This window comes from Haloactinomyces albus (genome assembly GCF_031458135.1).
Classification (GTDB): domain Bacteria; phylum Actinomycetota; class Actinomycetes; order Mycobacteriales; family Pseudonocardiaceae; genus Haloactinomyces; species Haloactinomyces albus.
Map to the genome: position 1 here is coordinate 57672 of NZ_JAVDXW010000002.1, position 57492 is coordinate 115163.

Below are 57492 nucleotides of genomic sequence, written 5' to 3' on the forward strand. Positions count from 1 at the left end.
CGGTCATCGCGGGCCCGATGCCGTGGCCCACGACGCACTCGGGGTCCGGTGTCGCGCGGTGCAGGGCGAAGACCGGTCCCGACTCGATCGCCTGGTAGACGTCGAGCAGGGTGATCGCCGCCAGGTCCCGCACGAGCATCCAGCCCGCCCCCCGCTGCGAATCGACCAGGCCGGCCTTGCGCAGCTCGGCCAGCAGGCGGCGGATCACCACCGGGTTGGTGTTGACGCTCGTCGCGATCTGCTCGGAGGTGGCGACCTCGTGGCCGCGCCGCTGGTACAGCCCGATCCATGTCAGGGCGTGCGCCGCGATGGTCAGTCTGCTGTTGGCGCTCACGTCGGACTCCACCTCCCTCACCCCTCGGCTCTATTCGTAACATTAGTTGTTACAACGACATACGGCAAGTCCTGCGGGGCAGCCCCGGCGGACCGGGCGCGTGCCCGGTCATGGGGGCTTGGAGCTCGTGGGGTGGGGGGCTGTGTCGACCAGGCGTGTCACCAGCGTTGTAGCGCGATCGCGGGGGTCAGCCAGCTGCGTACGGCGCGGAAATCGTCCAGATCACCGTAGGTGCTCCTCGGCCACGGCCGCCCGGAATCCCACCCCGGCCCGGCTGGCCCGGCTGACCAGCTCCGCAGCGATGCGTGGTTTCGTCCGAAAGTGGGCATCATTCTTGCCACCGACAAGCCGACGCGCCGGGGTGTAGGGCACCGGCGTGCAACGGATAGGACATGCGCCGATCGGCCCACAACGTGGTCACGGTGACCACCCCGTTATCGGTCTTGCCCACCCGACCCAGCCACTGACGTCCGACACGCGCCGTTGCCGTGCCCTCCTTGCGATCGCCGCTGTCATCGACGACCAACACCCCACCCGCATGCGGTGCGGTGGCCTCCCCGGCCAGCAGCAGCTCCAACCGCCGGGCGTTGACCGCCCCGGGATCCCACACCGACTCACTCAGAAAGAACCGCAGCCGCTACACACCCGCCTGAACGGCCCCCACCACCGGCCCGGCCCCAGCCAGGCAGGTCATGGTCTTGTTGCGATCTCGCGGAGCCAACAACCCGGCCAGATACTCGCGAAACCCACGCCGCTGGGCCAACGCCGAAAACACATCATCGAACCGCGCCGCATACGCCTCCAACGGCCCCGGCGCCACCGGACACGCCACCCTCTTGGTCATCCCGGCCCCCTCCACCCAGAAACCCGAACACCAAGGGCCTACCCAGCAACAACCTTGATTCAACAAACTACCGATACCCGGCAAGGGTTCTGATTGAGGCTTTCTGATCAGATTGTTGGTTGTGGTGGGCCAGGCCGACGTGGGTCAGAGGTCTGGAAGAAGAACCGGGGCAGATTGCCCGTCAACGCAGGCCACGACGCCGGTGCAGCTCAGCGGCAGCCTGGCCGCTGCTCGCCAGCTGGGAGCATCCGCCCCCCGCTGCTGCTGGGCAGTCCCGAACGAGGTGTTTACGCTCCGGGGCGTTCGTCGAGCAGGTCGCGGAGGTGTTCGGTGGTGGCGCGGAGGTCACGTTCCCAGCGGTCCGTGTCGGAATCGCGGTCACCGGCCTCGGCCCGGTCCAGTTGTTCGATCATCCAGGTGCGAGCGAGCACGCTGGGTTCGACGCCGCGGGCCTCAGCTACGCGACGCAGTTGCACGATGCGTTCGGTCGGTAGGCGCAGCCCGTAGACGGACTGCCCACCACTCGGGCGGCGCCGCCGGTAGCCCAGATCGGCATCCCGGGTGGCTTCGGCCTGTTCGGCTTCGGCGGCGAGCTTGTCTGCCAGGTCAGGATCCGGACTCGTCATGGTGGCACTCCTCCTCGTGGCTGGTGGCGTAGGCGCGCCGTTGCCGGCGATGGGCCGACCAGGCTGTGGCCACGTGCCAGAGCCCGCCCGGCGGGTGCTGGTCGGGGATGAGCACCACGATCAGCACCCGTGCCGCGGTGGGCAAGTAGCCGACCGCCCGGATGCCTCACCGGTTGCCGAGTTCGGGTCACGGGCGACCAGCCCCTGCGGGTCCTCAAGCTGCCTCGATCGCGGCAATCGGATCAACGTCCAGAGCTCCCGGATAACGCTGAGAGCGTTGGAGATGAGCCGGATCGGGCACGTCGATCTCAGTCGATGGGCAGCTCGGCGACCGGGATGCCGTCGTAGTACTCATCCGCGTTCACCACGACAATCGCATAACGACGTTTAACGCCTGTCGAGGAGCACAGCTGTCCAGGAAACTCGTTGTCAGTAGCTTCCCCCGTAGCGAGTACGGATGTGTTCAGCTGCCCTCTCCTCCCGCCCCACCCGCTGCCTCCACAGCAGGGCCGCACTCTGAAGCACCCGACCTCGCGGACTCCGTCAGGATCCGTAGCCGCCTGGACTGCAGGCTTCCAGGCATGGGCAAGATCTCGGTGCCGACGCTATGCTGTGCCGTCGTCCTCGGCCAGCAGCTGCTCGATGCGGGTAGCCAACTGTTGGCCGTGCCCGTCGGGCTCTGTCAGCGCGATGGTGAGGGTGCGGCGCCAGTGGGCCAGCTGGGTGGCCGCGTGATGGTGAGCAGTTTCGGCATCAGTGGCACGCTGGTCAAGGCTGGTGACTTGCTGGGTGAGGCTGCCGAGTTGGTGGCGGAGTTCGCCGAGCTGGGTGGTGTGGTCGCGCTGAGCCTGGGTCAGCTCGGCCCGGGCGGCGGCGGCCTCGTGCTCGGCGGTCTCGCGGATGCGGGTGATTTCGGCGTGGGCCTCGTCGCGGATCTGGTCCCGGGCTTGGGCGTGCTCGTCACGTTGCCGTTCCAGCCGCCTCTGGAGGTCGTCGATGGTCTCTTGGGCCTGGTGGGCGGCGGCTGCCGCGCGGTCGCGCTCGTCGGCGAGATCGGCGCGGAGCCCGGTGAGCTGGTCGGTCAGCGCGTCCCGTTCGGCGGCCAGCCCGGCGAGGCGGTTCTCGGCACTGGCCGCGCGGTCGCCGGCCTCGCCGGCGCGGCGCTCGGCCCGCTCCTCGCGATCGCGGGCGTCCTCGAGCCGGGCCTCGGCCCGCTGTTGGGCCGTGCGCGCGGTGTCCCGGTCTGCCAGTGCCGTGTCGCGTGTCGGCGTCGGCCGCATCGACCCGGCGTCCGGCCGCCTCGGCCGCGGCATCAGCCTCGGCGGTTGCCTGCTCGGCCGCGACAGCGCGTTGCTCGGCGGCCTCGGCGCGGCCGTCGGCGTCGCGGGCCTGCTGCTGGGCCGTCTCCCGAGCCTGCAGTGCTTCGGCCACCGCCCCGTCGAGGTCGGCGCGGACAGCCGTCAGGGCGGTATGGAGCTGGTCGATGGGGGAGAGGGCGGCCTCGACGTGCTCACCGAGCTCGGCCAGGGCGGTGTCGGCCAGGGCCTGCTCGTCCCCGCCGGGCAGCGAGCGGACGTTGTCCAGGTCCTGGTCCGCCTGTTTGCAGGTCAAGCTCTTCGAGCCCCAGGTGGTGCCGTCCTGGCAGTACTGCGCCCGGTTGCCGCGCCCGGAGGCCACGGGCAGCGCCGCCCGGCAGCCGGCATAGCCGCACACCCGCCCGCCGGATGCGTCACGGGTTTCGTCAGGCCTCTTCGCCGGCTGGGGTGGCTGACCCCGGAACTTCGCCAGTCCCTGTCGAGTCCCCGGAGTCGTCCGGCTCGTCGGCCGGGCACCTGCTGTGAATTGCAGGTGGAATGTCGTGGTGGTGCCGGTGCAATGACGCGGCCGGTCATGCGGTGGTTGGTGGTCCGGTGTCGGTGTCCTCGGGGGTGGGGGGTTGCTCGGGGGTGTGGTGGAGCAGGGCGGTCAGGAGGCGGTGGCGCAGCTGGTCGTCGGTCTGGTCGGCCTCGAGCAGGAGGGTGTGCAGGTTCTGCAGTCGGGTGTGGGCTGCGGCGAGTTCGGTGGCGGTGGTCTCGGCGCGGGCGTGGGCGGCGGCGGCCTCGGCTGCGGCGGCCTGGGTCTGCTGGCGGGTCTGGGTCAGCTGGGTCTCGGCGGTCTGGGCTCGGGTTTCGGCGTCGGCGGCGGTGTTTTGGGCGGCCTCGCGGGCGGTGCGTAGGTCGGCGGTGGCGGTGGCGTGGGCGTGGCGTTCGGATTCCAGGGTGGCCTGGAGGGTGTCGCGTTCGGCGGTGCGGGTGGCGAGGTGTTCGCGGGCGTCGGCAAGTGCGGTGGCCGCGGCCTGAGCGCGGGTCTCGGCGGCGTCGGCGCGCTGGGACTCGGCGGCGGCGGTGGCGTGGGCGGCGGCGGCGTCGGTCTCGGCCTGGTGGCGCGCGTCGGTGGCGGTGGTTTCGCCCGCCCGGGCCTGTTCGGCCTCGGCTCGGGCGTGGTCGGCCTCGCGGTGGGCGGCGGCGGCCTGCGCGTCGGCGGCGGCCTGGGCGGTTTCGGCGTTCTGGCGGGCGGCCTCGGCGGCCTGGGCATTCGCGCGGGCTTTGGCGGCCTCGGCCTGGGCGGTGGTGGTGGTCGCGGCGGCGGTGGTCAGTTCCTCGGTGACCTGGCCGCGGACCTGTTCCAGGGCGGTGTGCAGCGTGGCCAGCGGGGTGGCCACGGTCTCGACGGCCTGGGTGAAGTCGCTGGCCGCCTCGGCGAGGCTGGCTCCGGGGGCGTCGCCGAAGGCCTCCTGCAGGGCGGTTTGGGCGGTGGCGAGTTGTTTGCAGGTTTTGCCGCCGGGCCAGGTGCGCTCGGGGCAGTACTCGGGTGGGCGGCCGCCGCGGGGCCCGGAGGGCGGCAGCGGGGCGCGGCAGGCGGCCAGTTTGCACCGGGCCGGTGCGGCGGAGTCGTCCGGGGCGGGATCCATGATCCACAGCCTAGTTTTGTGTTTTCTATCTAGCAACTCAAGTTAAGGTTTTCAATACTGGAACAGACCTCTACAACGAAAGCCCGTTTTTGTTGCTAACCTCCCGGGAAGTTCCACAGACCGCGACGAGAGGGTGGACATGGCCGACAACGGCGCACTGACCCGGCCCGCCCCGGGCTCCCCGCAGACTGGGGCCCCCCACGACCCGTGGCCCGGTGCCGGTGACCCGGTGCGGCTGCTGGCCGGCATCGCCGACTGGCTGGCCGGCTACGGCAACCCCGCCACCCGCCGCACCTACGCCACCGGGCTGGGCCTGCCGGCCACCAGCAGCGAGTTGCGTGCCTGGACCGCCACCGAGACCGGCCCCGCCGGGTGGGCCGCGGCCGTGAGCGCCTACGCCGCCGTCCTCGGCTGCGACCTGCACACCCCGCCCGGGCCGGCGAGCACGCGGCGCCCACCACCGGCGCCCCGCGGCCGATTCCGTGAACTACACTGGCTGCGCTGGTGTGCCGCCCACCGGCTCGACCCCCTGGCCGCCCACACCACCCACGTCAAAGCCTGGCTCGACGAGCTGACCACCGCCGGCGCGGCCCGAGCCACCCGCAGCCGCCTGCTCGCCACCGTCACGGCCTGCTACGCCCACCTCGCCGACACCGGCCTGAGCCCCGGCAACCCCGCCGCGCTGAACCGCCGCCGCCTCGGACTCACCAGCACCGGCCAGCCCGACAGCGGCCACGCCCTCGCACTGACCCCCAGCCAGGTCCGCGCACTGCAAACCGCCGCAGCCACCCCCCGCCGTGGGGCCTCCCCTCTCGACACCGCCCGGGCCACCGCCCTCGTCGCCCTGCTGACCCTGGGCCTCCGCGCCAGCGAACTCTGCCACCTGAACCGTGCCGACCTGCACACCACCCGCGGCCGCCGCGCCCTGCGCGTGCCCGGCAAGGGCAACAAACCCCGCATCGTCTACCTCCCCGACCACGCCGAGAACGCCCTGACCACCTACCTCCGCACCCGCGACACCACCACCACCGCAGCCACCCCCGCCCCCCGCGGCCACACCACCCCCACCACCAGCCCCCTGATCACCACCCGCAGCGGCCGGGCCTACACCCGCCACGGGCTCTGGCAACTCCTGCGCCGGCTGGCCACCACCACCCCCGAACTCGCCGAACTGGCCGAGACCCTGCACCCCCACGCGCTACGCCACTTCTACGTCACCACCGCCGTCGAAGCCGGCGCCGACCTCGCCCACATCCAAGCCGACCTCGGCCACACCAGCCCCCACACCACCCAAGCCGTCTACAACCACACCGCCCGCCACCCCACCCGCAGCGCCACCGACCTCGTCGCCACCACCCTGCACCCCCACGACCCCGGGTCTCGGAAAGATCCGTGACAGATTCAACGTCAGTGAGCATCACAGCTGGTCATCGCCTCGGAGACGAGCACTTGGCCAGCCTCCGACGGTGACTGAGCCAGCCTGGTGAGGGTCCCACCGTCGTGAACGGTGGGGTCGCTGGATCGGGTGATGATCTCGGCCGGTGGGGAGTGTTGTGTTGACGGTGCTTCCGTGGTGGTGCTGGGCTCAGGCGCCGGTTGGGCCCGCGGGCGGTGTTCGTGACAACCGGGTGGAGGGTGTGATGGGCGTGGGCGGTGTGGTGGCGGTGGCGGGAGCGCGCGGTGGCCCCCGCGGGCCGCGCGTGCCTGCCGCTGAGCGGGCCCGGATCATCGAGCGGCTGGTGCGGTTGCAGCAGGCAGGGCAGTTGAGCTCAGAGCATGTGCGGACTGCGGCGCAGGCAGTCGGGGTGTCCGCACGGACGGTGCAGCGGTGGCTCCAGGCCGGCCCCCGGCCGGATACCGGGGTGTCGCCGCGGCGGTATGTGTTGTCAGCGTCAGATCGAGCCGCCTTCGAGGATTTTCGCGGCAACGTCAGTGCCGTGCATCGGGCCCGGCAGGCGGCCGTGGCCGGGCACACCACCGCGGCCGGTGTGCCGATCGCCGAGCATTTGCTGGCGGGCTGGCAGGGTGCGGCGCCGGTGGCGCTGCGCACGCTGTATGCGGCGTTTGAGCGGGAGATGACCTCCGCGGAACGGGCCTATTGGCGCAGCGGGCACGAGGCTCGGGCCGAGAGGAGAGTCTATGGGCAGCGTCATATCGCGCGGCGCAACGCGATCTGGCAGGTTGATCACACCGAATTGGACATCGTGGTCGTGCCGCCGCGCGGCAACGCGGTGCGGCCGTGGTTGACGACGTTCGTGGATCTGGCCACGCGGGTGGTGCTGGGGTGGGCGATCGCGCTGCGTCCGGATGCGGGCACGACCGTGGCCGCGTTGCGCTCGGCGCTGGTGTGTGAGGCCGAGGCCACCGCGGCTGGGGCCGGTGGGGTACCGGCGGTCATCGAGTGCGACCACGGGCGGGAGTTTCTCGGCCACGCGTTACAGCGCCCGGCGAGTTCGCTGGGCATCGTGGTCCGGCCCGTGCCGCCGCGCTCCGGGCGGGCCAAAGGAGTCATCGAGCGGTGGCACCGCACGATCGCGCAGATGCTGTTGTCGCAGTTGCCGGGTTTCACCGGCGGCCCGCGGGATCAGCGGGGGCGGCTGTATGGACCGGTGCGTGATGACGCCGCCTGGCGGGCCCTGGTGCCCGAGTCGGGCTCGGCGCGGCACCTGGCGGCGATGCCGATCACGACGTTCGCGGCGGTGTTTGCCGCCTGGGTGCGGTGGTTCAATACCGAGCACCGGCACAGCGCCCTGGCCGGGCGTAGCCCGGTGCAGGCATGGCGGGCCGATCCCAGCCCGATCACGGTCGTCGAGGCCGCCTGGCTGCGGGACATGCTGCTGACCCGCCGCGGTGCCGCGGTCACCAGCAAAGGGGTCCGGCACAACGGATTGCACTACCGAGCACCGCACCTGCAGGGGCGGGTGGGCGAGCGGGTCGATATTGGTTTCGCCCCCACGACGATCGGTTTCTCGAGATCTACGACGGGCGGGGCCAGCACCTGGGCACCGCCACACCGGTCGATGCTCAGAGCCCGGCCGAGGCCGAGCAGCACCGACGCGCCTGGAACACCGAGTCGCGCCGGTTGGCCGCCCGGCGCCGTCAGGCCAACGCCCGCGCTCGACGGCGCTTGGATCCGATCACACCCCAGGACACGAACGCGGAGGCTGTCGAGGCGGGAGAGACGCGGCTGGTGGCGGCCGGCACGCGCCGTCCCCACGACGGTGCGCCGGTGACGGGCTCGACGAGTCTGCTCGGCCTGCATGAGCCGGTCGCCCTGGACCCGGTCGGCGAGGACGGCACGAGAACGCACCGGGCGAGGCGGTGAGGATCCGTGCCCGAACATTTCGTGGCCGTGCCGCATGCGGCGGTGCTGGCGACCCCGACCTTTCAGCTGGTCGACCGCGACCTCGCCGACCTGATCGGCCATCAGGCCATGGGCGTGGTCCACGGCGAGGCCGGGCTGGGCAAGAGCTTCGCCGTCGACGCCGCGCTGGAAGGACTCCCAGGATACGCCCACGGGCAGGTATCCGCCCGGATGCGCGTGGTCAAGCTCGTCTTTCCGCATGCGCCGACCACGCTGCGCGTGGCTCAAGAACTCGCCGCGGCATTGCTCGAGATTCCCGTCGCGCGCAGCCGCAGCCGGTTCCAGCTGCAGGAGCAGGTCCTCGACGAACTGTCCGGACGCCCTTACCTGCTGGTCGTCGACGAGGCTCAACGCCTGACCCGACATGCCATGGAAGTGCTGCGCTACTTCTACGACAGCCCCGCCACACAACTGGTACTGCTGCTGGTCGGTGGCAACGGCTGCTGGGAGACCATCTCCCGGGAACCCATGCTGGCCTCGCGGATCTACCGACGCCGCCGATTCCGGCCCCTGCCCGGCCGGCGGGTACCGGCCCTCATGCGGACCTACCACCCGCTGTATGCCGAGGCCGACGAGCAACTGTTGGCCGAGGTCGATGCCACCTTCGCCCACGGCTACTGGCGCAACTGGGCCGCCTTCACCGCCACCGCCTATGATCTGGTGAGCGCGGTGGGACGCAGCACGCTCGACGCCGAGCTGGTCGCCAACATCTACACCAGCCTCGGCCACGACGACCCCGACCCCTGACCTGCCCTGGAGACGACGCGTGACCCGGGTCTATACCGCCGGCGCCAGCCCCGCCGATCACGGGCCCAGTGCCGTGGCCTGGTTCGTGCCCAACTCCAACGACGATCCTGCCGTACCCGCCACGCTGGCGACCACACCAGAACACGTGCTCGGCCCCACCCCCACACGCGTTCCCACCACCACCTCCACCAGCACGCCCCCGTGGCCGGCCGTGGACCCCGAGGCGCTGCCTCGCGCGGAGTTCACCACCTTCCGCGCCGCCTGCCGCCAACTTCCTCGTCCCGAAGTAGTCCTGGTCGACGACTACTACCGACACCGCTACACCCGCACCCGGGACCAGTTGGCCGAGCCCGCCCGCAGCCCGGCCGACAACGCGATCACGGCGGTGTTTCACGCCCTCACCGTCGGCGATCCCCCCGCGGGCGCGCCTGATCGCCTTGCGCGCTGTGCAGGCCGCCCTGTTCACCCACGCCGCCCTGCTGTTGACCTGGCATCAAAGCTCCGAGCTGCCCACCGCGCATCAACTGCCCGGCACCCTCACCTCCCACCGGCACCGCGACTGGCTCGAGGCCGTAGCCGAGCCGGTCTGGGCCGTGGCCAACCTGCTGTGGGATCACCTCGACCTCACCGCCGAGACCCTGCTGGCCCTACGCCGCGACCAACTCGTCATCGACGACGTCACCCACAGCCACCACGGCCCGATCACCGCCCCGGCTGTGATCCTGAACCAGCTGGTTCTGTCCCTGCCGGACTGGAGCCTGCCCCTACTGCGCACCTACCGCTGTCCCCGCGACCACGCCCGCACCACCCCGGCCAGCGACGCGCTCCTGTGCCTCGACAGCCAGCCGATCAGCCAGCAGACCCTCGTGGCCACCATGACCGGACGAGACCCGGTGGCGCTGAACACCTTCCACCCGCGGGAAACCACCCACCACCACCCCCGCATCCATCCCCTCAACAACCGACTGGCCCCATTCCCCAACACCTGGACCAGCCCACGCGGCCTGTACCTGCATCACAGGCCCCTGAACCACGAGCCCCTCACCCCACGCAACACACCCGCCCCGTCATGACCGAGGGCGGATTCAACTGATCGTCGCAACACCTCGATCACGGGGAGGATGTTGTGGCGCAGGGACGGGCACGAGAGGCGCTTCGGGCTGGTCGCCCACCGCTTCGGTCACCGGGGAGGCCCCCGGTGAATCGACGCTTGGAACAGCAACTGTTCTGGCGGCAGATCGCCGAGGGACTGTCCAGTGAGGACGCCGCCGTCGCGTGGTGTGTCGATGCCGGTGGGGACGCGGTGGTTCCGTGAAGGTGGCGGTATACCGCCGATCAGTCTGGATCCACCCTCGGGCCGCTACCTGTCCTTTGCCGAGCGCGAGGAGATCGCCGTGCTCAAGGCACAGAAGCGTGGGGTTCGCGAGATCGCCCGCCAGCTGGACTGGAACCCCTCGACGATCTCGCGGGAACTGCGGCGCAACGCCGCCACCCGGGGTGGCAGTTTGGGCTACCGAGCCTCGGTCGCGCAGTGGCATGCCGACCGGCAGGCGCGTCGGCCGAAAGCCGCCAAACTCGCCGCCAACGAGACACTCCAGCAGTACGCGCAACACAGACTCGCGGGCACGGTCACCGCCCCGGACGGCAGCGAGGTCCCGGGCCCGCAGGTGCACTGGATTGGACGGCGTCATGGCCTACGCAAGGACCGACGCTGGGCGAGTTCGTGGAGCCCGGAGCAGATCTCGCGTCGGCTCCCTGTCGACTTCCCCCATGATGAGTCGATGCGGATCTCACACGAAGCGATCTATCAGGCCCTCTACATCCAGGGGCGCGGTGCGCTGCGGCGGGAGCTGACGGCATGCCTGCGGACCGGACGCGCGCTCCGCGTACCGCGTGCCCGTGCTCAACAGCGCCGTGACGGGATGGTCACGCCCGAGGTCAAGATCAGCGAGCGTCCCGCCGAAGTCGAAGACCGGGCGGTGCCCGGGCATTGGGAGGGCGACCTGATCATCGGCGTGAACGGTTCCGCGATCGGCACCCTGGTCGAGCGGACCACTCGATTTACCATGCTGCTGCACCTGCCCCGCATGGCCAGCCACGGTCAGCAACCGCGGGTCCACAACGGGCCGGCCCTGGCCGGTCACGGCGCCGAAGCCGTCCGCGACGCGATCACCTCCACGATCACCGCCCTGCCCGAACAGTTGCGCCAGAGCTTGACCTGGGACCGCGGCAAGGAAATGGCCCAACACTCGCAACTGAGACTCGACACCGGCCTGCAAGTCTACTTCGCCGACCCGCACAGCCCCTGGCAACGCGGCACCAACGAAAACACCAACGACCTGCTGCGCCAATACTTTCCGACTTGAATGTGGGATAGCGGTGTCGTGATCGGGATGGCCGCCCGTAGCGTGCCGCAGGAGACCGGGCAGGCTGACTCGAATACTTCCTGCCGCCAGCGGGCTGGCTGTCTTTGGGTGTGTCGCCGGCCCGGTCTCCGTTCGCGGCTTGACTCAACAGAGGCATGACCACGAGGCCAGACCGGGCTCTCGAAGTCGGACTGTCGGCCGCGGATCCCCGTTCTGTCGCCGGAAGAAAGGCACTGCCTGCGATGATGCTGATCGGTGTCGACCCGCACAAATCCACTCACACCGCGACAGCCGTGGCCCCGGAGACGAATCGCGACCTCGGTTCGGTGCGGATTGAGGCGACCGTAGCCGAGTACGAACGGATGCTGCAGTGGGCCGCGCATTGGCCGCAACGGCAGTGGGCGATCGAAAACGCCGCGGGCATGGGACGACACCTGGCGACCTGGCTGCTCGCTCGGGGAGAACACGTCGTGGATGTGTCACCCCGCTCGACCGCCCGGGTGCGGCAACTCTCGCCGGGCGCGGGGCGCAAGAACGACCGTATCGATGCCGCGGCCGCAGCCGGTGTCGCGGCCTTGCAGGGCGAGGCGAGGCCGGTGCACCACGACGAGGTGACCGACGCGCTGGCCCTGCTCGACGAACGCCGCATCAACCTGTCCCAGGCTCGTGTGTGGGCTGCCAATCAGCTCCACGCACTGCTGCGGGCACTCCTTCCGGGAGGCGCACCCCGCGAACTGTCGGCAGCCAAGGCCGAACGACTGTTGGCCACGGTCAACCCGGTCGGTGTCGCAGAACGCACTCGTCATCAGCAGGCCAACGAGCTGATCGCCGAGCTCCGTACCTGCGATGCGAAGTTGAAAAACAACGCCCGCGAGATGGCCGAGCTTGTCGCCGACACCGGTAGCACCCTGGCGCACACGCCCGGCATCGGCGCCGTTACTGCCGCCCGTCTGCTCGCCCACACCGGTCGCGCCAGCCGATTCCGCACCGCCGCCGCCTTCGCGAACTACGCAGGCACTGCGCCGATAGAGATCGCGAGCGCCGACAAGACCCGGCACCGCTTGTCCCGCCGCGGCAACCGGCAACTGAACGCCGCGCTGCACACCGTCGCGCTCACCCAAATCCGCCAGCCCAGCAGTCGCGGCCACACCTACTACCAGGCCAAGATCGCCGAAGGCAAAACGCCCCGCGAAGCACGGCGTTGCCTGAAACGACGTCTGGCCGACCACGTTTGGCGCACCATGATCAACGACGAGAAGCGCCAAAGCCGAGCAGCGGGTCCGGGAGGACACTCGGGGGCGACTCGCATCTCCAGCGCGGCTGGCTCAACCCCGACGGCCAGCTCTTCGGATCAGTCACTTCCCAGACCCGCCAGCACCGAGCCTACAACACCGCAACCCACAACTTGACAAACACAGAGGCACCCAAGGGCACCGACCTCTCCCGATGGGGACGTGACGAGCTCGACGCGGTCGCCATCGCACTCAACAAACGGCCCCGCAAGACACTCGGCTGGAAAACACCCGCCGAAGCCTTCACTGACCAGCTACAATCATCTCAATAAAGCGGTGTTGCGACGACCCCTTGAACCCGGTCTGGCCACTCGATCAAAATCGGCGCGCTCGACAGCGAAGGCGGCCCCGCGCTCGATGCCGAGCGGATCAGCGCCTGCCTGGCCGAGCGTCGGCCGGGTGAGTTCTTCCTGGCCGACGCCAACGGGGGGCTCACACCCGAGGCCGCACTGCGAATGCTTAGCATGCTGCCCGAGGGGCTCGACATCGTGCTCGAGGCGCCGTGCCGAACGTGGCGGGAGACGATGTCCCTTCGCCGTCGCTGCCCCGTTCCGATCGTGCTCGACGAGCTCGTGCAGCACGAGGATGACCTCATCCAGATGATCAGTCAGGACGTAGCGGACGGGATCGGCTTGAAGGTCTCCAAAGCGGGCGGCCTGACCCGCGGTCGGCGGCATCGCGACATCGCAACCGCAGCCGGAGCTACCGTCAGCGTGCAGGACACGGTTGGCTCGACCATCACCTTCGCCGCGGTCGCCCACCTCGGTGCGACCGTGCCGGAGCGCTCTTTGCGGTGCGTTCTCGACAGCCGCGGGATGGTAAGTGTCGAGGCGGCAGACTTCGATGCGCCCATCATTGACGGCGGGGTCCTGGTCCCGGACCGATCCGGTCTGGGCCTGACGGTCCACCTGGACCGTCTCGGTGAGCCCGTCGAGATCTGGGATAACAGCTAGGGCGGGGTTTCGGGGGTGGGCGGGCCCATTTCCAGGGTGTGGCGCGTGCGTTGAGGGCGGCGGTGGCCTGCTGGGTGGCGTGGTCGATCTCGCTGGCATCGGCGAAGGTTTGGCCGGCGAGGGCTTGTCGGCGGAAGAGGCGCCACCAAGCTTCCTGGAGGTTGAGCCAGCACGCCCCGATGGGGATGAACGCGTGGATGATCGACGAGCCATTCCCTTGTGGACTTGCTGGTGTGGCTGGAGAGGTTGTCGGTGACCCCGGAGATGTCGCCGGCCGGGTTGGCCTGCTCAACCCGTTCCAGGAATCGTTGATAATTCACACTGTTACAGGAGGCAGCGGTCAGCGTCACTGCCTGGCCGTCGCGGATCTGCAGTCCACGGTAGACCCAGGTTTTTTCCGGCCCGCGGGAGTACTCCCAGGGCGCTTTGATCCGGTGCCCGTCGGCCGACCAGCCCGGCGCAGGACCGAAGGTGCGGGGCACGACGGGGCCGAGTTCGTCGGCGCAGATCACCGTGGCCCCGGCCGGCGGCTGCGTATAGAGCCCGACGATGCGGTCCCTTTTGGGGCGAACTCGGGATCGCTGCTCGTTGTCCAGGAGCGGGGCTTGCGCCAGCGCACTCCTTCAGTCAACAGGATCCGGCGGACCTGGCTGCGCCCGACGACAATGCCCTCGTCCTGGGCTGCTTCGGTTAACGCATCCAGGCTCCACTGCGACGGATCCGCCTCCTGCTCGGCGTCCAAGTCCCCGTCGGCCTGCCGGGTTAATCGGCCTGGCGGGGTCGCCTTCGCCAAGGCCACAATCCGGCTGCGCTCAGCCTCCGTGATCCGCAGCTTGCGCCCCGCACCCGGCCGATCAGCGAGCCCATCGACACCCTCGGCGTTGAACCGCACGATCCGCTCACGCACGGTTTGCGGGTGACAGCTCAACCGGGCAGCGATAGCGCCGGTGCGCAGGCCTTGCCAACTGGCCGTGATTATCTGTGCTCGCCGGATCCCATCAGCCGGGGCCTGCCGAGCTCCGGCCAGCTTGCGAATCTGCCGTTCCTCGGCACCATCCACGGGCGCACGCGCCGACAACAACTTCGGCATGCCAACCACCCCACGAGGGGTATCACCCCAGTTCATCAGGGACTTCAACCCCCAATCAGGAACACAGCACTAGACGCAATACCGCTGATTTAGGTTGGGTGTGGCTGGTAGTGTGTGTTCATGCCCAGGCCTGGTCAGGTGACGTCGTCGTCGCGGGAGCGGTTGCCGGATCGGATTGCGATTGGGGTGCTCACGCGGGCGTTTCCGCCGGAGTTGGTGGACGAGGTGCTGGCTGCCACGGGGCGGGTGGAGCAGCGCAAACGGCTGTTGCCGGCGCGGGTGGTGGTGTATTTCGTGCTGGCGATGTGCCTGTTTCGTCAGGAAGGCTATGAAGAGGTCACCCGGCTGTTGACCAATGGGTTGGCCTGGACACGGCACTGGCAGGCTCAGTGGCAGGCGCCGACGACGGCGGCGCTGTCGCGAGCCCGGGCCCGGCTGGGTGCCGAGCCGGTGGCCGCGTTGTTCGAGCGGGTGGCTACTCCGGTGGCTACCGCGGCCACGGCGGGGGCGTGGTATCGCGGCCACCGACTGGTTGCCGTGGACGGCACCACGTTCGATCTGGCCGACACTCCGGCCAACGGGGACTACTTCGGTCGGCCGGACAGTTCCCGCGGCGACGGAGTGAGTGCCTATCCGCAGGCCCGCGTGGTCGCGCTGGCCGAGTGCGGCACGCACGCGATCTTCGCCGCCACGTCGGCGCCGCTGACGACGACCGAGTCCAAACTGGTCCCGAAGTTGTGGCCCGCCCTGGCACCGGACATGCTGCTGCTGGCCGACCGGGCTTTGTTGAGCTTCGACGCCTGGCGGGCCGCCACAGCCACCGGGGCCGACCTGCTGTGGCGAGCCCGGTCCAGCGCGGTGCTGCCCGTAACCCGCCAGTTCGACGACGGCTCGTATCTGTCCGAAATCGTGGCCGCCCGGGACAAAAACCGGCGGGCCGACCCGGCCACCGTGCGGGTGGTCGAGTTCACCCTCGGCGAGGCCGCGACGGTCTACCGGCTGGTGACCAGCCTGCTCGACCCGGAGCAGGCTCCCGCTGCCGAACTGGCCGCCCTGTATGCCCAACGGTGGGAGATCGAAACCGCCCTGGACGAACTCAAAACCCACCAAGGCGGGCCCAACCTGATCCTGCGCTCGCAACACCCCGACGGGGTCGAACAAGAACTCTACGGTTTCCTACTGACCCACCACGCCCTGCGCGGCCTGATGCACGACACCGCCGCCAGCGCCGAGACCGATCCCGACCGGATCTCGTTTCTGCGCACACTGCGCGTCGTCCGCCGCCAGGTCACCGACCAGGCGGCTTTTTCCCCCGAACCGCCTAATGCGAGCACTACGGTGCACCCGTAAGGAACTGCTACGCCATCCGCTGCCGCCCCGCCGACGTCGTTCCAACCCCCGCGTGGTCAAACGCAAAATGGCCAACTGGCACCTCAAACGCGCCCACCACCGAGACCCACCCCCACCCAACATCACGATCACCATCGTCACCGCCACCAAACCGGCCCCACAACGCCGAAAACCACCAAAGTAAGCGGTATTGCATCTAGCAGGCTGCGTCGCACGATCGTGCGCGCTCAGGACAGCCGGGCGAGCCACCGCTGCCGCCAGCGCTCGGTGCTGGCGAGGTCGTTGAAGGTGAACAGGTGGAAGCCGGCGAGCTCGTTGTCGGGGCGGCCGATCTGGTCGGCCAGCCCGGTGATCAGCTTGTCCGGGCGGTAACCGCTGGGCAGGAAGAACCGCCAGAGCATCGCGGACTGCTTGGCCAGGAAGCGGGCGGACTGCCCGAGCCCGAGACCGGCCGACACGCGGATCAGCTTCTGCCGGTTGATCGAGCCCGGCACGCCCACCCGGATCGGCGTGCGGATGCCCTCGGCGCGCAGTCGGCGGGCCCAGCCGATCGTGGTGTCCGGGTTGAAGCACAACTGGGTGATGATCTCGTGCGCGCGGCCGGCCTTGGCGCGTAGCGCTTCGTCGATCACCGCGTCGGGCAGCTTGCCGTGCCCCTCGGGGTAGCCCGCGATGCCCACGCTGCGGAAGGAGTGCCCGGCTTCGGCGAGGGCGACCAGCAGGCTTTCCGCGTCCGCGAACTCCCCGGCCGGTTCGGTGGCGTCTCCGCCGATCGCGAAGATCTGCTCCACCCCGGACTCCAGCAGCCGCACGGCGATCTCCTCGAGCTCCGCGCGGCCGCGGATCAGCCGGGCGGGCAGGTGCGGGGCGGTCCGGTAGCCGTTCTTGCTCAGGCGGACGGCGAGCTCGACGGTCGCCTCCAGCCCCTTGGCCTCGGTGGCGGTGACCGTCAGCGGCACGTCCAGCGGGACGTGGGCGAGCACCTTGTCCTCGGTGCTGCGGAAGGGCAGCACCTCGTAGGAGGCGTTGCGCAGAGCTTGGGCCAGCGCCGCTCGGTGGTGCGCGGAAGGCTGAGACGACATGGAGGGCTCCCCCTTCGGGTGGTGGGACGCGTGCCGAAAGCCACGCCCCTCCGCGGAGGGGCGTGGCTTTCGGCGGACGGCTAGTAACCCCGCTTGACCCACTCGTCGAACTGCGGGATGACCTCGCCGATGGTGGTGCCCGGGCCGTGGCCGGGGCAGACCTTGGTCGCCCGGGGCAGCGGGAGCAGCTGGTCGCGGATCGACGCGATGATCGTGTCGAAGTCCGAGAACGAGCGCCCGGTCGCGCCCGGACCGCCAGCGAACAGGGTGTCGCCGGTGAACACGGTGCCGAGGTCCGGGCAGTAGTAGCACACCGAACCCGGCGTGTGACCCGGCGTGTGCATCACCTGCAGGTTCAGGCGCCCCACGGAGATCAGCTGCCGGTCGCCCAGCAACGCCTCCGGCTGCCGCGCCGGGTGGGTCAGCTCCCACACCGGCAGGTCGGCCGGGTGCAGGTGGACCGGGGCGCCGACCGCGTCGGCCAGCTGCGGAGCCACCCGCACGTGGTCGTCGTGGGCGTGCGTGGCCAGGACGACCACCACCTCCCGGCCGGCGACCAGCTCGCGGACCGCGTCGACGTCGTGCGGTGCGTCGATGATCGCGCACCGGTCGTCGTCGCCGACCACCCAGAGGTTGTTCTCCACCTCGTGTACCTCGCCGTCCAGGGAGAACTTCCCCGCGACGGCGGCGTGATCCAGCCGGATCGCCATCAGAAGGTCACCACCGAACGCAGCACCTCACCGCGGTGCATCTTCTCGAACGCCGCCTCGATCCCGTCCAGCGAGATCTCCTCGGTCACGAACCTCTCCAGCGGCAACCGTCCCTGCAGCTGGAGCTCGGTGAGCATGGGGAAGTCCCGCTCCGGCAGGCAGTCGCCGTACCAGCTGGACTTCAGCGCGCCGCCGCGAGCGAACACGTCCAGCAGCGGCAGCTCCAGCCGCATCTGTGGGTCCGGAACGCCGACCAGCACGACGGTCCCGGCCAGGTCCCGAGCGTAGAACGCCTGCTCGTAGGTCTTGGGCACCCCGACCGCGTCGATCACCACGTCCGCGCCGTCGCCGCCGGTGAGCTCGCGGATCGCCTCGACGGTGTCGGTCTCGGCGGCGTTGACGGTGTGCGTGGCGCCGAACTGGCGCGCCCAATCGAGCTTCTTGGGTTCGGTGTCCACCGCGATGATCCGCCGCGCCCCGGCCATCGCCGCCCCGGCCACGGCCCCGTCACCGACACCGCCGCAGCCGATGATCGCCACGGAGTCGCCCGGCCCGGCCTGGCCGGTGTTCACTGCGGCGCCGATGCCGGCCATCACGCCGCAGCCCAGCAGCCCGACCACCGCGGAACGCGCTGCCGGATCCACCTTGGTGCACTGCCCCGAGTGCACCAGCGTCTTCTCCGCGAACCCGCCGATGCCCAGCGCGGGCGATAGCGGGGTGCCGCCGGCCAGGGTCATCGGTTGCTCGGCGTTGTGGGTGTCGAAGCAGTACTGCGGTCGACCGCGCTTGCAGGCCCGGCAGCTGCCGCACACCGCGCGCCAGTTGAGCACGACGAAGTCGCCCGGCTCGACGTTGTGCACGCCTTCGCCGACTGCCGCCACCGTGCCGGCCACCTCGTGGCCGAGCAGGAACGGGAACTCGTCGTTGATGCCGCCTTCGCGGTAGTGCAGATCAGTGTGGCAGACCCCGCAGGCCTGCACGTCCACCACGGCCTCACCCGGACCGGGGTCCGGAACGTGGATCGTGGTGACTTCCACGGGCTTTCCCTCGCCCATGGCTACCACTCCGCGCACTTCGGTCATTTGCTGCTCCCATTCGTCGTCGTTCGGACTCGTCCTGTTCTCGGGTTCAGAGCCGGTACTCGGCGGCCGCGTCGGCCAGCCAGTCGGCGAGGTAGCGCTCGAAGGACGCACGCACGAAGATCCAGAAGCTCGGTCGTTCGGTGTCCCGGCACAGCAGCACCACCCCGGCGCGTGCCAGCAGGGTCTGCGCGCACTGGTAGGAGGTGAAGCTGCGCCGGTGCAGGTCGAGCGCGCAGCCCTTGGCCAGCAGCTCGCGGGACTTCGGCCCGGTGACCTCGACAATCGTGCGGTGGCCCGATACGTCGACGACCGAGCCGTGCTCCTCGCCGAGGGCCTCGGCGAGCGTCTCCTGGATCTGCTCCGCGCTGCCCTCGGGACCGACCAGCAGCCACTCGTCCGGACCCATCCAGAGGATCTGCAGGTGTTCGGTGCGGGCGACCTGCCCCGGCTGGTTGGGCAGCATCGCGCCCACGGCCGTGCCGATGCGCTCGGCCGCCGGGCTCTTCGGGTCGACGCGCAGCGCGACCTGGGCGGTGAAGGCCACTTCGGACAGCCGCAGCGCACCGGGCACCGAGGAGTCGGCCAGCGCCTCGGCGCGGGCGGCCAGCGGGGACTCGCCGTAGAGCTCAGCCATCGCGACGGTTTCCTTCCTTGTCGTAGAAGACCGGTTCGGTGATCTCGACGGGCACGAGCTGGTCGCCCACATGGCCGTAGATGGTTTGCCCGATGCGGTCGCGGCCGCTTGTGACCAGGGCGAGGGCGAAGGGGCGTTGCAGGGCGGCGCTGCGGTAGCTGGAGGTGATGTGCCCGAGCATGGGCACCGGCGGTTCGGGCAGCTCGGTGGACTCCACCAGTTGGGTGCCTTCGGGTACGGCTCCTGAGTCGGCTGGTGGGAGCAGGCCGACGAGGTGTTTGCGGTCGGTGCGGGCGGTGTCGGCGCGGGTGAACGAGCGCATTCCGAGGAAGTCGTCCTTGGTCTTCGACACCGCCCAGCCCATGCCGAGATCGTGCGGGGTGATGGTGCCGTCGGTGTCCTGGCCGACGATGGGGAAGCCCTTCTCGGCGCGCAGCACGTGCATGGTTTCGGTGCCGTAAGGGGTGATGCCCAGGTCGGAACCGGCCTCGTGCAGGGCTTCCCAGACCTCACGGCCGTACCACCAGGGAACGTTGATCTCGAAGGCGAGTTCGCCGGAGAAACTGATCCGGCACACCCGGGCAGCCCGGCCGGCGACCACGCCGTCGCGGTAGGACATGAACGGGAACGCGTCGTTGTCCAGGTCGATGTCCGAGGTCGCCCGGGCCAGCACCTCGCGCGAACGGGGGCCCGCCAGGGCGATGGTGGCCCAGTGCTCGGTGACCGAGGTCAAGTGCACTCTCAGGTGGGTCCACTCGGTCTGCAGCCAGTCCTCGAGCCACTCCAGCACCCCGGCTGCGCCGCCGGAGGTGGTGGAGATGAGGTAGCGGTGCTGGTCGGTGCGCATCACGGTGCCGTCGTCGAAGACCATGCCGTCGGCGGTGCACATGACCCCGTAGCGGATGCGGCCGACCTTCAGCGTGCTCATCTTGTTGGTGTAGACGAGGTCGAGGAACTCGGCGGCGTCGGGACCCTGCACGTCGATCTTGCCGAGGGTGGAGACGTCCTGCATGCCCACGCCCGTGCGCACGGCGTGGCATTCGCGCAGCACGGCGGTGTCCATGTCCTCGCCGGGCTGAGGGTAGTACCAGGGGCGCTTCCACTGGCCGACGTTCTCGAACGGGCAGTCCTGCTCGAGGTGCCAATCGTGCATGGCGGTGATGCGGATGGGGTCGTAGAGGTCGCCGCGGTCGCGTCCGGCCAGCGCGGCGAAGGCCACCGGGGTGTAGGGCGGGCGGAACGTGGTGGCGCCGACCTCGGCGACCTCGACGCCGAGCAGTTCGGCGATCACGCCCGAGGACAGCAGTCCGGAGGTCTTGCCCTGGTCGTGGGCGGTGCCGAGCGTGGTGTAGCGCTTGATGTGCTCCACCGAGGACATCCCGGCCCCGATGGCCTTGCGCACGTCGGCGACCGTGGCATCCCGCGCCAGATCCACGAATTGCTCACCGCTGGAGTCCGCGGGGATGCCCGGCAGCAGCCAGGTCGGTTGCGGTGGCGTGGCGGGGCAGGAGAAGGCGCTGGGCACTTCGGCGAAGTCGGCGTCGAACCCGGCCTCGCGCGCCGCGTCGCTGCCCGCTTCGGAACCGGTGCGCAGGCATTCGACGGTGCCGAAGCTCCCGGTGGCCGCGCCCACCGAGCGCACCCCGCGGGCGGCGCGGTCGGGGACGAGTGCTCCGATCTCCTCGGAGTAGCGCACGGTTCCGCGCGCCTGGCTGTGCAGGTGAACTGCCGGGTTCCAGCCGCCGGAGACCAGCAGCAGATCGCACGCGACGAGCTGCCGGACACTGGACGGATGCTTCGGGTCACCGCGCAGGCTTGCCAGGTGCACGCTGGTGATCCGGTCGGTGCCCGAGGTGTTCACCACGCCGGTGCCCGCGTGAATCCTGATGCCGCGCTCGACGCACAGCGACGCCCAGTAGGTGGGCGCGTGTTCGCGTGCGTCGACGATGGCTGCGATCTTCACCCCGGCGTCGTGCAGGTCGATGGCCGCGGCGTAGGCGCTGTCGTTGGTGGTGAACACGACGGCGCGGTTGCCGGGCAGCACGCCGTAGCGGTGCAGGTAGGTTCGGGCGGAGCCGGCGAACATGGTGCCGGGGCGGTCGTTGCCGGCGAAGACCAGGGGGCGTTCGTGGGCGCCGGTGGCCAGCACGACCTCGCGGGCGCGGATGTGCCAGACCCGCTGCCGGGTGAATGCGTCCTCGCCGCGGTGCTCGACGGCCACCAGGTAGTTGTCGTCGTAGTGGCCGAACACCGTGGTGCGGGGCAGGACCGTGACCTCCGGGGCGGCTTCGAGCTCGGCGACCACGCGGTCGATCCAGCGCTGCGCGGGGGCCCGGTCGAGGGCTTCGCCGCTGCCGAGCAGGCTGCCGCCGAGCTCGGTGTCGGCCTCGGCGATGATCACCCGTGCGCCGCTGCGGGCCGCGCTCAGCGCGGCGGCCAGCCCGGCAGGCCCGGCGCCGACGATGAGCACGTCGCAGTGCGCGTGCATGGTGTCGTAGCGCGCGGGATCCTCCTCGGTGGACAGCTGCCCCCGCCCGGGCAGGCCGGAGGCTTCGAGGCCCTCGCGCAGCGCGACCGTGGTCGCGGTCAGCATCGGCTCCGGAAACGGCCGCTCGATCTGCACCAGCGCGTTGGGCTCTTCCGCGCCTGCGGCCATGATGCCGCGCGGGCGGCCGTAGCGGATGCTGGTGGCGACCTGGTGCACGCCGTTGGCCAGCAGCGCCGAAGCCAGCGTGTCGCCGGCGAATCCTTCGTAGTCGCCGCCGTCGAAGCGGAACCGGACCGGGCGGTCGCGGTCGATCCGGCCGCGGTCGGCAAGCCTGAACTCGTTGCTCACCTCGTCACCGTCCTTGCTGCGCGCGCACTGTCGTCGGGGTGAATCTCGTTGGTGACGGTGTCCCGGCGCACGGGGAACCAGCGCCGGCACCCGGCCGCATGCGACCACCGTTCGGTGAAGATGCCTTTGGGGTTGTCCCGGAAGAACAGGAAGTGCGCCCAGTCCTCATCGGAGATCGACTGGGGGTCGGACGGGTAGGCCACGTCGGCCTGCCCGCCGTAGTGGAACTCGGTCTCGTTGCGCGGCCCGCACCACGGGCACGGAATGAGCATCATGGCCGAACCTCTTCTTCAAGAGTGCTTTCAGTATGTGCAGGTAATTACCGAACCGCCGGAGCCGGTCACCTTGCTCGGACCGATCGCCGGAGCGAGAAGGCATCGATCACCGTGTTCAGTGGGCGACGCCGGCGGCGCCGTGCTCGTCGACCAGCGCGCCGGTGGTGAACCGTTCCAGGGAGAACGGCGCGTTGAGCGGATGCGCCTCGTCGCAAGCGATGGTGTGGGCGTAGCACCAGCCCACGCCCGGGGTGGATTTGAACCCGCCGGTGCCCCAACCGCAGTTGACGTAGAGCCCCTCGAACGGGGTGAGCCCCATGATCGCCGAGGCGTCCGGGGTCACATCGACGACACCACCCCAGGTGCGCAGCACATGGGCGCGGGCGAACATCGGGAACAGCTCCACCGCCGCGGTCATCTCCCGTTCGATGGTGTGAAACGCTCCGCGCTGGCCGTAGGAGTTGTGGGCATCGATGCCCGCGCCGAGCACCAGCTCGCCCTTGTGGGCCTGGGAGACGTAGACGTGCACCGAATTCGACATCACCACGGTCGGATGCACCGGCTCCAACAGCTCGGAGACCAGCGCCTGCAGCGGATGGCTCTGGATCGGCAACCGCAGGCCGAGTTCATCGGCCAGCACCGAGGTGTGCCCGGCCGCGGCCAACGCCACCTTGCCCGCCGCGATGTCACCGCGGCTGGTGCGCACGCCGGTGATCCGGTCACCGACCCGGTCGAAACCGGTGACCTCGCAGCCCTGGATGAGATCCACGCCCATCCGGTCCAACGCCCGAGCGAAGGCCCAGGCCACGTGGTCGTGCTTGGCGATGCCCGCCCGCGGCTGCCAGGTGGCACCCAGCACCGGATAGCGCAGCTCGTCCGAGGTGTTCAGGATCGGGCAGATCTCGGCGACCTGGTGCGGGTCGAGCCACTCGGCGTCGACGCCGTTGAGCCTGTTGGCGTTGACCCGGCGCACCCCGTCGCGCACTTCCTGCAGCGAATGGGCCAGATTCAGCACCCCGCGCTGGGAGAACAACAGCGGATAGTCCAGCTCCTCCTCGAGCCCTTCCCACAGCTTCAGCGCGTGCTCATACAGCCCCGCACTTTCGTCCCACAGGTAATTCGAGCGAATGATCGTGGTGTTGCGGGCCATGTTCCCGCCGGCCAGCCAGCCACGTTCCAGCACGGCCACATTGGTGATCCCGTGATTGACCGCCAGGTAGTAGGCGGTGGCCAGACCATGGCCACCACCACCGACGATCACCACGTCATACGACGGCTTCGGATCCGGTGAATGCCACAACCAATCCGGATGCTCCGGCAAGTCGGCGCCGGGAGTGCGCGGCATCAGAACCCTCCGTTCAGGTTCGGGTAGAGGGGGTGTTTGGTGGCGAGTGCTTCGACGCGGGAGCGCAGCCGGGCGCTGGTGGCCTCGTCGAAGGTCGGCTGCAGGGCCTCGGTGATGATTTCGGAGATCTCGGTGAACTCCTCGGTGCCGAAGCCGCGGGTGGCCAGGGCCGGGGTGCCGATCCGCAGGCCGGAGGTGACCATCGGCGGGCGCGGGTCGCCCGGCACGGCGTTGCGGTTGACGGTGATGCCGATCTCGTGCAATCGGTCCTCGGCCTGCTGCCCGTCCAATTCGGAGTGGCGCAGGTCGACCAGCACCAGGTGCACGTCGGTGCCGCCGGAGACGAGCTGCACCCCGGCGGCTGCGGCGTCGTCGGCCTGCAGGCGGCGGGCCAGGATCCGGGCGCCTTCCAGGGTGCGGCGCTGGCGGTCGGCGAACTCCTCGCTGGCGGCGATCCTGAACGCGGTGGCCTTGCCGGCGATGACGTGCTCGAGCGGGCCGCCCTGCTGGCCGGGGAAGACCGCGGAGTTGAACTTCTTGGTCAGTTCCTCGTTGCCGGACAGGATCACTCCGCCGCGGGGGCCGCCGAGGGTCTTGTGCGTGGTGGTGGTGACCACGTGGGCGTGCTCGATCGGGTTCGGGTGCAGCCCGGCGGCGACCAGCCCGGCGAAGTGGGCCATGTCGACCATGAGGTAGGCGCCGACCTCGTCGGCGATGGCCCGGAACCGGGCGAAGTCCAACTGGCGCGGATACGCCGACCAGCCGGCCACGATCATCCGCGGCTCGTTCTCCCGGGCCAGGCGGGCGACCTCGTCCATGTCGACGAGGTGGTTGTCGTCGCGGACCTGGTACGGCACGACGTTGTAGAGCTTGCCGGAGAAGTTGATCCGCATCCCGTGGGTGAGATGCCCACCGTGGGCCAGGTCCAGGCCCATGATGGTGTCTCCCGGCTTGAGCAGCGCGAACATCGCCGCGGCGTTGGCCTGGGCACCCGAGTGCGGCTGCACGTTGGCGTAGGAGGCCCCGAACAACTGCTTGACGCGGTCGATGGCCAACTGCTCGACGACGTCGACGTGCTCACAGCCGCCGTAGTAGCGCTTGCCCGGATAGCCCTCGGCGTACTTGTTGGTCAGCACCGAGCCCTGAGCCTCGATCACCGAGGCCGGCGCGAAGTTCTCCGAGGCGATCATCTCCAGGGTGGACTGCTGCCGATGCAGCTCGGCATCCACAGCCTTCGCCACCTCCGGATCCACCTCGGCGAGACGGTCGTTGAACAGGTCATCTGTGGACAGATTCACGGGACTCCTTCCGCGCTGGCACGCAGCAGGGGAATCGAGGTTTCGCAGGTCGGACACCGGGGTCGACTGAAAGTCAACTGAAATATCAGTAGAATGCCACGGTAGCACCGTGCGTCGCGTGGTCAAGAGATCCAGCGATTCGGCTTGAAATCCGCACATCCGGGCTTGCGGTCTCAAAGCGAGCTGGCGTGGGTGTCCCCGCCGGGAGGTGCAGCAGTACCCGTTTGACCGGGAATTTTCAGCTACGTGTTGACCACGCCACACTTGTCGCTCTACTCTGCCGCTCAGTTGATATATCAGTCCTCGATCAGAGGGCGGGCAATCCACCCTTCCGGCGCGGCCTGGCGGCGCCGCATATCCCGAAGCCCTTCTCAGCAACGAGATCCGCCTGCCGAAGGCGTGTATCGCTCCTCAGCTCGAAACCTCGCCGTCCCGTAAGGAGACCAGCATGAGCACGACCCCTCGCGTCGTCATCGTCGGAGCCGGGATCGTCGGTGCGAACCTGGCCGACGAGCTCACCAGCCGCGGGTGGAACCAGGTCACCGTCCTGGACCGGGGGCCGTTGCCGTTGACCGGCGGCTCGACATCGCATGCGCCCGGACTCGTGTACCAGACCGGCGCGTCGAAGACGATGAGCGAGTTCGCCACCTACACCGTCGAGAAGTTCAAGAGCCTGCACGCCGACGAGGGCTGGTGCTTCAACCAGGTCGGCGGGCTGGAGGTCGCGACCACCCCAGAGCGGCTGGCCGACCTGCACCGCAAGCAGGGATTGGCCACTTCCTGGGGAGTTCCCGGCGAGGTTATCTCCCCCGAGGAGTGCGTCAAGCTGCACCCGCTGCTCGAGCCCGACCACATCCTCGGCGGGTTCCACACGCCCACAGACGGTCTGGCCAAGGCCCCCCGCGCGGTGCTGGCACTGGCGCGGCGAGCGGTCGGTCGCGGGGCCCGGTTCCGCGGCGCGGTCCGGGTGCTGGGGATCAACCAGCAGGGCGGCCGGGTGACCGGAGTGGAAACGGATCAGGGCGAAGTGCCCGCCGACATCGTGGTGTCCTGCGCCGGGTTCTGGGGTCCGCAGATCGGCGAGATGGCCGGCATGAACGTGCCGCTGCTGCCCATGGCGCACCAGTACGCCAAGACCGATCAGCTGCCCGAACTCGCCGGGCGCAACGACGAGCACACCGAGGCCAACCTACCGATTCTGCGCCACCAGGACCGCGACCTCTACTATCGCGAGCACGTGGACCGGCTGGGCATCGGCACCTACGCGCACCGCCCGATGCCGGTGCGCCTGAGCGACCTGCCCGAGCTCGACGACCCCTCCGAGCTGGCCATGCCCTCGGTGCTGCCGTTCACCGAGGAGGACTTCGCGCCTTCTTGGGAGCACACCAAACGGCTGATGCCCGCTTTGGAGTCGGCGACGGTCGAGACCGGCTTCAACGGGGTCATGTCGTTCACCCCTGACGGCGGTCCGCTGGTCGGCGAGTCCCCGGACCTGGCGGGTTTCTGGATCGCCGAGGCGGTGTGGGTGACCCACTCCGCGGGCGTGGCGCGGTCGGTGGCGCAGCTGCTGGTGGACGGGCGCAGCGAGATCGAGCTGCACGGCTGCGACGTGCACCGCTTCGACGAGATCGAGACGACGCCGGAATACGTCGAGGAGACCGCCGCGCGCAACTTCGTGGAGGTCTACGACGTCAAGCACCCGCTGCAGCCCAAGTTCTCCCCGCGTGACCTGCGGGTGAGCCCGTTCCACGCGCGGCAGAAGGAACTGGGCGCGGTGTTCCTGGAGGCCCACGGCTGGGAGCGCCCGCACTGGTACGAGGCGAACGCGCCGCTGGTCAAAGAACTGCCGATGGAGTGGCAGCCACCGGCTCGGGACGCGTGGGCGGCGATGTACCACAGCCCGATCGCCGCGGTCGAGGCGTGGAAGACCCGCACCGACGTCGCCATGTTCGACATGACCTCGCTCAAGCGCCTCGAGGTCAGCGGTCCCGGAGCGCTGGCATTCCTGGACCGGCTCACCACGAACAAGCTCAACAAGTCCATCGGCTCGGTGACCTACACGCTGATGCTCGACGAGTCAGGTGGCGTGCGCAGCGACCTCACCGTGGCGCGGCTGGACGAGCAGCTGTTCCAGGTCGGTGCCAACGGCAACCTCGACTTCGACCGGATGCGCCGCGAGCTGCCCGAGGACGGCAGCGTGCAACTGCGCAACATCACCGGCGGCACCTGCTGCATCGGGGTCTGGGGCCCGCGGGCCCGCGACCTGGTGCAGCCGCTGAGCCGTGCGGACCTTTCGCACGAGGGTCTGAAGTTCTTCCGCTGCAAGCAGATTCGCATCGCCGGCATCCCGGTCACCGCGATGCGGGTGTCCTACGTCGGCGAGCTGGGCTGGGAGCTCTACACCAGCGCCCAGTACGGCCAGCGGCTCTGGGACGTGCTCCACACCGCCGGCCGCGAGCACGGCGTCGTGGCGGCCGGCCGGGCGGCGTTCAACAGCCTGCGGCTGGAGAAGGGCTACCGTGCCTGGGGCGCGGACATGACCACCGAGCACAACCCCTTCGAAGCCGGGCTCGAGTTCGCGGTACGGATGCAGAAGGGCGACTTCGTCGGCCGCGAGGCCCTCGAAGCGATCGACCCCGAGTCGGTCACCAGGAAGCTGCGCTGCCTGACCATCGACGACGAGCGCAGCGTGGTGCTGGGCTCCGAGCCGGTATTCGTCGACGGCGTGCCCTCCGGCTACGTCACCTCGGCGGCCTTCTCGCACACCCTCGGCACCCCGATCGCCTACGCCTGGCTGCCCGCCGAGGCCGTCGAGGGAACGCAGGTGCGCATCCAATACTTCGACCGCATGGTGGCCGCGACCGTCACAGCCGAGCCCCTGGTCGACCCGGACATGCACCGGATCCGCCGGTGACCAGCACCGCGCCTGCGGGCGCACGACCACGAAGGACATCCATGCGCACCGAGACCCTCGAAGAGTTCCTGCACGAGCTGGCCGCCAGGGTGCCCGCGCCTGGCGGCGGGGCGGCCGCTGCGCTGCACGCCGCCCAGGCCGCGGCCCTGCTGTCCATGGTCGCCCGCTACAGCGACGGCGAGAAGTACGCCGAGCACGCCGCGACCGTTCAGGAGGTGCGCGACACCGCCGACGAGCTGCGCGGGCTCTGCCTCGACCTGGCGGAGCAGGACGCAGAAGCCTTCGGCGCGGTCGCCGCCGCCTACAAACTCCCCAAGCAGACCACCGAGGAGAAGCAGGAACGCTCCTCAGCCATCGCGGCCGCGCTCGCCGAGGCGGGCCGGGTCTCGGCCAGGGTGATCGTCCTGGCCGCCCGGCTCGTCGCGCTCGCCGAGCTGCTGCGGCCGATCGGAAACCCCAACGTGATCAGCGACGTCGCGGCTGGCGCGGTCGCGGCGCGGGCGGCCATCTCGACCGCCCGGGTCAACGTCGAGATCAACCTCGCCGGCATCACCGATCTCGACGTCCACGCCGAACTCGACGAGGCGATCGTCAAGACCGACGACACCCTGCTGCGAGCCGACACCATCACCTCCGCCGTCCGGGAGCAGATCCTGCGATGACCACGATTCAGCCCACCGCACCTCGATCCACCGAGGCCATCCGAGAACTCGGCGGCACCGGACTGGCCCGCGAGATCCGCGCGCGAGCCGCGGCGAACGCCGCGGAGCTCGCCGAGTCCGGCATCACCCCGGGACTGGCAGTGGTGGTGGCCACCGACGACGAGTCCAGCGCCTGGTACGTGCGCTCGATCGCCCGCGCCGCGGGCAAGGCCGGAATCGACTGCCGGACGGTCGATCTCGGTGCGGGCGCCGAGCCCGAGCGGATCCGCGCCGCGCTGGAGAAGCTCAGCGCCGACAAGTCGGTGCACGGCATCGTCCTGCAGACCCCGCTGCCCGTCGAGGCGCACTTCGAAGACCTGGCCTCGGCGATCGACCCCCGCAAGGACGTCGACGGGGCCAACCCGGTCTCGCTCGGCAACCTGGCCGCGGGCCTGCCCGCGCACCCACCCGCCACCGCCGCTGCGGTCCTGGAGCTGCTCGACCACCACGAGATCGAGCTGGCCGGGCGCAACTGCGTTGTGCTGGGGCGCTCCAACGTGGTCGGTAAACCGGTCGCGCAGCTGCTGCTGCAGCGCGACGCGACCGTCACGGTCTGCCACCGGCACACCCCGGAGCTGACCGCGTTCACCCCGGACGCGGACGTGCTGGTGGTCGCGGTCGGCAAGCCCGGCCTGATCACCGACGAGCACGTCCGGGACGGTTCGATCGTCGTCGACGTCGGCACCACCCCGACAGCCGACGGCGGACTTGTCGGCGACGTCGATCCGTCCGTGCGGGTCGCCGGGCTCACCCCAGTACCCGGGGGAGTGGGCCCGGTGACCACCGCGCTGCTGCTGCAGCACACCGTGCGGTCGGCGATCCGCAGCACCCGCCGGGCCCGGCACGCCGCCGAGCCCCAGCTGCGAACTGGTTCGGAGCGCTGATGAGTCTTTCCGTATTCGACTTGTTCAAGGTCGGCATCGGGCCGTCCAGCTCGCACACCGTCGGCCCGATGCGGGCTGCCTACCTGTTCGTCGAGCACCTGCGCGAGACCGGGACGCTGCCGCGCGTCGAGCAGGTGCGCTGCGAGCTGTTCGGTTCGCTGGGCGCGACCGGGCACGGGCACGGCAGCGTCAAGGCCGTGGTCCTCGGGCTGGCCGGCGAGCAGCCGCACCTGGTCGACCCGGTCGCCGCCGAACCGCAGGTGCAGGCCGCGCGCGAAGAAGCCCGGCTGAACCTCGGCGGCGAGCACAAGATCGCCTTCGACGTGGACGAGGACGTGGTGCTGCACCGCAACACCCGGCTCGACTTCCACAGCAACGGCATGGTCTTCGAGGCCTTCGCCGAGGCCGGAGCGCGGCTCGATCGCCGCGAGTACTACTCGGTCGGCGGCGGCTTCGTCCTCGACGAGGACGAAGCGGGGCGGCCGGTGCTGGTCGAGGACGACACCCCGGTGCGCCACCCGTTCAGCACCGGCGAGCAGCTGCTGGCGCACACCACCGCCACCGGGTCGCGGATCAGCGACGTCGTCCTGGCCAACGAGTGCACCTGGCGTCCCGAGGCCGAGACCCGTGCCGGGCTGCTGCACATCTGGTCGGTGATGCAGGAGTGCGTCGAGCAGGGCGTGCACACCGGCGGGACCCTGCCCGGCGGGCTCAAGGTCCGCCGCCGCGCTCGCGAACTGCGCGCGAGCCTGGAAGGCAGCGCGGGAGAGAGCGACGCGGCGCAGGCCATGGAGTGGGTGACCCTGTTCGCCCTGGCGGTCAACGAGCAGAACGCCGCGGGCGGCCGGGTGGTGACCGCGCCGACCAACGGCGCGGCCGGGATCGTGCCGGCCGTGCTGCACTACGCGCATCGCTACCTGCCGGACTTCGACGACGACGCCGCGGTGCGCTTCCTGCTCAGCGCCGGGGCGATCGGCGTGCTGTTCAAGGAGAACGCCTCCATCTCCGGAGCCGAGGTCGGCTGCCAGGGCGAGGTCGGATCGGCCTGCTCGATGGCCGCCGCCGGGCTCGCCGAGCTGCTCGGCGGCACCCCCGAGCAGGTGGAGAACGCCGCGGAGATCGGCATCGAGCACAACCTCGGGCTGACCTGCGACCCGGTGGGCGGACTGGTGCAGATCCCGTGCATCGAGCGCAACGCGGTGGCCGCGATCAAGGCGATCACCGCCGCTCGGATGGCGCTGCGCGGCGACGGCCGGCACCACGTGTCCCTGGACAAGGCGATCAAGACGATGCGCGAGACCGGGGCCGACATGAAGGACAAGTACAAGGAGACCGCGCGCGGCGGCCTCGCGCTCAACATCGTGGAATGCTGAGGAGAATCCCGTGACACGATCGTTCACCCTCACCTTGAGCTGCCCGAACCGCACCGGGATCGTCCAGGCCGTCAGCTCCTACCTCGTGGAGCACGGCTGCGACATCGTCGAGTACCGGCAGTTCGACGATCCGGTGCGCGGGCGCCTGTTCTTGCGCGTGCAGGCCACCGCGGCCATCGAGGTCGACCTGGATGCGATGTCCCGCGACTTCGCTCCGGTGGCCACCGACTTCGAGATGGACTTCGAGCTGCACCCGGACCGCGACGCCCGGGTCGTGGTGATGGTCTCCAAGCTGGGGCACTGCCTCAACGACCTGATCTACCGGTGGCGGGCCAGAGCTCTGGGCGCCGAGATCGTGGCCGTGGTGTCCAACCACGAGGACCTGCGCCCGATGGCCGAGGCCGCCGGCCTGCCGTTCCACCACATCCCGGTGAGTCCTGAGGTCAAACCGGAGGCCGAGTCGCAGCTGCTGCAGCTGGTCGACGACTACCAGGCCGACCTGGTGGTGCTCGCCCGATACATGCAGGTACTCTCCGACCAGACCTGCAAGGCGCTGCACGGCAGGGCGATCAACATCCACCACTCGTTCCTGCCCGGGTTCAAGGGCGCCAAGCCCTACCACCAGGCCTACGACCGGGGTGTGAAACTCGTCGGCGCCACCGCGCACTTCGTCACCCCCGACCTCGACGAGGGTCCGATCGTCGAGCAGGAAGTGATCCGCATCGACCACACCTACGACCCGCTGGCGCTGCAGACCGTGGGCAGGGACGCCGAGGCGCTGGCACTGTCCCGGGCGGTGCGGTGGTACTGCGAGAACCGCGTCCTGCTCAACGGCAACAGCACTGTGGTGTTCCGCTAACCGCGAGGGAAGAACTGCGAGTACCTTGGCGAACGAACCGCGATTCTCCCGGTGCTCCCGGCAACGCACCGCACCGTCGCCACGCGCGAATCGCTCGATGGTCCCGTGCCGCGGACCACCGCCGCGCGGCCGAAAACCCGAGTGATTCCGCCTCCAGCGATCAATCGTGGCCCGCTGAGCCCTTTTGCCGCACCATCGAATTCGAGCCGGCGCCCGCTGTGTTCGCGCCGCAGCGAGATCCCCACCTCTTTCCGACGAGGAGCGTTACCCATGACGACCGGTGAGCTTCCCACCGCCCAGGAACAGGCCAACAACCTCCCCGAGAGCCTGCGCGAGACCCTGGCCGGGCACTACTACACCGACCCCGAAATCTTCCGCCTGGAACAGGAGAACATCTTCGAAGCGGGCTGGTTCTGCGCCGTGCTCAGCGCGGACCTGGCCAAGCCCGGGCAGTACGAGACGGTCCAGATCGGACGCGAGAGCGTGTTGGTCGCGCGGGGCCGCGACGGTGCGATCAAGGCGTTCCTCAACGTCTGCAGGCACCGCGGCGCGCGACTGTGCACCGAGGACAAGGGCGAGGTCCGCCGGTCCTTCCAGTGCCCGTACCACGCCTGGACCTACTCCTTCGACGGCGCGCTGATCGCCGCGCCGAACCTCGGCGCGATGGACGACGTCGACCGCACCCAGTACGGGCTGCACGAGGTGCACGTGCGCGAGTGGCTCGGGTACGTGTGGCTGTGCCTGGCCGAGCAGCCACCGTCGTTCGAGGACACCGTCATCGGCGACGTCAGCGCGCGGCTGGGCACCCCGGACGCGATCGTCGGCTACCAGGTCGCCGACCTCAAGCTCGGCAGGCGCATCGAGTACGACGTGAAGGCGAACTGGAAGCAGATCATCGAGAACTTCATGGAGTGCTACCACTGCGCCACGATCCACCCCGAGCTCACCGAGGTGCTCCCGGAATTCGCCGACGGGCTGGCCGCACAGTACTTCGTGGGCCACGGCGCGGAATTCGGTGAGGATGTCCAGGGCTTCACGGTGGACGGTTCGGCCGGCCTGGAGAAGCTCCCCGGGGTGAGCGAGGAGCAGGACCGCCGCTACTACGCCATCACCGTGCGGCCGCAGGTGTTCATCAACCTGGTGCCCGACCACGTGGTCTTCCACCGGATGTTCCCGCTGACCGCCGAGCGCACGCTGGTGCGCTGCGACTGGCTCTACCTGCCGGAGGTGGTCGACTCGGGCGCTGACATCGACCGCTCCGTGGAACTGTTCCACCGGGTCAACCAGCAGGACTTCGACGCCTGCGAGCGCTGCCAGCTGGCCATGGACTCCCGCGCCTACGCCGACGGCGGCGTGCTCGTTCCCAGCGAGCACCACATCTCCGAGTTCCACGACTGGGTGCGCGAGCACATCGGCGAAGAAGGGAAACCCCACAACGGGGCATCCTAAGCTCGAACACCTCTGTAACACCGGAAAGAAGCATTTCGGCGCTATCTCTCGGTAGTCGCATCGAAACGCGACTTCCGGCGCGGTTCCCACCCCACTACTGGCCGCGCCGGCAAGGGTGGTGGTCCCGGTTCTTCCCGAACCGGGACCACCACCAGTTCTGCTCGCAACGACCGCTTGTCATGTCATGAGAATGAGGGTTACCAGTGGCACGAAAAGCACCTCGGCAAGATATCGACGAAAGCCGCCTCGAAGTCGGTGCCACCGAGGACGCTGCGGTCGGCATGAAAGGCGTGCTGGTCTCGCTGCAACGCAGCTGGGAACAGATGGGGCTGAGTCGGACCACGCGGACGCTGCCACTGCTGAACCAGCGATCAGGATTCGACTGCCCAGGCTGTGCCTGGCCGGACCCGCAAGAATCCGAGGGAGACAAGCGCAAGTCGGCCGAGTTCTGCGAGAACGGTGCCAAGGCGGTCGCCGAGGAGGCCACTACCCGCCGGGTGGAACCGGATTTCTTCGCCCGGCACTCCGTGACCGACTTGGCCGACAAGAGCGATTACTGGCTCGGTCAGCAGGGACGCATCACACACCCGATGGTATTGCGCGACGGCGATACCCACTACCGGCCGATCGCCTGGGACGAGGCGTTCAACGTCATCGCTAGCGAGCTCCGCTGCTTGGACAGTCCAGACCAAGCAGCATTTTACACTTCGGGGCGCACGAGCAATGAAGCGGCGTTTGTCTACCAGCTCCTAGTGCGCTCGTTCGGCACGAACAACCTGCCGGACTGCTCGAACATGTGCCACGAGTCCTCCGGCACGGCGCTGACCGAGACCATCGGCATTGGCAAGGGGTCGGTATCGCTGTCCGATCTCGAACACGCGGACCTGGTCCTGGTGGTGGGGCAGAATCCGGGAACCAACCATCCACGCATGTTAGCCTCACTGGAAAAGGTCAAACGTCGCGGCGGAAAGATCGTTGCGGTGAATCCGCTTCCGGAGACGGGGCTGATGCGGTTTAAAAATCCGCAAAGTGTTCGTGGTGTACTCGGTGGTGGCTCGCCGTTGGCCGATGAATTCGTGCAGATCCGTATTGGCGGAGACTTGGCGCTGTTCAAGGCGCTGGGGTCGCTGCTGTTGCAGGCCGAACAGGACCGGGGCGGAGTGCTCGACCAGCAGTTCATCGACGAGTGCACGCATGGCTACGACGAGTTCACGAACCAGGCTCGTCAGGTGGACTGGGATGCCGTCACCGAGGCGACTGGTCTGCGGCGTGAACAGATCACCACAGTCGCCGAGATGTTGATCGACTCCGAGCGCACCGTGGCCTGTTGGGCGATGGGCTTGACCCAGCACAAACAAGGTGTAGACACGATCCGCGAGGTCGTCAATCTGCTGCTGCTGCGTGGGATGATCGGCAAGCCAGGCGCCGGCGTGTGTCCAGTTCGCGGTCATTCCAACGTACAAGGCGATCGGACGATGGGCATCTGGGAAAAGATGCCAGACACCTTCCTCGATGCTCTCGAGAACGAATTCGATGTGACCATGCCACGTCACCACGGTTGGGACACGGTCGACACGCTCAAAGCAATGAAGGCCGGGCATGCTCAGGCTTTCTTCGCGCTAGGCGGCAACTTCGTGTCCGCGACACCCGACACACGCGGAACCGAACAAGCGCTGCAAGCGTGCGCCCTGACCGTGCAGGTCTCGACCAAACTAAATCGGTCGCATGTCGTCCCGGGCCGCACCGCACTGATTCTGCCGACGCTGGGTCGTACCGAACGTGACCGGCAGGCATCTGGTGACCAGTTCGTCACTGTCGAAGACTCGATGTCCGTGGTCCACGCCTCGCAGGGCCGTCTCCCACCCGCCTCCGAACACCTTCTCTCCGAAGTTGCGATCATCTCACGCCTCGCTCGCAAGCTCCTCGGCGCCGACCACTCGGTCAGCTGGGAGGAGTTCGAGAACAACTACGATGTGATTCGCGACCACATCGCCCACGTCGTCCCCGGCTGCGCGGATTTCAACCAACGTGTCCGCCAGCCCGACGGATTCATTCTCCCGCACGGCCCCCGGGACCATCGCACTTTCACCACGGCGTCGGGCAAGGCAAACTTCACCGTCAACATCCCCGAGCTCATCAAAATCCCCAAAGGCCGCCTCCTGTTACAGACGTTGCGCAGCCACGACCAGTACAACACGACGATCTACGGATTGTCCGACCGCTACCGCGGCATCGAGAACGCCCGCCGCGTGGTCCTGGTCAACGCCGACGATATCGTCGCTCTCAGCCTCGCTGACGGCGACCTCGTCGACCTCGTCTCGGAATGGACCGACAACCAGGGCAACATCGAGGAACGCCGAGCCGAACGATTCAGCCTAGTCGCCTACCCCATCGCGAAAGGCTGCGCCGCCGCCTACTACCCCGAAGCCAATCCACTCGTTCCGCTCGGCGCGGTCGACAAGAAATCGAACACTCCTGTGTCCAAGGCAATCATCGTTCGTCTTGAACGCGTGTAACCAGCGAGGTAATGAGGACGACCGCGGCTTGCGAAGGCGAGAGGAAGGGCGTCGAGTGACTACGTCGAAATCTGTGTCGACGGTAGAAGGAAGTAAAGACGGTGCCGGTCAGCAGGGTCGGCACCAGTGGGAAACAGAATCCACGGAACGACTCGCCGACCGGCCGGGGCGTACCGATCCCGTGGTGTCCGGGGGGGCGGCCGCATTGGCACTGGCCTTCATCACCTGGGGGATTCTGAACACGGACTCGTTGAGCATCGCCGCCAACGTCGCGTTGAACTACCTGGTCCGCGACGGCGGCTGGGCGTTCGTGCTCGCGGGCACCGGCTTCGTGATCTTCGGGGTGTGGTTGGCGTTCAGCCGGTTCGGCAAGATCCGGCTGGGCAGCGACAACGAAAAACCAGAGTTTCGGAACACCTCGTGGATCGCGATGATGTTCGCCGCCGGGATGGGCATCGGCCTGATGTTCTACGGGGTCAACGAGCCCTTGACCCACTTCACCGACCCGCCACCGGATACCGCGACTGCGGAGAGCGACGAGGCCGTCCGGAAAGCCATGGCGATCTCGTTGTTCCACTGGACGCTACATCCCTGGGCGATCTACGCCGTGGTAGGGCTCGCGCTGGCCTACAGCAGTTACCGGCGCGGTCGACGTCAGCTTCTCAGTTCAGCGTTCGTGCCGCTGTTCGGTCAACAGCGGACCAACGGTCCGGCGGGCAAGATGATCGATGTTCTCGCAATCTTGGCGACGATATTTGGCACAGCCGCCTCGCTCGGGCTCGGCGCGACCCAGATCGCCTCCGGATTGACCGAGGTCGGTTGGATCGACTCGAGAGGTCAGACCGTGTTGATCCTCATCATTGTCGCCCTGATCGGTGCATTCGTGGCCTCGGCGGCCTCGGGCGTGTCCAACGGCATCCAGTGGTTGTCCAACAGCAACATGGTGCTGGCCATCAGCCTCGCGGTGTTCTTGTTCGTGGTCGGACCCACGGTGTTCATCCTCGACCTGCTGCCCACCTCGATCGGTGCCTATGTCAATCAGTTCAGCACGATGATATCCCGCACCGGCGCCACCGGTGGCGCGGAGATGAACGCCTGGCTGAGTAGTTGGACGATCTTCTACTGGGCGTGGTGGATTTCCTGGGCGCCCTTCGTCGGCATGTTCATCGCTCGCATCAGCCGGGGCCGCACCATCCGCCAGTTCGTCGGCGGCGTGATCCTCGTGCCCACGGTGATCAGCCTGGTGTGGTTTGCGATCCTCGGTGGCACCGCCCTGGACCAGCAGCGCTCGGGCAGCGAACTGGCCGAGTTCGGCAGTGCCGATGCGCAGCTGTTCGGGATGTTGCAGGACGTTCCACTGGGAAACATCGTCAGCGGACTAGCGATATTGTTAATTATCAACTTCTTCATCACCAGCGCGGACTCCGCCTCGGTGGTCATCGGTTCGTTGTCCCAGGAGGGCAGCACCCGCCCGCAGACCTGGATCGTCATCTTCTGGGGCATCGTGATCGGCGGTGTGGCCACGGTGATGTTGGTTACCGGTGGCAACAAGGCCCTCACCAGTCTGCAGAACATCACGATTATCGCAGCATCGCCGTTTTTGATCGTGGTGGTCATGCTCTGCATGTCGCTGCTGAAGGACCTGCGCCACGACAAGGCGATCCTACGTGAGGAGAAGGGCACTCAGGTATTGGAAGCCGCCGTCATCCACGGAGTGGAGAAGCACGAGGGCGAGTTCCAGTTGAAGATCTCGTCCACCGACTCGCAGGACAATGCGAATCGCAGTGGATCAACGACCGTACAACCCGCCCATCAGGAACGGAAAATCGAGCACGACAAGAGCCAACCTCCACGAGTGGTTGTATGAGGTCTGAAGGTTGGTGAAGCTCGGCATAGTACACGTCCCGTCTGGACTCGAAATCCGCGGGCAGGTCGTCCTCGGGGTTGCGCCACTTGCTAGCCCCGGCCACGTACTATTTCGCGGCGACGTAGTGCGTCCCGCAGGGACACCAGCACGCACAGCTCGTAGGAGTGCGCTTAACGCGGCCCTTCTCGTCGACGACAGCTTTCCGCCAGGCTTTCGGCACCACAAACCCTTGAAGGGCACCGTCGCGCCCGCGTCGTAGAACCGACGGCGTCGGCATAGCTCTGGAGCAGATCCAGGGCCTGCATGATGGGCCGGTAGGCGGTGTTGTTGCAGCGGAACTCCAGCGCGGCCATCAACGCGGGCAGCATCCGCCGATAGTGATTTGAATACGAGCTGCGCAGCACCGTGCGCACCCTGGCTTGGAAGGCGCGTTCATTGGCCTTGGTCTCTTTGACCAGCTCCCGCAGCGTTTTCTCGCCGATCACCGGATACAACGCCGACCGCACCAGCTCGTCGGGGTGATCCACGACGGTTTCGGCCAGCCGGAACAGGATGCCTTCCTTGCCTCGCACTCGCCGCTCAGCACGGGCATCGATCCTGTGCACCAGACTGACAAGACCTCCAGACGATCGCCGGCCGGCTCCACCCGGCCCGATGTCGGTGGCTCCACCTTCTCCTGTCGGCACCGGGTCAGCACCGCCGAGGCCGACCGCTGCCGAGCCATCTCCACCCCGACCAGCTCCTCGGACAGCCACTCCGTCCACCGCTGCTCATCGGCCTCGGTCGCCGGGCGGAACCTCATCGCGTCCCGGATCTGGCTGCGGTGATACTCCACCGTGCGGCCAGTCAACGAGTACTTCGTGAACTCGGTCGGCTCGACCCGCACCTGCGAAGCCACGTAGTTCACCGCCGCGGCTGGGGTCTCCTCCGGATACGCGGGAACCCGGGCCTCGATCTCGAAGAACTTCAGCAGCAACCTGAACCCGAGCCGCGTGGCACCCGACTTGTTGCCCACCAGACGCCAGTCCTCACCGACCAACGTCCACAGATCAACCAGCTCGTCCGGCTCCCAGCTCTGACGCACGTCCGGACGCTAGCGCGACCACCGGCAACACGATCGGACGATCATCGCTACTTTGCGGCTGGCGGGACCTTCGGGAGAAATGGGTCTTGATCTCCGGGTGCCCGCGGGTCTTGATCAGGCCGGCCACGGTCACGATCACCAGCACGCCGACGATCACCGACAGGCTCAACGTCGTCGGGATCTCCGGCCCCCGCGAGTCGATGTCGACGTGCAGCCAGTGCAGCACCAGCTTCACCCCGATGAACGCCAGGATCAGCGCCAGCCCGGACGAGAAGGTAGACCAACCGGTCCAGCAAGCCCTTCACCAGGAAGAAAAGCGCCCGCAGGTCCAGCAGCGCGAAGGCGTTGGCCGCGAACACGATGAACGGTTCGCTGATCACGCCGAACACCGCCGGGATCGACTCCAGCGCGAACAGCAGGTCGATCCCGCCGATGGCCACCAGCACCACGAACAGCGGCGTGGCCACCCGGCAGCCCTGCACCTGGGCGAACAACCTGCCGCCGATGTAATCCTCGGAGATCGGCAGGATCCGACGCGCGCCCTTGACCATCGCGTTGTCCTCGACGTCGGGATCCTCGTCTCGATGCCGGAACAGCTGCACGGCCGTGTAGATCAGCCGCAGTCCGAAGAGCAGGAACACGAAGGAGAACAGCGAGAGCAGCGCGGCACCGATGAGGATGAAGATCACGCGCATGATCAGCGCGACGGTGACGCCCAGGTCAGCGCGGAGATCTCATCCACCGAAACTCCTTCCGGTCCGCATCGCCGGTTCAGCGCGGGGTCCGGGGTAACGCGGCGGGCTGCTGTCCTCCTCGCGCAACAGCGGTCAGCTCGATCGAGCCTCGCAGAACCGGCTGAGCCGCGCAGGCTGATCCACCGGCGGCCCACCGACGCTCCTCACCCCGGTGATTCCGGGGACTTGCGCTGCGGCGCGGGTGCTCTCCGTGGTGGCGGTCGACACGGCTCGGCGACCACGCTGACCCGCCTGCCGGGTGGAAATGAATTGCGGGCGACGTCCGGGAGAAATTCGAAGAATAGAATGCCGCGTCGCAGCTCGGCGAGCCGCTACCACCTGCGACTAAGCGTTCACTAGCGGTTCTCGCACGATCCGAAATCTGCACTCGGAGCCGGAGCTCCGATGAGTTCGCAGGTCACAATGTTGCGGCGCGGCGGTGACAAACAGCACTCATCGGTATCGCAATGGAATCTGCTATACTAGTGTTTTATCAGAATTCGACGAGTGCAGGATTTCGGCGATACTGTCGGGGCTACGATGAGTGCTACAACCGAGGATCAACCGGTGTCGATGGCCGAGAAGGCCTACCAGGCGATCCGCGATCGGCTGGTCATCCTGGACATCCCGCCGATGGAGCCGATCGACGACGTGGCCCTGGCGCAGTCGCTCGACATCGGCCGGACCCCGGTGCGCGAAGCGCTCAAGCGTCTCGAGGTGGACCGCCTGGTCGTGTCCTACCCGCGTAGGGGGACCTTCGCCACGGCCGTGGACATCACCGACCTGGCCTACATCTCCGATCTGCGCGTGCACCTGGAACCGCTCGCGGCGCGCCGCGCAGCCGATACCCTCGGCGATGCGGAGGCCGAGGAGTTCGAAGAGCTCGCCGACCACCTCGACGACGTGGATTTCCGCTCCCTCGACCGCGACGAGGTGATGCTGTGGGATCTGCACGTGCACCGCGCCATTTACCACGCCGCGAGAAATCCGCACCTGGAAGACACGCTGATCCGCTACGACAACCTCGCGACGCGGATCTTCTGCGTCTTCCTCGACCGCATGCCGGATTTCGACAGCCACGTCATGGAGCACTCGGCGCTGCTGCGGGCGATCAGCTCGCGCGAGCCGGACAAGGCTGAACGACTCGCGCGGGAACACGTGCTGAACTTCGACAAGGCTATGCGCTCGTTGGTCTGAGTCCTCTCCATTCCGGTCGGCCTGGGAGGCCGGAGTTCGGGGGTGCGCCGATCATCGGCGCTGGGCCAGTTTTCGCCGCCATTGACCGAACGAACGGGCTCGATCGATCGCGAGCACGCCCACGGGCCGCTCCTCCGGATCGAGGTAGAGGGCCAGGAAATCACCCGAATCCGGGTCGCCCTCCTCGATCTGCACCGCGCAGTCGGCGGTGCGGTGGCCGGCGAACTGGATCTTGTGGCCGTACTGGTCGGACCAGAAGTAGGGAACCGCGTGGTGCGCCGGGGCGGAGTGCTCCCGGCCGAGCAGCGCGGCGACTGCGGCCGCCGGTTGCTGCAGCGCGTTGGTCCAGTGCTCGAGGCGTAGCGGACCCGCGGTGTAATCGCGGTAGGAGTGGGCGCAGTCGCCGACCGCGAGGACCTCGGGGATGGTCGTGCGTCCTTGCCCGTCGGTGCGAACGCCGTCGTCGATCTCCAGACCCGATCCGGCGAGCCACTTGGTGTTCGGCTGCGCACCGATGCCGACCACGACAACGTCGGCGGGCAGTTCGCTTTCGTCGGTGAGGCGCACCGCCGTCACGCGGGGATCCCCGATCAGCTCGGCGAGGCCGGTGCCCACGTGCAGTCGTGCGCCGTTGCGCGCGTGCAGCCTACCGCACACCGCGCCCATGTCCGCGCCCAGCGGTCGCTGCAGCGGGACGTCGGCTGCTTCCACGACGTCCACTTCGCAACCGAGACCGATTGCGGTGGAGGCGATCTCGGCGCCGATGAAGCCCGCGCCGATGACGACTAACCTCGCTCCGGCCACCAGCTCGGAGCGCAGCGCCCTGGCGTCGTCGAGGGTGCGCAACGTGTGCACGCCCTGCGGGGTGCCGCCCGGAAGTCGTCGCGCTCTTGCTCCGGTGGCCAGCACGACGGCGTCGGTGCCGATCCGGGTCCCCTCGTCGAGCACGACGGCCCGCTCGGCGGTGTCCAGCGAGCTCGCCTCCCGGCCGATGGTCCACTCGACATCGAGCTCGGCGTCGTCGGCGTCGGTGAGCCGGATGTCGTCCTCGGTGGCGGTGCCCTCGAGAAACTCCTTCGACAGCGGTGGGCGATCGTACGGCTCGTGCACCTCGTCGCCGACCAGGGTGATCCGGCCTTCGAACTCCTGCGCGCGCAGCGCGCGGACGGTCGCCAGCCCCGCGAGCGAGGCACCGACGACAGTGATGTGCTCCATCAACCGACCTCCTCCGCAACCGCGCCACCAGCGGTGACCCGGGTCGACTCGTGCACGTAGACCAGGCCGTCCTCGATCGAGACCGCGTGCGTGCGCACCGGCTTCTTCGCGGGCGGGCCGCTGGGCTGACCGGTGCGGAGGTCGAAGCAGGCGGCGTGCAGCGGGCACTCCACCGCGCACCCCTCGAGCCATCCGTCGGACAGCGACGCGTCCTGGTGCGAGCAGGTGTCGTCGATCGCGTAGAGCTCACCGTCCACATTAAACACCGCGATCGGCACCTCACCGTGCACCCGGACCGACTCCCCGGGCGGCAGGTCGACCAACTCACCAACCAAGATCATTACGCCTCCTGTTGCTCATAGCGGAACGGGTGGTGCATTACGCAACTCACAGGATGGAGATCGACACCCCGCGAGTCAATGGTGAAATTCGGTCGGAAACACGCGCGTTTCAAACCGCGCGAGCAGCGAAGACAACCATGGGCGCGCAGAGGCCGCGGAGTCGCGCCGAGCGATGCGGCGACCCCGCGGGCGTCCGCGAAGAGGGGTGCGGTCTTGCTTCGAGGAGACCTGACCGGATACCTTACCGCGAACAGATATATCAGTAACCGATCGCGGTCACAACCGCGATGCTGCCGCGGCGTCGCGCAACCGCCACTCGCTGCCGCACATCGCACCCCGGGGAGCCCCATGACCGATCAGTCCAGGCGACCGCGCCGGAGCCTCACGCCCCCCGTGGTGCAAGAGGAGCGCACGGTCCACCGCGCGACTGCGGCGGCCTCGGTCGGCAACGTCGCGGAGTGGTACGACTTCGGCATCTACTCCTACCTGGCCGCGGTCGTGCTGGACCGGGTCTTCTTCTCGGAATTCGGTGAGTGGGCGGCGGTTTACACCCTCGGCGCGTTCGCCGCCGCGTTCGTCATGCGGCCGCTGGGTGGGCTGATCTTCGGCAGGATCGGCGATCGGTACGGCCGCACCAAGGTCCTGTCGGCCACCATCCTGCTGATGGCCGTGGCCACGGTGCTGCTCGGCCTGGTGCCCAGCTATGGCGCCGCTGGGATGCTGGCCCCGGTGCTGGTGCTGCTCATCCGGATGCTGCAGGGCTTCTCCGCGGGCGGCGAGTACGTCGGGGCGCTGACCCTGATGGCCGAGTACGCACCGGACCGCAGGCGCGGGTTCTTCGGCAGCTGGCTGGAGTTCAGCACGATCACCGGCTACGCCCTCGGCGCGAGCACCTGCGGTGCGGTGATCGCGCTGCTCCCCGACGAGCAGCTGTTCACCTGGGGCTGGCGCGTGCCGTTCATGCTCGCGCTACCGCTGGGCATCGCCGGGCTGTACCTGCGCATGCGGCTGGAGGACACCCCGGCGTTCCGGCAGCAGATGGAGCGCTCCCCCGCGCTGGCTACGATGTCGACCAAGCGCGCGGTGCAGATCGTGCTGCGCCACTACCGCACCGCGGCGCTAGTGGCCGCGGGCGTGATCGTAGCCTGGAATGTGACCAACTACGTGCTGACCAACTACGTCCCGACCTACCTGACCGGCACCCTCCCCCGCTTCGGCGAGAGCGGGACGAGCAGCGGGGTAGCCACCGGGATGCAGGTGGCCGTCATGCTCGTGATGCTGTGCGCGATCGCCGGCGTCGGGCGGCTCAGCGATCGCATCGGCCGAAAACCGGTACTGATGACCGGAAGCGTGGCGCTGGTGCTGCTCGGCTTGCCGGCCGTGTGGCTGCTGCGCGCCGGGATGGCCGGCCAAGTCGCCGGATTGCTGATCATCGGGCTGTGCCTGGTGTGCTTCGCGGCGGTCTCGCCGTCGACGCTGCCCGCGCTGTTCCCGACCATGATCCGGTACAGCAGCCTCGCGGTGATCTTCAACCTGTCGGTTTCGCTGTTCGCCGGGACCGCGCCGACCATCATCGAGGCCGCCGTCACCACCACCGGTAACTTGGATTGGCCGGGCTACTACCTCATCGGCGCGGGCGTCATAGGCATTATCGCCACGCACTACCTGCGCGAACACGCCGGTGAACCGCTCGACGGCGCCGCCCCGCTGACCTCCAGCGCCGAGCTCCCCCCGCCCCCGCTGTCCGAGGACGGGGTCCCCCTGGAACAACCCCGCTAGGGTCAATACCGCTTACTTTGGTGGTTTTCGGCGTTGTGGAGCCGGTTTGGTGGCGGTGACGATGGTGATCGTGATGTTGGGTGGGGGTGGGTCTCGGTGGTGGGCGCGTTTGAGGTGCCAGTTGGCCATTTTGCGTTTGACCACGCGGGGGTTGGAACGACGTCGGCGGGGCGGCAGCGGATGACGTAGCAGTTCCTTACGGGTGCACCGTAGTGCTCGCATCAGGCGGTTCGGGGGAAAAAGCCGCCTGGTCGGTGACCTGGCGGCGGACGACGCGCAGTGTGCGCAGAAACGAGATCCGGTCGGGATCGGTCTCGGCGCTGGCGGCGGTGTCGTGCATCAGGCCGCGCAGGGCGTGGTGGGTCAGTAGGAAACCGTAGAGTTCCTGTTCGACCCCGTCGGGGTGTTGCGAGCGCAGGATCAGGTTGGGCCCGCCTTGGTGGGTTTTGAGTTCGTCCAGGGCGGTTTCGATCTCCCACCGTTGGGCATACAGGGCGGCCAGTTCGGCAGCGGGAGCCTGCTCCGGGTCGAGCAGGCTGGTCACCAGCCGGTAGACCGTCGCGGCCTCGCCGAGGGTGAACTCGACCACCCGCACGGTGGCCGGGTCGGCCCGCCGGTTTTTGTCCCGGGCGGCCACGATTTCGGACAGATACGAGCCGTCGTCGAACTGGCGGGTTACGGGCAGCACCGCGCTGGACCGGGCTCGCCACAGCAGGTCGGCCCCGGTGGCTGTGGCGGCCCGCCAGGCGTCGAAGCTCAACAAAGCCCGGTCGGCCAGCAGCAGCATGTCCGGTGCCAGGGCGGGCCACAACTTCGGGACCAGTTTGGACTCGGTCGTCGTCAGCGGCGCCGACGTGGCGGCGAAGATCGCGTGCGTGCCGCACTCGGCCAGCGCGACCACGCGGGCCTGCGGATAGGCACTCACTCCGTCGCCGCGGGAACTGTCCGGCCGACCGAAGTAGTCCCCGTTGGCCGGAGTGTCGGCCAGATCGAACGTGGTGCCGTCCACGGCAACCAGTCGGTGGCCGCGATACCACGCCCCCGCCGTGGCCGCGGTAGCCACCGGAGTAGCCACCCGCTCGAACAACGCGGCCACCGGCTCGGCACCCAGCCGGGCCCGGGCTCGCGACAGCGCCGCCGTCGTCGGCGCCTGCCACTGCGTCTGCCAGTGCCGTGTCCAGGCCAACCCATTGGTCAACAAGCGAGTGACCTCTTCATAGCCTTCCTGACGAAACAGGCACATCGCCAGCACGAAATACACCACCACCCGCGCCGGCAACAGCCGTTTGCGCTGCTCCACCCGCCCCGTGGCAGCCAGCACCTCGTCCACCAACTCCGGCGGAAACGCCCGCGTGAGCACCCCAATCGCAATCCGATCCGGCAACCGCTCCCGCGACGACGACGTCACCTGACCAGGCCTGGGCATGAACACACACTACCAGCCACACCCAACCTAAATCAGCGGTATTGCCGCTAGGGTGTTTCTGATGGCTCTTGGACGGTGTCGCGGAGCCAGATCATGATGGCTGCGATGGTGAGTGTGCCGTTGAAGAGGTAGTCGCGTTTGTCGTAGCGAGTGGCTATTGCTCGGTACTGTTTCCATTTGTTGACGCACCGTTCGACGGCGCTGCGACATCGATACTGGGCCTGGTCGAACGCCGGGGGACGTCCGCCGTGGGAGCCTCGCCGCTGGCGGATGGCGCGTTGGTCGGCCGGCTCGGCGATGGTGGCCTTGATCCCGCGGCGGCGCAGGTAGGCACGGTTGCCGCGGCTGGAATAGGCCTTGTCGCCGCGCAGGCGGTCCGGGCGGGTGCGTGGGCGGCCCGGACCTCGCCGGGCGATCCGGAGCCCTTCCAGCACGGGCACGAACATCGGTGTCGTTTCCGGTTGAATACTGACCCTCTGGTTCCGGGCGGATTCTGACCCACCCATGAACGATCATGAGGTGTTGAACGTGGAGGACTGGGCGGAGATCCGCCGGTTGCATCGGGCTGAGGGGATGGCGATTCGGGCCATCGCTCGTCGGTTGGGGGTCTCGAAGAACACGGTGAAGAAGGCGCTGGGCTCGCATGAGCCGCCGCGGTATGAGCGGGCGGGGCGTGGCTCGGTCGTGGATGTGGTGGAGCCGCAGATCCGTGCATTGTTGGCGGAGTTCCCCGAGATGCCTTCGACGGTGATCATGGAGCGGGTTGGCTGGGAACGGGGGAAGACGGTGTTCTTCGAGCGGGTCCAGCAGCTGCGGCCACTGTTCAAGCCGGCTGATCCGGCGTCGCGGACCGAATATCAGCCGGGCGAGCTGGCGCAGTGCGACTTGTGGTTCCCGTCGGCCGATGTGCCGCTCGGGTGCGGCCAGACCGGTCGACCACCGGTGTTGGTGCTGGTCAGTGGCTATTCGCGGATGATCACGGCGATGATGCTGCCGTCCCGGCAGTCGGCGGACTTGTTGGCCGGGCACTGGGCCTTGATCAGTGGTTGGGGCCGGGTTCCCAAGGCGTTGGTCTGGGACAACGAGTCCGCGGTCGGGCAATGGCGCGGCGGGAGACCACAGCTCACGGAGGCGATGAACGCGTTCCGCGGAACGCTGGGCATCAGGGTCATCCAGTGCCGTCCGGGCGATCCGGAAGCGAAAGGACTGGTCGAGCGGGCGAACGGCTATCTGGAGACCTCGTTTTTGCCCGGCCGTTCGTTCGCCGGCCCGGCCGACTTCAACATGCAGCTGGGTGACTGGCTCGAGCGGGCGAATCAGCGTCAGCACCGCAGGCTGGGTTGCAGACCGGCCGACCGTTGGGGCGTTGATCGCTCGGCGATGCTGGCGCTGCCGCCGGTCGCGCCGGTGACCGGCTGGCGGCTGAGCACCCGGTTGCCGCGAGATCACTACGTCCGGCTTGATTCCAACGACTACTCGGTCCACCCGAGTGCAGTCGGTCGCCTCGTCCAGGTCGCTGCGGACCTCGACGAGGTGGTGGTGACCTGCGACAACACCAAGGTCGCCCGGCATGGTCGATGCTGGGCTGATCACCAGAGCATCACCGACCCGATCCATGCCGCCGCGGCGGCCGAGATGCGACAGGCCCGCCGACTGGCCCCGGCCCCCAAGATCGACACCACTGTCGAGCACCGGCAGTTGACCGACTACGACCGGATGTTCGGCCTCACCGGCAGCGAGGAGATCGCCTGATGGTCACCAAGAACACCACCCCGAACAGTGGTCGCAACGTCGCCGGCGAGATCGCCTATCTCACTCGCGCCCTCAAGGCCCCGTCGTTGGCTGAGGCGGTCGAACGGCTCGCGCAACGAGCCCGTGCCGAGAGCTGGACGCACGAGGAGTTCCTCGCCGCCTGCCTGCAGCACGAGGTCGCCGCGCGAGAGTCTCACGGCGGAGAGGGCCGCATCCGCTCCGCGCGGTTCCCGTCGCGAAAATCCCTGGAAGAGTTCGATTTCGACCACCAACGTTCCCTCAAGCGAGACACGATCACTCACCTCGGAACCTTGGATTTCGTTGCTGCTAAGGACAACGTGGTGTTTCTCGGGCCGCCCGGCACCGGCAAGACGCACCTGTCGATCGGGATCGGCATGCGCGCTTGCCAGGCCGGATACCGGGTCGCGTTCGCCACCGCCGCCGAGTGGGTCTCCCGTCTGGCCGAGGCCCACCATGCCGGGACATTGCAGGCTGAGCTGATCAAACTCGGCCGGATCCCGCTGATCATCATCGACGAGGTCGGCTACATCCCGTTCGAGGCCGAAGCGGCAAACCTGTTCTTCCAACTTGTCTCATCCCGCTATGAACGGGCCAGCTTGATCGTCACGTCGAACAAACCGTTCGGACGCTGGGGCGAGGTCTGCGGCGACGACGTCGTCGCCGCAGCCATGATCGACCGCCTCGTCCACCACGCCGAGGTCGTCTCCATGAAGGGAGACAGCTACCGACTCAAAGACCGAGACCTCGGCCGCGTTCCCGCAGCCACCAAGACCAACGACTAACAACCATCAACCAACCCGGGTGGGTCAGCATTCACCCGGAACAACCGGGTCACGATTGAAGCGGAGTTGACACCCGCCCCGCCCCCGGACAGGAGGCCCGCCATTCCCGCCACGCCAGACTTTGCGCACCCCCACGACCATGGGTACTCGACTGACCCCCACACCCGGCAGCGCACACGGGCACCACACCTCGCGCCATCAGGCCCCGAGGCGACCACCACCCAGCAACCCGAGCACGGTAAGTCGCTGCCGGCCCCGGGCGAGGAACCACCAGAGGCCAACAGCGAGGTGGAGCCCGCACCGCCACTGTGGAATGTGCTCAGTGAGGCGAGTCCGCAGCAGCGACTGGCCGCCCTGGACGAGCTCGCCGAGACCTATGTCCACGCCCAGCGCCCGGCCAACACCCGCCGGGCCTACGCCGGCGACTGGCACGTCTGGGAGGACTACACCCGCGCCGTGGGCATCCCGCTGTACGCGGCCACCACCGGCTCCCTGGTCGGGTTCGTACGCTGGCTGGAAACCGTGAAACAGGCCGCCCCGGCCACCATCGACCGGCGCCTGACCGGCGCGGTGGCCGGACTCCGCCACTACCGGGTTCCCGTGACTCCGGAAGCCACCCGCGCGGCCTGGGAAGCCCTGCGCGGCTACCGCCGCCGTCTGGCCGAGGCCGGTCAACACCGCGGCCGCGGCCAAGCCACCGCGATCACCCACACCGACCTGCGCGCCGTCCTCGAAGCCTGCCCGGCCACCCGGGCCGGCACCCGCGACCGCGCCCTGCTGCTGGTGGGGCTGGCCATCGCCGCCCGCCGCAGCGACCTCGCCAACCTCCTGACCAGCGACATCCACACCACCTCCCAGGGCCTGATCATCACCGTCCGGCACGGCAAAACCACCGGCCAGATGGCCGTCCCGGCCGGCCGGCACCCCGACACCTGCCCCGTACGCGCCTGGCACACCTGGCAAGAAACAGCCGGACTGACCACCGACGGCCCCGCCTTCCGACGCATCGACCGCTGGGACCACCTGCACCCAGCCGGCCTCTCCCCACAAGCCATCGGCGACATCATCACCCGCGCCGGCCAACGCGCCGACCTGCCGTATCGCCTGACCGGCCACAGCCTGCGGGCCGGCATGGCCACCACCGCCCGCCAAGCCGGCGCCACCGACATCGCCATCGCCGACCAGGGCCGCTGGCAACGCGGCAGCTACGCCCTGTATCAGTACCTGCGCCGCGTCGACCAATTCGGCCATGACAACGCCGCCGGCAAGCTGGGACTGTAAGCAGTTGAGTTCACTCGACACTGAAGAAACAGGATATGTTGACGCAGTTATCGGGTCGCGATGGCCTGCGGTCCCGCCGACCGGGTTCGCCTGGGCCCCACGTCGGCCGTCGTGGGCGGCGGCGAACGCTGGCCCGGACACGACCGTGCCGAGTCCGTGGGGTGGTGTTGTAGGAATCCTGCGGAGCGCGCTAAACTGGTGGAGCAAGCCCGGTGCGACCGTATCCGCTTCTGCGGAACCCACCGAGCCTTCTTTTTGCTCGCAGTAGGCTTGCCGGGATGGACGATCCCGCCCGGTTCGGCGTCCTCGACGACTGCCTGATGCCCACCCGGATGGGGACCCACCGGCCGAACGATGCGCGGGGACGCAAGGTGTTTCTCCGTCGCATCGAGCTGCTGCGGAAGTTCCGTAACCGCGTCGCGCATCACGATCCCATCCGCGCACGCGACCTGCACAAAGATCACGACCGCATCCTCGATGTGACTGCACTGATCCATCCCGGTCTGGCCATGTTCCTGCAGGGGCACAGCCGCGTGTCGGAAGTACTCGCCCGCCGTGCTGCGGCCGTCGATCATGGCGCGTGCCAGTTTTGACCAGACCAACGCGCTGGTGTTCACAGCACTCGGGCTGGTGGCGCATGCCCACCCGGAACCTCCTGGGCAGTGCCTGATCGATCTTGCAGTCGTTGCTCGAGCAGGTCGTACGGAGAGTTGTCCGATCAGGAGCACCGCACTGCATCGCTGGTGTCCCGACGACTCCGGGAATGCGGCTACCGGGTCCACGACGGTGTGGGCGGCACCGGGGTGGTCGGGGTGCTGTCCAACGGGGAACGGGACCACTGTCCTGCTCCGCGCCGCACAGCTGTTTGCCGCGGACACCGAGCAGTGGAACGGCACCATGTTTGCGTTGTTCCAGCCGGCCGAGGAAGCCGCCGACGGGGCCCGAGGCATGGTCGATGGTGGCCTCGAGTCGCTCGTCCCGCGTCCCGACATCGCACTCGGCCAGCACGTCCTGCCGATGCGAGCCGGGCAGGTGGCCACCAACCCGGGCCCTACGATGGCAGCAGCCGACAGCATGCGCATCACCGTGCACGGACGAGGCGCTCACGGGTCGATGCCGCAGTCGGCGATCGACCCGGTCGTGCTCGCGGCCATGATCGTCGTGCGGCTGCAGACCGGCGTGGCCCGCGAGATCGCGTCCGACGAGCCGGCCGGCTCACCGTCGGCAGCATCCAAGCAGGCACCAAGAGCAACATCATCCCCGATCACGCCGCAATCCAGCTCAACATCCGCACCTACAGTGAATCGACTCGCACGGCCGTGCTCGAGGCGATCGAACGCATCGTCGCCGCCGAATGCCGGGCGGTTCGTAAGGACTCCCGCGCCAACTCTTGAGCGACTCCAGAAACTTGGTCACACTGCAATGCGTGCCAAGGACTACGGCGGACTTCGAGCGCATGTTGCGCGAGGCTGCGCTGCGCGTGACGCGTCCGCGGGTAGCGGTGCTGTCGGCGGTGCACGATCACCCGCACGCCGATACGGATTCGATCATCGGTACCGTGCGCGGAGAACTGCCCAAGGTCTCCCGCCAGGCCGTCTACGACGTGCTCCATGCGCTGAGCAGGACGGGTCTGGTGCGCAGCATCCAGCCGATGGGCTCCGTGGCTCGCTACGAGGCGCGCATCGGGGACAATCACCACCACATCGTGTGCCGCTCGTGCGGTGTGATCACCGACGTCGACTGCGTCGTGGGCGCCGCGCCCTGTCTGGCCGAGTCCGATACCAACGGCTTCACGATCGACGAAGCCGAGGTCATCTTCTGGGGGATGTGCGCCGCCTGTTCCCCTAGTCCGGTTCCTACAACACCCAATGATCCCGAAAGGAATGCCGGTGACTGACACTCCCGACACGGAACAAGGCGGGGCCAAGTGCCCGGTCGTGCACGGCGACGGGCTGCCGCACCCGACCCAGGGTGACAGCAACAACGTCTGGTGGCCGAACCGCCTCAACCTGAAGCTCCTGGCCAAGAACCCCGCCGAGCGGAACCCGATGGGCGAGGAGTTCAACTACGCCGAGGAGTTCAAGACCCTCGACCTGCCCGCCGTGAAGCGGGACATCGAGGAGGTCCTGACGACCTCGCAGGACTGGTGGCCCGCCGACTTCGGCCACTACGGGCCGCTGATGATCCGGATGGCCTGGCACAGCGCGGGCACCTACCGCGTCAGCGACGGCCGCGGTGGTGCGGGCTCCGGTCAGCAGCGGTTCGCGCCGCTGAACAGCTGGCCGGACAACGTCAGCCTGGACAAGGCCCGCCGCCTGCTGTGGCCGGTCAAGCAGAAGTACGGCCGCAAGCTCTCGTGGGCCGACCTGTTGATCCTCACCGGCAACGTGGCGCTGGAGTCGATGGGCTTCGAGACCTTCGGCTTCGCCGGCGGGCGGGAGGACGCCTGGGAGCCCGAGGCCGACGTCTACTGGGGCTCGGAAACCACCTGGCTCGGCAGCGACAAGCGCATCTCGGGCGAGGAGGAGCAGCGGGAGCTGGAGAAGCCGCTGGGCGCGACCCACATGGGTCTCATCTACGTCAACCCGGAGGGACCCGAGGGCAAGCCGGACCCCGTCGCCGCCGCCCGCGACATCCGCGAGACCTTCGGCCGGATGGCGATGAACGACGAGGAGACGCTCGCGCTCATCGCCGGTGGGCACACCTTCGGCAAGACCCACGGCGCGGCGCCGGACTCCAACCTCGGCCCCGACCCGGAGGCCGCGCCGCTGGAGGCGCAGGGTCTGGGCTGGCAGAACGGCCACGGCACCGGCAAGGGCGCCGACACCATCACCAGCGGCCTGGAGGTCACCTGGACCTCCACGCCGACCAAGTGGAGCAACGGCTTCTTCGCCAACCTCTTCGGCTACGAGTGGGAGCTGTACCAGGGCCCGGGCGGTGGCTGGCAGTGGAAGCCGAAGGACGGCGCGGGTGAGGGCACGGTCCCGCACGCCCACGACTCGTCGCAGAAGATCGCGCCGAACATGCTCACCACGGACCTGGCGCTCAAGGTCGACCCGATCTACGAGCCGATCGCGCGGCGGTTCTGGGAGAACCCGGACGAGTTCGCCGACGCCTTCGCGCGCGCCTGGTTCAAGCTGACCCACCGCGACATGGGCCCGGTCGACCGCTACCTCGGCCCGGAGGTCCCGTCCGAGGAACTGATCTGGCAGGACCCGACCCCCAAGCCCGATCACGAACTGGTCGGCGCCGAGGAGATCGCCACGCTGAAGGGCAAGATCGTCGAGTCCGGCCTGACCGTGGCGCAGCTGGTCTCCACCGCGTGGGCCGCGGCCTCGTCGTTCCGGGGCAGCGACAAGCGCGGCGGCGCCAACGGCGGCCGCATCCGCCTGGAGCCGCAGCGCAACTGGGAGGTCAACGAGCCGGACAAGCTCGCGACCGTGATCAGCACCCTGGAGGACATCCAGCAGTCCTTCAACGCCGAGTCCGGCGCCAAGCAGGTCTCCTTCGCCGACCTGCTCGTCCTCGCCGGGTGCGTCGGTGTCGAGCAGGCCGCCAAGGCCGCCGGGTCCGACATCGAGGTGCCGTTCACCCCGGGTCGCGGTGACGCCACCGCCGAGCAGACCGACGCCGACTCCTTCGCCCACCTCGAACCGGCCGCGGACGGGTTCCGCAACTACCTCGGCAAGAACGCCTCGCTGCCGGCGGAGTACGCGCTCATCGACAGGGCGAACCTGCTCACCCTGAGCGCACCCGAGATGACGGTCCTGGTCGGTGGCCTGCGCGTGCTCGGCGCGAACCACCAGCAGTCGGCGCTGGGCGTGCTCACCGACAAGCCCGGAACGCTGACCAACGACTTCTTCGTGAACCTGCTCGACATGGGCACCACGTGGAAGCCCACGGACGACTCCTCCGAGACGTTCGAGGGCCGCGACGCTTCGGGCGCGGTCAAGTGGACCGGCAGCCGCGTCGACCTCGTCTTCGGGGCCAACTCCGAGCTGCGGGCACTGGCCGAGGTCTACGCGGCCAACGACGCCAAGGAGAAGTTCGTGCGTGACTTCGTCGCGGCCTGGAACAAGGTGATGAACCTCGACCGGTTCGACCTCGCCTGATCCCGACGCAGGACCCGCCCGATAAGGGCTGAGCTACACATCCTCAGCCCGGAAGGCGCACACGACCCCGTCCCGTGTGGGCGGGGTCGTGTCATCGATACGCCCGGCACAGGCAGTCGCTTGGGGGTTGACCGCCGTACAGCATGCCCGCCGCACCGTGGACGTCGCACTCAGCCTGTCATTCCATAGTGGACGAACAGAAGGAGTGAACACCACAAAAGTTACGTGGAATCTGGCCGGATGGGTGATCATGTCCTTTCGGTGCGACCACGGACTTGGGAGATGGCTTGGGCGACAGGGCGGTGTTGGAGTGGAAGTGGCCGGTGCTCGGACAGCACGAGCGGGCGGCCGAGTGGCTGCGGGTGTGGAGTGATCTCGGACGTGCACCTCGGACGATCGAGGCCTATGCCCGTGGGCTGGCCGAGTATTTGCAGGTGTGCGAGCGAGAAGGCGTCGATCCGATCGGGGTGAATCGGGCGCACCTGGCCGGCTACGTGCGTGAGTTGACCAGTCGGCCCAGCCACCGGGGCGCGAATGTGGTCTCGATCGACTCGGGGGCTGGCCTGGCGAATGCGACCATCCAGCAGCGGCTGATGCCGGTGCGGTTGTTCTACGACTACCTGATGGAGGAAGGGCTGCAGGAGTCCAACCCGGGCGGCCGGTGGCGCTCGCCACTGGCCGGACGGCGCTTCGACACCACGGTCGACCTGCGCCCCGAGGAAGCAGTGGCGATTGCCGAGCTCGGCGTGGACAACCTGCGGCGGCTGCGGCGGCATGACCCCCTCCGCGCCGGGGTGGCGGGTGATCAGGCGGCTGCTGTGGCCGCTGGAGGCGGTCAACGCCGACCCCGCATCGGCGGCGCGCCATGCTCGACGTGGTCGCCGTGCTGCTGGTGCACTCGGCCGAGCTGGGCCGGACCTTCTGGAGCTGGACGGCGCAGGAGTGGGTCGATCTGCTGGGCGGCGACCAAGCCGCGTTCCGCCGCACCGTGCGCCTGGGCCGGCGACGAGGTCCGCCCCTATCTGGCGGCGCACGTCTGCGTCGTGGGTTCGGTCACCGCGTTCCACCGGATCGGCGGCTTCCAACGGATGGCGTTGTCGCAGCGGATCTTCGGGCGTGATCGTGTCAACGGCGAGATAGCGGGCACCGCTGGCCGAGTGGGGCTACCGCCTCGGCCAGGACGGGGACGTGCTGCTGCCGCTGGTGGCCTGCCAGCTGTTCTTGCTCAACCGCAGCCCGCCCCCGGAAGACCTCTCCACTGAGCTGTTCGACCGCGTTCGCCGTGAGGCTCTCCTGCACGGCGCGCAGTCCAATTGCGTGTATGCCCCGCAGCGGGCGGTCGCCGCGCTGGGGTTCTGCGACCCGCCACGCCACCTCACCGGCCGGCACGCCGCCAGATCCACCGGAGGTGCGCCAACCTGGCAGCAGTGGGTCGACCGCTGGCACGCGACCTCGACGCTGACATCGCGCACCCCCCGCAACGTTCGGGCCAGACTGCTCAAGGTCGGGCGATGGCTGACCGTCGAGCACCCCGAGGCCGCCGACCCGGCGGCATGGACCCGGCAGACCTGCGCTGCCTGGGTCGCGGCGGTGGACCAGATGAACGTCGGCGACTACGTCCAGCGCACCGTCGGGGTGCACGACCGCGCCGGCGAGCCGTTGAAGGCCTCCAGCAAGGAGGGCCTGCCCTCCGCGGTCAGAGGATTCTTCACCGACTGCCAAGAATGGGAATGACTGCCCCGCCGCTTCGACCCCCTGCGGGCGCTGGCCACCCCGCGCAGCATCGCCACCCTGCTCGGCCCCGACCCCCCGGGTGATCGCCGACGAGGTCTGGGCGAAACTGCTCTGGGCCGGGTTGAACCTCGAACAGGGCGATCTCCCGAGGAGCAACGCCGGGCACTTCTACCCGCTCGAGTTGGTTCGGGCCGTCACGCTGACGTGGCTGTTCGGCGGGATGCGCAGTGACGAGACCACCCGTCTGCGCCTCGGCTGCCTCCGCTGGCAGCATGACGGGACCCCGCTCACCGGCGACTCCCAACAGATCCTGGCCCGCGACGCGGTCTGCCTGCTCGACATCCCCACCAACAAGACCAGCACCGCGTTCACCAAGCCGGTCGACCCGATCCTCGGCCAAGCCTTCGATGCCTGGCAAGCCCTGCGCCCGTCCCAGCCACAGCTTCTGGACCGCCGCACCGGCGAGCAGGTTGACTCACTGCTGGCCATCCGAGCCCGCCGGGTTTCTTCCCACTACATCAACAACACGGTCATCCCGGTGCTCTGCCGCAAGGCAGGCGTGCCCGCCGCCGACATTCAAGGCAACATCACCAGTCACCGAGCCCGCTCCACGATCGCCAGCCAGCTCTACAACGCCAAGGAGCCCATGACCCTGTTCGAGCTGCAAGCCTGGCTCGGTCACCGCTCACCGCAGTCGACCCAGTACTACGCCAAGATCACCCCGAATACCCTGGCCAAGGCCTACAACGACGCCGGTTACTTCTCGCGCAACGTCCGCGCGATCGAGGTCCTCATCGACCGCGACGCCGCCGCCTCCGGCCGGACAGGCGCCGGCGAGCCCTGGCAACACTACGATCTCGGATACGGATACTGCACCGACACGTTCTTCGAACAGTGTCCCCACAGGATGGCCTGCGCTCACTGCGACTTCTATATCCCCAAAGGATCAAGCAAGGCGCAACTGTTGGAAGCCAAGGAAAACCTGCAACACATGCTGGGTCTGGACCGTTCCCGCTTTGGCGGACGGCCGAGAGCAGTGATCGACTGTCTATGAAAGAGGCTGATAATGGCGACGTCCCGTCGGAGGCACACCGCCGAGTATCGCAACCATGCGGTAGAGTTGATCCGTGAATCGGGCAAACCGATTGCGGAAGTAGCACGCGATCTCGGAATCAACGAGGGAACGTTGGCGAACTGGACCAACAAGGCCCGCCAGAGTGATGCCGACGACGAGAAACCGTTGACGACATCGGAACGCGCCGAATTGGAGCAATTCCGCAACGACTACCACACGGTGCGCATGGAGCGCGATTTTTTAAGGCGTGCGGCGGAGTACTTCGCGAGTCACCCGAAGTGAAGTACTCGGTCATCGCTGCCGAACGCGCCAAAGAATCGCCGCAGTACACGGTGACCTTCATGTGCGAGATGCTGAATGTGCGTCATCAGGGCTAGGACGAATGGCTCGCTAAAGAGCCCACACGGCAGCAACGCCGCGACGAGACCCTGACCGACAAGATCACCGCCATCATGCAGCGCCATCGTCACCGGTTGGGCACCCGGCGCGTGCGTGAGCAGCTTGCCCGGCTGGGTGAGCAGGTCTCGCCCAAGCGCGTCCACCGACTGATGCAGGCCGCTGGTCTGCGGTGTCGGCCCCCACGCCGCTGGCTGTGCCAACGCCCCACAGGACGGTGAGCAGTCCGCGCTGGCCGACCTCGTCCAGCGCGACTTCACCACCACCGCCCCCGATGAGAAATGGGTTGGCGATATCACCTACCTTGCCAACGACGAAGGGTGGGCGTATTTAGCGACCGTGCTGGACTGCTACTCCCGAAAAATCATCGGATGGCGTCTGGACACGCACTTACGTGCCGAACTGGCAATCGAGGCCCTGGAAGACGTGATTTCCCGGAGAAATCCGAACGGAAACATCTTTCACTCGGACCGCGGGTCCCAATACACGAGCCACTTCTTTCGGGAATTCTGTCGAGCCAACGGTCTCCGTCCGTCCGTGGGAGCCACCGGTGTATGTTTCGACAACAGCGTCGCCGATTCCTTTTTCGCGACTCTGAAGAAGGAACTCGTCCACGGGCGCTCGTGGAACACCGTTAGCGAGATCCGCACGCCCGTGTTCCAGTTCATCGAGACCTACTACAACCGCCATCGACCGCACTCGGCGATGAACTACCGAACCCCCGAGGAACAGGAAGATAAATTTGCCAAGCTCACCCTGACCGCGACATAATCAAGTGTCCGCTCGGGCGGGAACACTTCAGTGTTTTCCAGAAATAGAGGT

Annotated in this window: 49 protein-coding genes and 7 pseudogenes (1 of these 56 cut by a window edge); 33 read left to right on the forward strand and 23 right to left on the reverse strand. The window is 68.3% G+C overall.

Features of this window, described 5'->3' with window-relative positions:
• From JOF55_RS23115 to JOF55_RS23140, 5 genes and pseudogenes are all read right to left on the reverse strand, one after another.
• Positions 1-334 carry the 5' portion of an Rrf2 family transcriptional regulator gene (locus JOF55_RS23115; RefSeq protein ID WP_310278640.1) on the reverse strand. The gene continues 92 nt to the left of window position 1, outside the view, so only the first 334 of its 426 coding nucleotides appear in the window; its start codon is at positions 332-334; the stop codon falls past the left edge of the window.
• 206 nt (positions 335-540) lie between these two features.
• Positions 541-1178 (reverse strand): annotated as a pseudogene (locus JOF55_RS24710) (IS701 family transposase); the annotation flags it as partial.
• 287 nt (positions 1179-1465) lie between these two features.
• On the reverse strand, positions 1466-1804 hold the full coding sequence (locus tag JOF55_RS23130; RefSeq protein WP_310278643.1) for a hypothetical protein: 339 nt from the start codon (positions 1802-1804) through the stop codon (positions 1466-1468).
• Positions 1785-1949 carry a hypothetical protein gene (locus tag JOF55_RS23135; RefSeq protein WP_310278646.1) on the reverse strand — a complete coding sequence of 55 codons (165 nt, stop codon included), beginning with the start codon at positions 1947-1949 and terminating at the stop codon, positions 1785-1787. The genes JOF55_RS23130 and JOF55_RS23135 overlap by 20 nt, the downstream gene beginning before the upstream one ends.
• Positions 1950-2409: 460 nt before the next feature.
• Positions 2410-3084 (reverse strand): hypothetical protein, encoded by a 675-nt coding sequence (locus tag JOF55_RS23140; RefSeq protein WP_310278649.1) that lies wholly within the window; start codon positions 3082-3084, stop codon positions 2410-2412.
• A 203-nt stretch (positions 3085-3287) separates the two neighbouring features.
• Between JOF55_RS23140 and JOF55_RS23145 the strand changes: the two genes are divergently transcribed.
• The gene (locus JOF55_RS23145) at positions 3288-3509 is read left to right on the forward strand and encodes a hypothetical protein (protein ID WP_310278652.1); all 222 of its coding nucleotides are present in this window, start codon (positions 3288-3290) and stop codon (positions 3507-3509) included.
• Positions 3510-3692: 183 nt separating this feature from the next.
• Here JOF55_RS23145 and JOF55_RS23150 read toward each other — a convergent pair whose 3' ends face one another.
• Positions 3693-4754, reverse strand: a complete 1062-nt coding sequence (locus tag JOF55_RS23150; protein WP_310278655.1) for a hypothetical protein — start codon at positions 4752-4754, stop codon at positions 3693-3695.
• Between the two features lie 139 nt (positions 4755-4893).
• On the opposite strand from JOF55_RS23150, the gene JOF55_RS23155 reads away from it, so the two are divergent.
• The 3 genes from JOF55_RS23155 to JOF55_RS23165 all read left to right on the forward strand — a co-directional run bounded on the left by JOF55_RS23155 (position 4894) and on the right by JOF55_RS23165 (position 8865).
• Positions 4894-6150: a tyrosine-type recombinase/integrase gene (locus tag JOF55_RS23155; RefSeq protein ID WP_310278658.1), complete on the forward strand. Its 1257-nt coding sequence runs from the start codon at positions 4894-4896 to the stop codon at positions 6148-6150.
• 244 nt (positions 6151-6394) lie between these two features.
• Entirely contained in the window at positions 6395-7987 is a 1593-nt protein-coding gene (locus JOF55_RS23160; protein WP_310278661.1) for a TnsB C-terminal domain-containing protein, read from the forward strand.
• A gap of 98 nt (positions 7988-8085) precedes the next feature.
• The gene (locus tag JOF55_RS23165) at positions 8086-8865 is read left to right on the forward strand and encodes an AAA family ATPase (protein ID WP_310278663.1); all 780 of its coding nucleotides are present in this window, start codon (positions 8086-8088) and stop codon (positions 8863-8865) included.
• 57 nt (positions 8866-8922) lie between these two features.
• Here JOF55_RS23165 and JOF55_RS23170 read toward each other — a convergent pair whose 3' ends face one another.
• Positions 8923-9111, reverse strand: coding sequence for a hypothetical protein (locus JOF55_RS23170; RefSeq protein ID WP_310278666.1), 189 nt, complete (start codon positions 9109-9111; stop codon positions 8923-8925).
• 191 nt (positions 9112-9302) lie between these two features.
• On the opposite strand from JOF55_RS23170, the gene JOF55_RS23175 reads away from it, so the two are divergent.
• The 5 genes and pseudogenes from JOF55_RS23175 to JOF55_RS23195 all read left to right on the forward strand — a co-directional run.
• Positions 9303-9938, forward strand: coding sequence for a hypothetical protein (locus JOF55_RS23175; RefSeq protein WP_310278669.1), 636 nt, complete (start codon positions 9303-9305; stop codon positions 9936-9938).
• A 53-nt stretch (positions 9939-9991) separates the two neighbouring features.
• Positions 9992-11225 (forward strand): annotated as a pseudogene (locus tag JOF55_RS23180) (IS30 family transposase); the annotation flags it as partial.
• A gap of 248 nt (positions 11226-11473) precedes the next feature.
• Positions 11474-12640: an IS110 family RNA-guided transposase gene (locus tag JOF55_RS23185; protein ID WP_374727607.1), complete on the forward strand. Its 1167-nt coding sequence runs from the start codon at positions 11474-11476 to the stop codon at positions 12638-12640.
• An 11-nt stretch (positions 12641-12651) separates the two neighbouring features.
• Positions 12652-12795, forward strand: a pseudogene (locus JOF55_RS24715) (IS30 family transposase); the annotation flags it as partial.
• A 33-nt stretch (positions 12796-12828) separates the two neighbouring features.
• Positions 12829-13476: pseudogene (locus JOF55_RS23195) on the forward strand (enolase C-terminal domain-like protein); the annotation flags it as partial.
• A 508-nt stretch (positions 13477-13984) separates the two neighbouring features.
• On the opposite strand, the gene JOF55_RS23200 reads toward JOF55_RS23195, so the two are convergent.
• Positions 13985-14566 carry a helix-turn-helix domain-containing protein gene (locus JOF55_RS23200; RefSeq protein WP_310278674.1) on the reverse strand — a complete coding sequence of 194 codons (582 nt, stop codon included), beginning with the start codon at positions 14564-14566 and terminating at the stop codon, positions 13985-13987.
• Positions 14567-14686: 120 nt separating this feature from the next.
• Here JOF55_RS23200 and JOF55_RS23205 point away from each other — a divergent pair, with 120 nt between their 5' ends.
• Positions 14687-15916: an IS4 family transposase gene (locus JOF55_RS23205; RefSeq protein WP_310278677.1), complete on the forward strand. Its 1230-nt coding sequence runs from the start codon at positions 14687-14689 to the stop codon at positions 15914-15916.
• A 227-nt stretch (positions 15917-16143) separates the two neighbouring features.
• Here JOF55_RS23205 and JOF55_RS23210 read toward each other — a convergent pair whose 3' ends face one another.
• The 8 genes from JOF55_RS23210 to glyA form a co-directional block, all read right to left on the reverse strand.
• Complete coding sequence (locus JOF55_RS23210; protein ID WP_310278680.1) at positions 16144-16998, reverse strand: methylenetetrahydrofolate reductase; 855 nt, start codon at positions 16996-16998, stop codon at positions 16144-16146.
• A gap of 80 nt (positions 16999-17078) precedes the next feature.
• Positions 17079-17708, reverse strand: coding sequence for an MBL fold metallo-hydrolase (locus JOF55_RS23215; protein ID WP_310278683.1), 630 nt, complete (start codon positions 17706-17708; stop codon positions 17079-17081).
• Positions 17708-18790 (reverse strand): S-(hydroxymethyl)mycothiol dehydrogenase, encoded by a 1083-nt coding sequence (locus JOF55_RS23220; RefSeq protein ID WP_310278685.1) that lies wholly within the window; start codon positions 18788-18790, stop codon positions 17708-17710. The genes JOF55_RS23215 and JOF55_RS23220 overlap by 1 nt, the downstream gene beginning before the upstream one ends.
• A 46-nt stretch (positions 18791-18836) precedes the next feature.
• A complete protein-coding gene (locus tag JOF55_RS23225; protein WP_310278688.1) occupies positions 18837-19424 on the reverse strand; it encodes a sarcosine oxidase subunit gamma in 588 nt (195 codons plus the stop codon).
• Positions 19417-22260 carry a 2Fe-2S iron-sulfur cluster-binding protein gene (locus tag JOF55_RS23230; RefSeq protein WP_310278691.1) on the reverse strand — a complete coding sequence of 948 codons (2844 nt, stop codon included), beginning with the start codon at positions 22258-22260 and terminating at the stop codon, positions 19417-19419. Before JOF55_RS23230 ends, JOF55_RS23225 begins: the two co-directional genes overlap by 8 nt.
• Positions 22257-22535: a sarcosine oxidase subunit delta gene (locus tag JOF55_RS23235; protein WP_310278694.1), complete on the reverse strand. Its 279-nt coding sequence runs from the start codon at positions 22533-22535 to the stop codon at positions 22257-22259. The genes JOF55_RS23230 and JOF55_RS23235 overlap by 4 nt, the downstream gene beginning before the upstream one ends.
• A 115-nt stretch (positions 22536-22650) precedes the next feature.
• Positions 22651-23883: a sarcosine oxidase subunit beta family protein gene (locus JOF55_RS23240; protein WP_310279072.1), complete on the reverse strand. Its 1233-nt coding sequence runs from the start codon at positions 23881-23883 to the stop codon at positions 22651-22653.
• A complete protein-coding gene (glyA, locus tag JOF55_RS23245) occupies positions 23880-25172 on the reverse strand; it encodes a serine hydroxymethyltransferase (protein ID WP_374727608.1) in 1293 nt (430 codons plus the stop codon). Before glyA ends, JOF55_RS23240 begins: the two co-directional genes overlap by 4 nt.
• Before the next feature lie 454 nt (positions 25173-25626).
• On the opposite strand from glyA, the gene JOF55_RS23250 reads away from it, so the two are divergent.
• The 8 genes from JOF55_RS23250 (at position 25627) to JOF55_RS23285 (ending at position 37741) form a co-directional block, all read left to right on the forward strand.
• Positions 25627-28092, forward strand: coding sequence for a GcvT family protein (locus tag JOF55_RS23250; RefSeq protein WP_310278699.1), 2466 nt, complete (start codon positions 25627-25629; stop codon positions 28090-28092).
• A gap of 41 nt (positions 28093-28133) precedes the next feature.
• Complete coding sequence (locus JOF55_RS23255; protein ID WP_310278702.1) at positions 28134-28754, forward strand: cyclodeaminase/cyclohydrolase family protein; 621 nt, start codon at positions 28134-28136, stop codon at positions 28752-28754.
• Positions 28751-29677, forward strand: a complete 927-nt coding sequence (locus tag JOF55_RS23260; RefSeq protein ID WP_310278705.1) for a bifunctional 5,10-methylenetetrahydrofolate dehydrogenase/5,10-methenyltetrahydrofolate cyclohydrolase — start codon at positions 28751-28753, stop codon at positions 29675-29677. The genes JOF55_RS23255 and JOF55_RS23260 overlap by 4 nt, the downstream gene beginning before the upstream one ends.
• Positions 29677-31050, forward strand: a complete 1374-nt coding sequence (locus tag JOF55_RS23265; protein ID WP_310278708.1) for an L-serine ammonia-lyase — start codon at positions 29677-29679, stop codon at positions 31048-31050. Before JOF55_RS23260 ends, JOF55_RS23265 begins: the two co-directional genes overlap by 1 nt.
• A 10-nt stretch (positions 31051-31060) precedes the next feature.
• On the forward strand, positions 31061-31909 hold the full coding sequence (gene purU / locus JOF55_RS23270) for a formyltetrahydrofolate deformylase (RefSeq protein ID WP_310278710.1): 849 nt from the start codon (positions 31061-31063) through the stop codon (positions 31907-31909).
• Positions 31910-32179: 270 nt separating this feature from the next.
• A complete protein-coding gene (locus JOF55_RS23275; protein WP_310278713.1) occupies positions 32180-33358 on the forward strand; it encodes an aromatic ring-hydroxylating oxygenase subunit alpha in 1179 nt (392 codons plus the stop codon).
• A gap of 203 nt (positions 33359-33561) precedes the next feature.
• Positions 33562-35874: an FdhF/YdeP family oxidoreductase gene (locus tag JOF55_RS23280; protein WP_310278716.1), complete on the forward strand. Its 2313-nt coding sequence runs from the start codon at positions 33562-33564 to the stop codon at positions 35872-35874.
• 181 nt (positions 35875-36055) lie between these two features.
• Positions 36056-37741: a BCCT family transporter gene (locus JOF55_RS23285; RefSeq protein WP_374727609.1), complete on the forward strand. Its 1686-nt coding sequence runs from the start codon at positions 36056-36058 to the stop codon at positions 37739-37741.
• Between the two features lie 170 nt (positions 37742-37911).
• Here the strand turns inward: JOF55_RS23285 and JOF55_RS23290 are convergent, their stop codons facing one another.
• The 3 genes and pseudogenes from JOF55_RS23290 to JOF55_RS23300 form a co-directional block, all read right to left on the reverse strand.
• Positions 37912-38268, reverse strand: a complete 357-nt coding sequence (locus JOF55_RS23290; RefSeq protein ID WP_310278721.1) for a hypothetical protein — start codon at positions 38266-38268, stop codon at positions 37912-37914.
• Positions 38223-38825, reverse strand: a complete 603-nt coding sequence (locus JOF55_RS23295; protein ID WP_310278723.1) for a DUF4158 domain-containing protein — start codon at positions 38823-38825, stop codon at positions 38223-38225. The genes JOF55_RS23290 and JOF55_RS23295 overlap by 46 nt, the downstream gene beginning before the upstream one ends.
• Positions 38791-39541, reverse strand: a pseudogene (locus JOF55_RS23300) (TerC family protein); the annotation flags it as partial. The gene JOF55_RS23295 and the pseudogene JOF55_RS23300, both read right to left, overlap by 35 nt.
• Positions 39542-40099: 558 nt before the next feature.
• Between JOF55_RS23300 and JOF55_RS23305 the strand changes: the two are divergent.
• Positions 40100-40756, forward strand: a complete 657-nt coding sequence (locus JOF55_RS23305; RefSeq protein WP_310278726.1) for a GntR family transcriptional regulator — start codon at positions 40100-40102, stop codon at positions 40754-40756.
• 51 nt (positions 40757-40807) lie between these two features.
• On the opposite strand, the gene JOF55_RS23310 is transcribed toward JOF55_RS23305, so the two are convergent.
• A complete protein-coding gene (locus JOF55_RS23310) occupies positions 40808-41971 on the reverse strand; it encodes an NAD(P)/FAD-dependent oxidoreductase (RefSeq protein WP_310278729.1) in 1164 nt (387 codons plus the stop codon).
• Complete coding sequence (locus JOF55_RS23315) at positions 41971-42312, reverse strand: bifunctional 3-phenylpropionate/cinnamic acid dioxygenase ferredoxin subunit (RefSeq protein WP_310278732.1); 342 nt, start codon at positions 42310-42312, stop codon at positions 41971-41973. The genes JOF55_RS23310 and JOF55_RS23315 overlap by 1 nt, the downstream gene beginning before the upstream one ends.
• Before the next feature lie 348 nt (positions 42313-42660).
• Between JOF55_RS23315 and JOF55_RS23320 the strand changes: the two genes are divergently transcribed.
• Positions 42661-44091 carry an MFS transporter gene (locus tag JOF55_RS23320; RefSeq protein WP_310278735.1) on the forward strand — a complete coding sequence of 477 codons (1431 nt, stop codon included), beginning with the start codon at positions 42661-42663 and terminating at the stop codon, positions 44089-44091.
• A 196-nt stretch (positions 44092-44287) separates the two neighbouring features.
• Here the strand turns inward: JOF55_RS23320 and JOF55_RS23325 are convergent, their stop codons facing one another.
• Complete coding sequence (locus tag JOF55_RS23325; protein WP_310278738.1) at positions 44288-45517, reverse strand: IS4 family transposase; 1230 nt, start codon at positions 45515-45517, stop codon at positions 44288-44290.
• 47 nt (positions 45518-45564) lie between these two features.
• Positions 45565-45966 (reverse strand): annotated as a pseudogene (locus JOF55_RS23330) (transposase); the annotation flags it as partial.
• Between the two features lie 70 nt (positions 45967-46036).
• On the opposite strand from JOF55_RS23330, the gene istA reads away from it, so the two are divergent.
• From istA to JOF55_RS23395, 13 genes and pseudogenes are all read left to right on the forward strand, one after another.
• Positions 46037-47269, forward strand: coding sequence for an IS21 family transposase (gene istA, locus JOF55_RS23335; RefSeq protein ID WP_310279078.1), 1233 nt, complete (start codon positions 46037-46039; stop codon positions 47267-47269).
• Positions 47269-48072 (forward strand): IS21-like element helper ATPase IstB, encoded by an 804-nt coding sequence (istB, locus tag JOF55_RS23340; RefSeq protein WP_310278742.1) that lies wholly within the window; start codon positions 47269-47271, stop codon positions 48070-48072. The genes istA and istB overlap by 1 nt, the downstream gene beginning before the upstream one ends.
• 315 nt (positions 48073-48387) lie before the next feature.
• The gene (locus tag JOF55_RS23345; protein WP_310278745.1) at positions 48388-49353 is read left to right on the forward strand and encodes a tyrosine-type recombinase/integrase; all 966 of its coding nucleotides are present in this window, start codon (positions 48388-48390) and stop codon (positions 49351-49353) included.
• 278 nt (positions 49354-49631) lie between these two features.
• Complete coding sequence (locus tag JOF55_RS23350; RefSeq protein WP_310278748.1) at positions 49632-49946, forward strand: hypothetical protein; 315 nt, start codon at positions 49632-49634, stop codon at positions 49944-49946.
• A 69-nt stretch (positions 49947-50015) separates the two neighbouring features.
• Positions 50016-50717: pseudogene (locus JOF55_RS24620) on the forward strand (M20/M25/M40 family metallo-hydrolase); the annotation flags it as partial.
• A 92-nt stretch (positions 50718-50809) separates the two neighbouring features.
• Positions 50810-51250 (forward strand): Fur family transcriptional regulator, encoded by a 441-nt coding sequence (locus JOF55_RS23360; protein ID WP_374727610.1) that lies wholly within the window; start codon positions 50810-50812, stop codon positions 51248-51250.
• On the forward strand, positions 51243-53465 hold the full coding sequence (gene katG, locus JOF55_RS23365) for a catalase/peroxidase HPI (protein WP_310278756.1): 2223 nt from the start codon (positions 51243-51245) through the stop codon (positions 53463-53465). The genes JOF55_RS23360 and katG overlap by 8 nt, the downstream gene beginning before the upstream one ends.
• Positions 53466-53752: 287 nt before the next feature.
• Complete coding sequence (locus tag JOF55_RS23370; RefSeq protein ID WP_310278758.1) at positions 53753-54727, forward strand: site-specific integrase; 975 nt, start codon at positions 53753-53755, stop codon at positions 54725-54727.
• Complete coding sequence (locus tag JOF55_RS23375; protein ID WP_310278761.1) at positions 54687-55199, forward strand: hypothetical protein; 513 nt, start codon at positions 54687-54689, stop codon at positions 55197-55199. Before JOF55_RS23370 ends, JOF55_RS23375 begins: the two co-directional genes overlap by 41 nt.
• Before the next feature lie 79 nt (positions 55200-55278).
• Positions 55279-56253, forward strand: a complete 975-nt coding sequence (locus JOF55_RS23380; RefSeq protein WP_310278764.1) for a tyrosine-type recombinase/integrase — start codon at positions 55279-55281, stop codon at positions 56251-56253.
• Between the two features lie 12 nt (positions 56254-56265).
• On the forward strand, positions 56266-56556 hold the full coding sequence (locus tag JOF55_RS23385) for a transposase (protein ID WP_310278767.1): 291 nt from the start codon (positions 56266-56268) through the stop codon (positions 56554-56556).
• 170 nt (positions 56557-56726) lie between these two features.
• Positions 56727-56891 (forward strand): IS3 family transposase, encoded by a 165-nt coding sequence (locus JOF55_RS24625; protein ID WP_374727599.1) that lies wholly within the window; start codon positions 56727-56729, stop codon positions 56889-56891.
• Positions 56833-57441: an IS3 family transposase gene (locus tag JOF55_RS23395; protein ID WP_310279081.1), complete on the forward strand. Its 609-nt coding sequence runs from the start codon at positions 56833-56835 to the stop codon at positions 57439-57441. Before JOF55_RS24625 ends, JOF55_RS23395 begins: the two co-directional genes overlap by 59 nt.
• Positions 57442-57492 lie beyond the last annotated feature (51 nt).

Excerpts from the sequence above, each read along its gene's own strand:
- JOF55_RS23320 (WP_310278735.1), top strand. The coding sequence starts at position 42,661 with ATGACCGATCAGTCCAGGCGACCGCGCCGGAGCCTCACGCCCCCCGTG.
- JOF55_RS23210 (WP_310278680.1), bottom strand. The coding sequence starts at position 16,998 with ATGTCGTCTCAGCCTTCCGCGCACCACCGAGCGGCGCTGGCCCAAGCT.
- JOF55_RS23185 (WP_374727607.1), top strand. The coding sequence starts at position 11,474 with ATGATGCTGATCGGTGTCGACCCGCACAAATCCACTCACACCGCGACA.
- JOF55_RS23250 (WP_310278699.1), top strand. The coding sequence starts at position 25,627 with ATGAGCACGACCCCTCGCGTCGTCATCGTCGGAGCCGGGATCGTCGGT.
- JOF55_RS23325 (WP_310278738.1), bottom strand. The coding sequence starts at position 45,517 with ATGCCCAGGCCTGGTCAGGTGACGTCGTCGTCGCGGGAGCGGTTGCCG.
- JOF55_RS23215 (WP_310278683.1), bottom strand. The coding sequence starts at position 17,708 with ATGGCGATCCGGCTGGATCACGCCGCCGTCGCGGGGAAGTTCTCCCTG.
- JOF55_RS23310 (WP_310278729.1), bottom strand. The coding sequence starts at position 41,971 with ATGGAGCACATCACTGTCGTCGGTGCCTCGCTCGCGGGGCTGGCGACC.
- JOF55_RS23140 (WP_310278649.1), bottom strand. The coding sequence starts at position 3,084 with ATGCGGCCGACGCCGACACGCGACACGGCACTGGCAGACCGGGACACC.
- JOF55_RS23260 (WP_310278705.1), top strand. The coding sequence starts at position 28,751 with ATGACCACGATTCAGCCCACCGCACCTCGATCCACCGAGGCCATCCGA.
- JOF55_RS24625 (WP_374727599.1), top strand. The coding sequence starts at position 56,727 with ATGCAGCGCCATCGTCACCGGTTGGGCACCCGGCGCGTGCGTGAGCAG.
- JOF55_RS23360 (WP_374727610.1), top strand. The coding sequence starts at position 50,810 with ATGTTGCGCGAGGCTGCGCTGCGCGTGACGCGTCCGCGGGTAGCGGTG.
- JOF55_RS23150 (WP_310278655.1), bottom strand. The coding sequence starts at position 4,754 with ATGGATCCCGCCCCGGACGACTCCGCCGCACCGGCCCGGTGCAAACTG.
- JOF55_RS23155 (WP_310278658.1), top strand. The coding sequence starts at position 4,894 with ATGGCCGACAACGGCGCACTGACCCGGCCCGCCCCGGGCTCCCCGCAG.
- JOF55_RS23255 (WP_310278702.1), top strand. The coding sequence starts at position 28,134 with ATGCGCACCGAGACCCTCGAAGAGTTCCTGCACGAGCTGGCCGCCAGG.
- JOF55_RS23235 (WP_310278694.1), bottom strand. The coding sequence starts at position 22,535 with ATGATGCTCATTCCGTGCCCGTGGTGCGGGCCGCGCAACGAGACCGAG.
- JOF55_RS23315 (WP_310278732.1), bottom strand. The coding sequence starts at position 42,312 with ATGATCTTGGTTGGTGAGTTGGTCGACCTGCCGCCCGGGGAGTCGGTC.
- JOF55_RS23220 (WP_310278685.1), bottom strand. The coding sequence starts at position 18,790 with ATGACCGAAGTGCGCGGAGTGGTAGCCATGGGCGAGGGAAAGCCCGTG.
- istB (WP_310278742.1), top strand. The coding sequence starts at position 47,269 with ATGGTCACCAAGAACACCACCCCGAACAGTGGTCGCAACGTCGCCGGC.
- JOF55_RS23350 (WP_310278748.1), top strand. The coding sequence starts at position 49,632 with ATGGACGATCCCGCCCGGTTCGGCGTCCTCGACGACTGCCTGATGCCC.
- JOF55_RS23200 (WP_310278674.1), bottom strand. The coding sequence starts at position 14,566 with ATGCCGAAGTTGTTGTCGGCGCGTGCGCCCGTGGATGGTGCCGAGGAA.
- JOF55_RS23130 (WP_310278643.1), bottom strand. The coding sequence starts at position 1,804 with ATGACGAGTCCGGATCCTGACCTGGCAGACAAGCTCGCCGCCGAAGCC.
- JOF55_RS23305 (WP_310278726.1), top strand. The coding sequence starts at position 40,100 with ATGAGTGCTACAACCGAGGATCAACCGGTGTCGATGGCCGAGAAGGCC.
- JOF55_RS23265 (WP_310278708.1), top strand. The coding sequence starts at position 29,677 with ATGAGTCTTTCCGTATTCGACTTGTTCAAGGTCGGCATCGGGCCGTCC.
- JOF55_RS23205 (WP_310278677.1), top strand. The coding sequence starts at position 14,687 with ATGCCCAGGCCTGGTCAGGTGACGTCGTCGTCGCGGGAGCGGTTGCCG.
- JOF55_RS23275 (WP_310278713.1), top strand. The coding sequence starts at position 32,180 with ATGACGACCGGTGAGCTTCCCACCGCCCAGGAACAGGCCAACAACCTC.
- JOF55_RS23385 (WP_310278767.1), top strand. The coding sequence starts at position 56,266 with ATGGCGACGTCCCGTCGGAGGCACACCGCCGAGTATCGCAACCATGCG.
- JOF55_RS23160 (WP_310278661.1), top strand. The coding sequence starts at position 6,395 with ATGGGCGTGGGCGGTGTGGTGGCGGTGGCGGGAGCGCGCGGTGGCCCC.
- JOF55_RS23145 (WP_310278652.1), top strand. The coding sequence starts at position 3,288 with ATGGGGGAGAGGGCGGCCTCGACGTGCTCACCGAGCTCGGCCAGGGCG.
- JOF55_RS23225 (WP_310278688.1), bottom strand. The coding sequence starts at position 19,424 with ATGGCTGAGCTCTACGGCGAGTCCCCGCTGGCCGCCCGCGCCGAGGCG.